This is a genomic window from Flavobacterium sp. ov086 (assembly GCF_900187965.1).
Classification (GTDB): Bacteria; Bacteroidota; Bacteroidia; order Flavobacteriales; family Flavobacteriaceae; genus Flavobacterium.
Genome location: NZ_FZNL01000020.1, coordinates 57,672 through 115,342 on the forward strand (window position 1 = coordinate 57,672; position 57,671 = coordinate 115,342).

General features: G+C 35.7%; 59 protein-coding genes (2 of these 59 cut by a window edge). 25 read left to right on the forward strand and 34 right to left on the reverse strand.

Annotated elements, in window-relative coordinates:
• Positions 1-214, forward strand: the end of a protein-coding gene (locus CHB81_RS19660) for a hypothetical protein (RefSeq protein WP_089353545.1). 1,406 nt of this gene lie to the left of the window's left edge; the window shows 214 of its 1,620 coding nt (coding positions 1,407-1,620); the start codon falls outside the window, past its left edge; its stop codon occupies positions 212-214.
• A gap of 129 nt (positions 215-343) precedes the next feature.
• On the forward strand, positions 344-1,165 hold the full coding sequence (panB, locus tag CHB81_RS19665) for a 3-methyl-2-oxobutanoate hydroxymethyltransferase (RefSeq protein WP_089353546.1): 822 nt from the start codon (positions 344-346) through the stop codon (positions 1,163-1,165).
• 169 nt (positions 1,166-1,334) lie between these two features.
• Here the strand turns inward: panB and CHB81_RS19670 are convergent, their stop codons facing one another.
• The 6 genes from CHB81_RS19670 to CHB81_RS19695 form a co-directional block, all read right to left on the reverse strand.
• Positions 1,335-2,006, reverse strand: coding sequence for a hypothetical protein (locus tag CHB81_RS19670; protein ID WP_199232493.1), 672 nt, complete (start codon positions 2,004-2,006; stop codon positions 1,335-1,337).
• A 22-nt stretch (positions 2,007-2,028) separates the two neighbouring features.
• A complete protein-coding gene (locus CHB81_RS19675; protein WP_089353547.1) occupies positions 2,029-2,901 on the reverse strand; it encodes an alpha/beta fold hydrolase in 873 nt (290 codons plus the stop codon).
• A 282-nt stretch (positions 2,902-3,183) separates the two neighbouring features.
• The gene (locus CHB81_RS19680; protein ID WP_132022470.1) at positions 3,184-3,792 is read right to left on the reverse strand and encodes a TetR/AcrR family transcriptional regulator; all 609 of its coding nucleotides are present in this window, start codon (positions 3,790-3,792) and stop codon (positions 3,184-3,186) included.
• 198 nt (positions 3,793-3,990) lie between these two features.
• Positions 3,991-4,614 carry a Crp/Fnr family transcriptional regulator gene (locus tag CHB81_RS19685; protein WP_089353549.1) on the reverse strand — a complete coding sequence of 208 codons (624 nt, stop codon included), beginning with the start codon at positions 4,612-4,614 and terminating at the stop codon, positions 3,991-3,993.
• A gap of 104 nt (positions 4,615-4,718) precedes the next feature.
• Positions 4,719-4,967 (reverse strand): hypothetical protein, encoded by a 249-nt coding sequence (locus CHB81_RS19690; protein WP_089353550.1) that lies wholly within the window; start codon positions 4,965-4,967, stop codon positions 4,719-4,721.
• Between the two features lie 73 nt (positions 4,968-5,040).
• The gene (locus tag CHB81_RS19695; protein WP_089353551.1) at positions 5,041-6,033 is read right to left on the reverse strand and encodes a DUF6268 family outer membrane beta-barrel protein; all 993 of its coding nucleotides are present in this window, start codon (positions 6,031-6,033) and stop codon (positions 5,041-5,043) included.
• Positions 6,034-6,323: 290 nt separating this feature from the next.
• Between CHB81_RS19695 and CHB81_RS19705 the strand changes: the two genes are divergently transcribed.
• Together CHB81_RS19705 and CHB81_RS19710 are read left to right on the forward strand one after the other, a co-directional pair.
• Positions 6,324-7,403 (forward strand): sensor histidine kinase, encoded by a 1,080-nt coding sequence (locus CHB81_RS19705; RefSeq protein WP_089353553.1) that lies wholly within the window; start codon positions 6,324-6,326, stop codon positions 7,401-7,403.
• Positions 7,400-8,128 (forward strand): LytTR family DNA-binding domain-containing protein, encoded by a 729-nt coding sequence (locus tag CHB81_RS19710; RefSeq protein ID WP_089353554.1) that lies wholly within the window; start codon positions 7,400-7,402, stop codon positions 8,126-8,128. The genes CHB81_RS19705 and CHB81_RS19710 overlap by 4 nt, the downstream gene beginning before the upstream one ends.
• A 97-nt stretch (positions 8,129-8,225) precedes the next feature.
• Here the strand turns inward: CHB81_RS19710 and CHB81_RS19715 are convergent, their stop codons facing one another.
• The 11 genes from CHB81_RS19715 to CHB81_RS19765 all read right to left on the reverse strand — a co-directional run bounded on the left by CHB81_RS19715 (position 8,226) and on the right by CHB81_RS19765 (position 20,049).
• Positions 8,226-11,324: an efflux RND transporter permease subunit gene (locus CHB81_RS19715; RefSeq protein WP_089353555.1), complete on the reverse strand. Its 3,099-nt coding sequence runs from the start codon at positions 11,322-11,324 to the stop codon at positions 8,226-8,228.
• Between the two features lie 5 nt (positions 11,325-11,329).
• The gene (locus CHB81_RS19720; RefSeq protein ID WP_089353556.1) at positions 11,330-12,391 is read right to left on the reverse strand and encodes an efflux RND transporter periplasmic adaptor subunit; all 1,062 of its coding nucleotides are present in this window, start codon (positions 12,389-12,391) and stop codon (positions 11,330-11,332) included.
• A 5-nt stretch (positions 12,392-12,396) separates the two neighbouring features.
• On the reverse strand, positions 12,397-13,716 hold the full coding sequence (locus CHB81_RS19725; protein WP_089353557.1) for a TolC family protein: 1,320 nt from the start codon (positions 13,714-13,716) through the stop codon (positions 12,397-12,399).
• A 362-nt stretch (positions 13,717-14,078) separates the two neighbouring features.
• Positions 14,079-15,653, reverse strand: coding sequence for an alpha/beta hydrolase (locus CHB81_RS19730; RefSeq protein WP_089353558.1), 1,575 nt, complete (start codon positions 15,651-15,653; stop codon positions 14,079-14,081).
• 150 nt (positions 15,654-15,803) lie between these two features.
• Complete coding sequence (locus CHB81_RS19735) at positions 15,804-16,604, reverse strand: PRTRC system ThiF family protein (RefSeq protein WP_089353559.1); 801 nt, start codon at positions 16,602-16,604, stop codon at positions 15,804-15,806.
• A complete protein-coding gene (locus tag CHB81_RS19740) occupies positions 16,601-17,314 on the reverse strand; it encodes a PRTRC system protein B (RefSeq protein ID WP_089353560.1) in 714 nt (237 codons plus the stop codon). The genes CHB81_RS19735 and CHB81_RS19740 overlap by 4 nt, the downstream gene beginning before the upstream one ends.
• Entirely contained in the window at positions 17,311-18,402 is a 1,092-nt protein-coding gene (locus CHB81_RS19745; RefSeq protein ID WP_089353561.1) for a hypothetical protein, read from the reverse strand. Before CHB81_RS19745 ends, CHB81_RS19740 begins: the two co-directional genes overlap by 4 nt.
• A gap of 57 nt (positions 18,403-18,459) precedes the next feature.
• Positions 18,460-18,678 carry a PRTRC system protein C gene (locus tag CHB81_RS19750; protein WP_089353562.1) on the reverse strand — a complete coding sequence of 73 codons (219 nt, stop codon included), beginning with the start codon at positions 18,676-18,678 and terminating at the stop codon, positions 18,460-18,462.
• On the reverse strand, positions 18,672-19,211 hold the full coding sequence (locus CHB81_RS19755; protein WP_089353563.1) for a prtrc system protein e: 540 nt from the start codon (positions 19,209-19,211) through the stop codon (positions 18,672-18,674). The genes CHB81_RS19750 and CHB81_RS19755 overlap by 7 nt, the downstream gene beginning before the upstream one ends.
• A gap of 35 nt (positions 19,212-19,246) precedes the next feature.
• Positions 19,247-19,609 carry a hypothetical protein gene (locus CHB81_RS19760; RefSeq protein ID WP_089353614.1) on the reverse strand — a complete coding sequence of 121 codons (363 nt, stop codon included), beginning with the start codon at positions 19,607-19,609 and terminating at the stop codon, positions 19,247-19,249.
• A gap of 47 nt (positions 19,610-19,656) precedes the next feature.
• Positions 19,657-20,049: a single-stranded DNA-binding protein gene (locus CHB81_RS19765; protein WP_089353564.1), complete on the reverse strand. Its 393-nt coding sequence runs from the start codon at positions 20,047-20,049 to the stop codon at positions 19,657-19,659.
• Positions 20,050-20,533: 484 nt separating this feature from the next.
• Between CHB81_RS19765 and CHB81_RS19770 the strand changes: the two genes are divergently transcribed.
• Complete coding sequence (locus CHB81_RS19770; RefSeq protein ID WP_089353565.1) at positions 20,534-20,794, forward strand: hypothetical protein; 261 nt, start codon at positions 20,534-20,536, stop codon at positions 20,792-20,794.
• Positions 20,795-20,876: 82 nt separating this feature from the next.
• Here CHB81_RS19770 and CHB81_RS19775 read toward each other — a convergent pair whose 3' ends face one another.
• Positions 20,877-22,097, reverse strand: a complete 1,221-nt coding sequence (locus CHB81_RS19775; RefSeq protein WP_176427556.1) for a C1 family peptidase — start codon at positions 22,095-22,097, stop codon at positions 20,877-20,879.
• Between the two features lie 468 nt (positions 22,098-22,565).
• Between CHB81_RS19775 and CHB81_RS19780 the strand changes: the two genes are divergently transcribed.
• Entirely contained in the window at positions 22,566-23,036 is a 471-nt protein-coding gene (locus CHB81_RS19780) for a plasmid maintenance system antidote protein (RefSeq protein WP_089353567.1), read from the forward strand.
• 43 nt (positions 23,037-23,079) lie between these two features.
• Positions 23,080-23,724 (forward strand): nucleotidyl transferase AbiEii/AbiGii toxin family protein, encoded by a 645-nt coding sequence (locus tag CHB81_RS19785; RefSeq protein ID WP_089353568.1) that lies wholly within the window; start codon positions 23,080-23,082, stop codon positions 23,722-23,724.
• A 141-nt stretch (positions 23,725-23,865) separates the two neighbouring features.
• On the opposite strand, the gene CHB81_RS19790 is transcribed toward CHB81_RS19785, so the two are convergent.
• The 3 genes from CHB81_RS19790 to CHB81_RS19800 all read right to left on the reverse strand — a co-directional run bounded on the left by CHB81_RS19790 (position 23,866) and on the right by CHB81_RS19800 (position 26,405).
• On the reverse strand, positions 23,866-24,528 hold the full coding sequence (locus tag CHB81_RS19790; RefSeq protein ID WP_089353569.1) for a DUF2441 domain-containing protein: 663 nt from the start codon (positions 24,526-24,528) through the stop codon (positions 23,866-23,868).
• Positions 24,529-24,713: 185 nt separating this feature from the next.
• Positions 24,714-25,415 (reverse strand): hypothetical protein, encoded by a 702-nt coding sequence (locus tag CHB81_RS19795; protein ID WP_089353570.1) that lies wholly within the window; start codon positions 25,413-25,415, stop codon positions 24,714-24,716.
• Between the two features lie 138 nt (positions 25,416-25,553).
• Positions 25,554-26,405: a TraM recognition domain-containing protein gene (locus CHB81_RS19800; RefSeq protein ID WP_089353571.1), complete on the reverse strand. Its 852-nt coding sequence runs from the start codon at positions 26,403-26,405 to the stop codon at positions 25,554-25,556.
• Between the two features lie 189 nt (positions 26,406-26,594).
• On the opposite strand from CHB81_RS19800, the gene traK reads away from it, so the two are divergent.
• The 6 genes from traK to CHB81_RS19835 all read left to right on the forward strand — a co-directional run bounded on the left by traK (position 26,595) and on the right by CHB81_RS19835 (position 31,308).
• Positions 26,595-27,203, forward strand: a complete 609-nt coding sequence (traK, locus tag CHB81_RS19805; RefSeq protein ID WP_254921181.1) for a conjugative transposon protein TraK — start codon at positions 26,595-26,597, stop codon at positions 27,201-27,203.
• An 83-nt stretch (positions 27,204-27,286) separates the two neighbouring features.
• Positions 27,287-27,661 (forward strand): hypothetical protein, encoded by a 375-nt coding sequence (locus tag CHB81_RS19810; RefSeq protein WP_132022476.1) that lies wholly within the window; start codon positions 27,287-27,289, stop codon positions 27,659-27,661.
• Between the two features lie 4 nt (positions 27,662-27,665).
• Positions 27,666-28,955, forward strand: coding sequence for a conjugative transposon protein TraM (traM, locus tag CHB81_RS19815; protein WP_089353574.1), 1,290 nt, complete (start codon positions 27,666-27,668; stop codon positions 28,953-28,955).
• 18 nt (positions 28,956-28,973) lie between these two features.
• Entirely contained in the window at positions 28,974-29,804 is an 831-nt protein-coding gene (traN, locus tag CHB81_RS19820; protein ID WP_089353575.1) for a conjugative transposon protein TraN, read from the forward strand.
• A gap of 28 nt (positions 29,805-29,832) precedes the next feature.
• The gene (locus CHB81_RS19825; RefSeq protein WP_089353576.1) at positions 29,833-30,636 is read left to right on the forward strand and encodes a hypothetical protein; all 804 of its coding nucleotides are present in this window, start codon (positions 29,833-29,835) and stop codon (positions 30,634-30,636) included.
• 330 nt (positions 30,637-30,966) lie between these two features.
• On the forward strand, positions 30,967-31,308 hold the full coding sequence (locus CHB81_RS19835) for a helix-turn-helix domain-containing protein (protein WP_089353578.1): 342 nt from the start codon (positions 30,967-30,969) through the stop codon (positions 31,306-31,308).
• A gap of 70 nt (positions 31,309-31,378) precedes the next feature.
• On the opposite strand, the gene CHB81_RS19840 is transcribed toward CHB81_RS19835, so the two are convergent.
• The 3 genes from CHB81_RS19840 to mnmE form a co-directional block, all read right to left on the reverse strand.
• Positions 31,379-32,521, reverse strand: coding sequence for a site-specific integrase (locus tag CHB81_RS19840; protein ID WP_089353579.1), 1,143 nt, complete (start codon positions 32,519-32,521; stop codon positions 31,379-31,381).
• Positions 32,508-33,080, reverse strand: a complete 573-nt coding sequence (locus CHB81_RS19845; protein ID WP_089353580.1) for a helix-turn-helix domain-containing protein — start codon at positions 33,078-33,080, stop codon at positions 32,508-32,510. Before CHB81_RS19845 ends, CHB81_RS19840 begins: the two co-directional genes overlap by 14 nt.
• A 231-nt stretch (positions 33,081-33,311) precedes the next feature.
• Entirely contained in the window at positions 33,312-34,712 is a 1,401-nt protein-coding gene (gene mnmE, locus CHB81_RS19850; RefSeq protein ID WP_089353581.1) for a tRNA uridine-5-carboxymethylaminomethyl(34) synthesis GTPase MnmE, read from the reverse strand.
• Between the two features lie 183 nt (positions 34,713-34,895).
• Between mnmE and CHB81_RS19855 the strand changes: the two genes are divergently transcribed.
• Entirely contained in the window at positions 34,896-35,729 is an 834-nt protein-coding gene (locus CHB81_RS19855; protein ID WP_089353582.1) for a universal stress protein, read from the forward strand.
• Between the two features lie 68 nt (positions 35,730-35,797).
• A complete protein-coding gene (locus tag CHB81_RS19860) occupies positions 35,798-37,570 on the forward strand; it encodes a DNA mismatch repair protein (RefSeq protein WP_089353583.1) in 1,773 nt (590 codons plus the stop codon).
• Positions 37,571-37,845: 275 nt separating this feature from the next.
• On the opposite strand, the gene CHB81_RS19865 is transcribed toward CHB81_RS19860, so the two are convergent.
• Entirely contained in the window at positions 37,846-38,475 is a 630-nt protein-coding gene (locus CHB81_RS19865) for a DsbA family oxidoreductase (protein ID WP_089353584.1), read from the reverse strand.
• A gap of 225 nt (positions 38,476-38,700) precedes the next feature.
• Between CHB81_RS19865 and CHB81_RS19870 the strand changes: the two genes are divergently transcribed.
• A complete protein-coding gene (locus tag CHB81_RS19870; protein ID WP_089353585.1) occupies positions 38,701-39,255 on the forward strand; it encodes a hypothetical protein in 555 nt (184 codons plus the stop codon).
• A 16-nt stretch (positions 39,256-39,271) separates the two neighbouring features.
• Here the strand turns inward: CHB81_RS19870 and CHB81_RS19875 are convergent, their stop codons facing one another.
• The 6 genes from CHB81_RS19875 to CHB81_RS19900 all read right to left on the reverse strand — a co-directional run bounded on the left by CHB81_RS19875 (position 39,272) and on the right by CHB81_RS19900 (position 44,946).
• Entirely contained in the window at positions 39,272-39,568 is a 297-nt protein-coding gene (locus CHB81_RS19875; RefSeq protein ID WP_089353586.1) for a hypothetical protein, read from the reverse strand.
• A gap of 400 nt (positions 39,569-39,968) precedes the next feature.
• Positions 39,969-41,087: a DNA polymerase III subunit beta gene (gene dnaN, locus CHB81_RS19880; protein WP_089353587.1), complete on the reverse strand. Its 1,119-nt coding sequence runs from the start codon at positions 41,085-41,087 to the stop codon at positions 39,969-39,971.
• 107 nt (positions 41,088-41,194) lie between these two features.
• Positions 41,195-42,880, reverse strand: coding sequence for a gliding motility-associated ABC transporter substrate-binding protein GldG (gldG, locus tag CHB81_RS19885; protein WP_089353588.1), 1,686 nt, complete (start codon positions 42,878-42,880; stop codon positions 41,195-41,197).
• Complete coding sequence (gldF, locus tag CHB81_RS19890) at positions 42,880-43,602, reverse strand: gliding motility-associated ABC transporter permease subunit GldF (protein WP_089353589.1); 723 nt, start codon at positions 43,600-43,602, stop codon at positions 42,880-42,882. The genes gldG and gldF overlap by 1 nt, the downstream gene beginning before the upstream one ends.
• Before the next feature lie 163 nt (positions 43,603-43,765).
• On the reverse strand, positions 43,766-44,062 hold the full coding sequence (locus CHB81_RS19895) for a putative quinol monooxygenase (protein WP_089353590.1): 297 nt from the start codon (positions 44,060-44,062) through the stop codon (positions 43,766-43,768).
• A 53-nt stretch (positions 44,063-44,115) separates the two neighbouring features.
• Complete coding sequence (locus CHB81_RS19900; protein WP_089353591.1) at positions 44,116-44,946, reverse strand: S-adenosyl-l-methionine hydroxide adenosyltransferase family protein; 831 nt, start codon at positions 44,944-44,946, stop codon at positions 44,116-44,118.
• Positions 44,947-45,196: 250 nt separating this feature from the next.
• Here CHB81_RS19900 and CHB81_RS19905 point away from each other — a divergent pair, with 250 nt between their 5' ends.
• The 8 genes from CHB81_RS19905 to CHB81_RS19940 all read left to right on the forward strand — a co-directional run bounded on the left by CHB81_RS19905 (position 45,197) and on the right by CHB81_RS19940 (position 52,793).
• A complete protein-coding gene (locus CHB81_RS19905) occupies positions 45,197-46,147 on the forward strand; it encodes a PhoH family protein (protein WP_056190794.1) in 951 nt (316 codons plus the stop codon).
• Positions 46,148-46,280: 133 nt separating this feature from the next.
• Positions 46,281-46,763: a hypothetical protein gene (locus CHB81_RS19910; RefSeq protein ID WP_089353592.1), complete on the forward strand. Its 483-nt coding sequence runs from the start codon at positions 46,281-46,283 to the stop codon at positions 46,761-46,763.
• Positions 46,760-47,122 (forward strand): DUF1801 domain-containing protein, encoded by a 363-nt coding sequence (locus CHB81_RS19915; protein ID WP_089353593.1) that lies wholly within the window; start codon positions 46,760-46,762, stop codon positions 47,120-47,122. The genes CHB81_RS19910 and CHB81_RS19915 overlap by 4 nt, the downstream gene beginning before the upstream one ends.
• A gap of 139 nt (positions 47,123-47,261) precedes the next feature.
• Entirely contained in the window at positions 47,262-48,095 is an 834-nt protein-coding gene (locus CHB81_RS19920; protein ID WP_089353594.1) for a Cof-type HAD-IIB family hydrolase, read from the forward strand.
• A 128-nt stretch (positions 48,096-48,223) separates the two neighbouring features.
• On the forward strand, positions 48,224-48,418 hold the full coding sequence (locus CHB81_RS19925) for a hypothetical protein (protein WP_089353595.1): 195 nt from the start codon (positions 48,224-48,226) through the stop codon (positions 48,416-48,418).
• Between the two features lie 114 nt (positions 48,419-48,532).
• Complete coding sequence (locus CHB81_RS19930; RefSeq protein WP_089353596.1) at positions 48,533-50,881, forward strand: prolyl oligopeptidase family serine peptidase; 2,349 nt, start codon at positions 48,533-48,535, stop codon at positions 50,879-50,881.
• A 217-nt stretch (positions 50,882-51,098) separates the two neighbouring features.
• Positions 51,099-52,052: a phosphoribosylaminoimidazolesuccinocarboxamide synthase gene (locus CHB81_RS19935; RefSeq protein WP_089353597.1), complete on the forward strand. Its 954-nt coding sequence runs from the start codon at positions 51,099-51,101 to the stop codon at positions 52,050-52,052.
• A 360-nt stretch (positions 52,053-52,412) separates the two neighbouring features.
• Positions 52,413-52,793, forward strand: coding sequence for an ankyrin repeat domain-containing protein (locus tag CHB81_RS19940; protein ID WP_089353598.1), 381 nt, complete (start codon positions 52,413-52,415; stop codon positions 52,791-52,793).
• A 61-nt stretch (positions 52,794-52,854) separates the two neighbouring features.
• On the opposite strand, the gene CHB81_RS19945 is transcribed toward CHB81_RS19940, so the two are convergent.
• Positions 52,855-53,394 (reverse strand): SRPBCC family protein, encoded by a 540-nt coding sequence (locus tag CHB81_RS19945; protein WP_089353599.1) that lies wholly within the window; start codon positions 53,392-53,394, stop codon positions 52,855-52,857.
• Positions 53,395-53,750: 356 nt separating this feature from the next.
• Here CHB81_RS19945 and CHB81_RS19950 point away from each other — a divergent pair, with 356 nt between their 5' ends.
• Positions 53,751-54,131 carry an ankyrin repeat domain-containing protein gene (locus tag CHB81_RS19950; RefSeq protein ID WP_089353600.1) on the forward strand — a complete coding sequence of 127 codons (381 nt, stop codon included), beginning with the start codon at positions 53,751-53,753 and terminating at the stop codon, positions 54,129-54,131.
• A gap of 157 nt (positions 54,132-54,288) precedes the next feature.
• On the opposite strand, the gene CHB81_RS19955 is transcribed toward CHB81_RS19950, so the two are convergent.
• Both CHB81_RS19955 and CHB81_RS19960 read right to left on the reverse strand, forming a co-directional pair.
• Positions 54,289-54,891 carry a DUF2238 domain-containing protein gene (locus CHB81_RS19955; protein ID WP_089353601.1) on the reverse strand — a complete coding sequence of 201 codons (603 nt, stop codon included), beginning with the start codon at positions 54,889-54,891 and terminating at the stop codon, positions 54,289-54,291.
• A 136-nt stretch (positions 54,892-55,027) separates the two neighbouring features.
• Positions 55,028-57,671, reverse strand: the 3' portion of a protein-coding gene (locus CHB81_RS19960) for an efflux RND transporter permease subunit (protein ID WP_089353602.1). It continues 455 nt past the right edge of the window; the window shows 2,644 of its 3,099 coding nt (coding positions 456-3,099); the start codon falls outside the window, past its right edge; it ends in the stop codon at positions 55,028-55,030.

The following is a 57,671-nucleotide window of genomic DNA, read 5'->3' on the forward strand; positions in this document are numbered from 1 at the left end:
AGGAAGCAATACAACAGATAGTGCTATCCTGGCGGCAAAAGGGCTTTATGGTAAAGTAAACCAACAGGCTGTTCTTTTGGCAGGACGGGAAATTTTCGGCACTATGGCCATAGTGGGACTGAGCATAATCCTGCTACTGCTTTTCTGGCATTTTTCCGCGGATATAACACGAAAAATTCCCTCATGGAAAGATATCCGATCCGTAACCAGATAAAATGGATTAATTAATTTCTGCTGTTTTACGGGGATTATATATAACCTTTAGGTATGCTTTTATTTCTTTGAGGCATTGCCACAACCAAACAAAAAAACAAAATTTGCCCCTTTTAAATTTGAGAAAAATATGTCAGTTACTATAGAACTTAAAAGTAATAAAGTTACCGTCGCGGTAATGCGAAAAATGAAGGCAACAGGAGAAAAAATCAGTATGTTAACGGCATATGATTTTACCATGGCCAGTCTTTTAGACCAAGGGGGAGTAGATGTTATACTTGTGGGGGATTCTGCCGGTAATGTAATGGCAGGCTATGATACCACGCTGCCGGTTACCCTGGATCAGATGATCTATCATGGGGCGTCTGTACGCCGTGGAGTGAAGCGGGCTTTACTGGTAGTGGATATGCCCTTTGGGACATGCTGTGGTAACCCTTACGATTCACTGGCTAATGCCGTTGCCATTATGAAAGGTACCGGCGCCGAGGCATTGAAAATTGAAGGCGGTGAAGAGCTGCTACCTGATATAAAAAAAATTATAGCTGCAGGGATACCTGTTATGGGGCATCTGGGGCTTATGCCACAGTCGGTTCACCGTTATGGAGGCTTTGGTCTTCGTGCCCAATCGGAAGCTGAGGCCGAGAAATTAAGACGTGACGCATTACTATTACAAGAGGCGGGCTGTTTTGCCATTACCTTGGAAAAAATACCCGCTGGTCTTGCCGGGGAGATAGCAGCATCATTATCGATACCAATAATAGGTATAGGAGCAGGGGGCAATGTAGACGGGCAGGTACTGGTTGTGCATGATCTGCTGGGAATGAACCGGGATTTCAGTCCTAAGTTTGTACGAAAGTATGCAGATTTATACAGTATTATAACAGAGGCAGTCTCGGGATACGTTAGTGATGTAAAAAGCATTAAATTCCCATCTCAAGACGAATGGTATTAAACTTTTTAAGACGCCCCTTTTATCGTATTTACTAATCCTGCTAAGGACATAATAAAAAACTCAGTTATTCCTAAAATAGCGCTCTATTTGGATATAACTGAGTTTTGGAATGAGAGAATAATAGCCACTGAAAATTACTTTTAAAGTAATTAAAACAGCCTTCTGAGTATTATTGTTTGTAGATGACAAGATCTTTAAAAAAACCTTCGGTACCTATGTCAACAAACAGTCCGATGCCGCCTTTGGCATCGAGTCCCAGTTTTAGATCGTTTACGATCAAAGAGGGTTCTTTGCGCCCGTCAATGTATAATTTTGCCTGTTGGCCTTTGACAACGATTTTAAGGGTTATCCATTTGTTGAGTTCCATATCCTCATATGATTCGTAAACACCAGGAGCTACTTTTCTGCTGTCTGTAAATTTAAAATCGGGATAGGCAAAATATTGTGTAGAGCGGTTTCTGCGAAGCTGATCCTCTGCCATGGCATTTGCGGGTCTGATGTAGATGGCTTCAAACTTAGAATTATCCTCATTAATGTGAAATGCTACACCTATAAAACCACGTGCGTGGGAAGGGGCAGTTTTTAGTATTTTACTCAACACCTTCACTTCAATTGTGCCCTGAGCAAATTCAAGATTATTGATTCTGGCATAGGTCGGTTCATCATCAAGGACAATAGTTGAATCTTTAACCACCCGTATGGCTTTGCTTCCATTTACTTTACTCTGAGAAAGGTAGATTCCTACTGGCTTTAAGTCAGTATCAGTAAGTTTTATCTTTTGCGCAAACAGACCCGGGCTAAAAAGCACCGTCAGCACTGCATATTTAAAAATATTTATCATCTTGATTAATTAGGTATTCAATTTAATGTTGTAAAAAATATTGTACAGCCGGCCAGGCAACAGTCCATTTTTGTAGAAAAGCGCCATGCCCCGCACCGGGAATAACACTAAGCTGGCCTTTTGCAATAAATTTAGCAGCAGCAGCAGCATGCTCAACAGAAACAAAATTATCACGATCGCCCACCATAACCAGGACAGGACATTTAATAGTGCTAAAGAGTTTCTGGTCGGCCACAAGTTTGGTATTGAATTCATGCTCTACACGTTCAAAGAGTTCCGGGAGTCTTTTTGGCTCGGGCATCAGGGCCAGCTGCTGATCCATAAAAGTTTTATCAAGGCTAAAAGCCTGCTCTACAGTAATCGTATTTCCAGTGTCTCCAGGATGTCTTTCTGCTGCTCCAACGACTACTAATTTTTTAACTTTGGCAGGATAAAGGCTTGCAAGCATATAGCCCGTATAACCTCCGTCGCTAAAACCTATCACGGTGGCACTATCTTTTGTTACTGCATTTAATACCGTGGCGGCATCTTTGGCTTTTAGCTCGTAGGTATGAGGCTGATTACCCATTTCTGATTTTCCGTGACCTCTGGTAGAGATGGCTATTACCTGATGATTAACCTTTAGGCTGTCAATGAAATGGTACATCTCAAAGGTAGACCCCAATATACCCCCATGGAGCAGCACAACAGGTTCTCCCTTGCCATATAGTTCATAATAGATCTTTGCATCGCCCGAGGTTATATAATGCCCTGCAGCTTGATTGTTGCCATAAGGAGGTGTTTTTGGGGTTATAACCTCTTGCTGTAAGGCATAACGCATAGTGACAGGATTTTTTTGCTGACTCTGCACAAGGCTGTTGGTTAAAACCAGTAGAAGTATAAGATATTTTTTCATCGTGTATTTTTTTACAAAATTAAAAACTAAATAAATTCTCAACAATAATCTATTTCAATAAAAATACTTGAACTAGTTTAAGACTTACTGGAGTTTTATGATGTAAAGTACTGAAAAATAATGAATTTTCTGATAACAAGAAGTTACAGGATAAGCTATAATTCACTTGGAGTTTAAGTTTTTTTCTTAAACTAGTTTATGGTTAACAGAGCAAGGGAAGAAGACCGTGTTTGTTGCAAGGTTTTACCCCGGATATTACCCAAGTATAAGCAGGGCAGTCTTTTATTTGCTTAGGATAGCATAAAAATATTCCTTGAGTTGCGTACTGAGTGTCTCTTTATTGTCAAGCCGGGAATTTTGCGACTTAAAAAGATCGTCTATAAAAGGGCTTCCTGAGAAAACACGAGGTACAAATGCTATAATATTCAGCGCAACCAGATCTACATTTACTTTTTTAAAAATACCGCTTTGAATGCCATCGAGGATAATGCTTTTCACCAGATCAAAATTCTTATGTGTACCTTTTGTGATTACCTCTTTAATGGCTGACTGATGCAACAGTGTCAATTCTCTGCTCAGCAGGCGATGAAAATTACGGTGCGTGTCTATGAAAGAGCCGTAAATATCCAGAAAGCTGTCTAGTTTTTTAGCGGCTCCCTGGTTTTGATCCATTTTTAAGAGTGCATTTTGGTAGGCTAAAAATCTTCTTTGGAAAATGGTTAGATACAGGTTTTCTTTAGATCCAAAATGATAGTTCACCAGGGCAAGATTTACGTCTGCTGCCCGGGCTATTTCTCTAATTGTTGTTCCGTTATACCCTTTATCGGAGAATAGGGTTTCGGCAGTTTCCAACAATTTTTTCTTAATTCCACTAATATCTTTTATTTCCATATCCTTTTTAATTGTCAGTGCAGCTTTAATACTCAAGTAAAGTAGATCAATTAAAAATTTTGCTGCATCAAAATCTGATTGTATTTAATAATTGGATTAGCTCTGGCTCTGCGGCACTGCAAAAAAAGCAGCAAAGCTGGCTCAGCATCTATACCTATTATAATCCATACGTATAATTATCAAAATAAGAAAAGAGGACTATAATTCGTGATCCGCTACAATCTTCTTTCTTATTTTACTTAAAAACTCAGGAGTAATTCCCAGATAGGAAGCAATTTGGGTGTTGGGTACCCTGTTGAATAATCCAGGATACTGTTTTACAAAACTAACATAGCGTTCCTCAGCTGTGGAGCTGATATTCTGGAGAATACGATTTTGAAAATCCATATATTTTTGTTCGGTAATAATTCTGAAATTACGATCGAATTTATGGTAATTAATAAAAAGATATAAGAGATCATCATGCTGTATCTGGAGCACTACTGAAGGCTCGAGCGCTTCAATGTACAGGCGGCTTGGTTTTTGTTCATAAAAGCTCTGAAGGTCGCTTATCCAGTCATTTTCAACTGAAAACTGCAGGTTATGTTCCTTGCCTGCAGGATCAACGGCAAACATTTTAAAGCAGCCTGAGACAATAAAGAAGTAATGACGGCATATATCGCCTTCCTGCAGCAGATATCCTTTACGTCTGATGGCTCTTTTTGAAAACAATCGTATAATTTCCTCCTGTTCCTTATCGTTTAAGGGGAAGAACTGATTGAAAAAACGGATCAATTGCCCTGTAATAGGCTCAGTATATGCGGAAGGAGTGGTATTGTCCATACTATTGTTATAATCAGTAAATATAAGAAATATTGACTTTGTGCTGACACTTGATCAGATTATGTGTCGCTTGGGTGTTTAATTTGTTCTACCCATGTCGTTTATTATAGCTGGCATGCTTTTTTGGCAAAAGATTCCCCCACTACAAAATTATCAAGATATGCCTCAAAACCAACACCGGTGGACTCATTATAGAGTAATACATCACCGAGTCCCGGTGCGGAGGTTTTAATAATATCTCCTTTGGAGAGGTTACAGCTGTCAATAAGTTCAAAAATTAAAAATATTCCGTCTGTTATGTACAACGAGTATAATGCTCCGGCGGTGTTGATATGATATATAGTGCCTTCCATGGTTTTGTTTGCTTAGGTTATTTTAGATTTCAGCGCTATGCTAAAGCTTGCTATACCAAAGTCAGTAAAAGGTTTATCTTTTCTTGTATTTAGCAAAAGGATTAAACGACACACCAAAATTCATGTAAAAAGAAGGGTCGTTTTTAACTTCAAAAACCGGATCGGCATAGGAGCCGCTCTTTTCAAATATTCTTCCGTTGGGACTTAATCTGATTCCTGTTTTGGCTGATAGAAGGAAATAGTTGGCAATCATATGTTCGTAGAGCAGTCCTGAATTAATATCAAGCTGTCTGAATTCGTATTTTTTTGAAGTGCCGTCGATGTTATATAAATAGAAGTTGGTCTGATCCAGTTCGGTACCCAGGGAAATCCTGCCGTTTTCAAACACGTTTTTTCTCAGCATCATGCTTTTAGGCAGGTTGATATCGAGAATAAGTCCATTGTTAAAGTGGTGTTCATAGGAAACCGTTGGAATAAAGGGACTTTGTGCGCTGGGATCAATATTGATAAGAATACCTACACTAAGTTTGGTTCTTTCGTTAGAGGTTAATACCATTGTTCCGGTAAAGATTGCTTTTACACGTTCGAAATGCTGCTCACTTCCGTCGACCATAACTGTGGAGCTAAAGAAAGTTGTTTTTTTAAAGAGCTTGGTAAAATAGACAAAGTTAAGGGCACTGAACTGGTAATGAAAGTCTTGTTCAACGGCTGTTTTTTCTGCTGTTGTAGGTGAGGTAAGCAGTGATTCGGAACTGAGGTACTTGTATCCAAGGGTTGCCCCAAGCATCCATTTTCTTGTCTTGATAAAGTTGTAATTGGCACTTATTTTTGCCTGATTAAGTCCGTCAACCCTGCTCTGAGGCAGTTTTGTGTTGCCCATCTCGGGAGTAAAATTGTAAGGAGCAACGTGCGTGAATTCCACATTAAGGGCACGGGTTATAGGGAACTTGTCCGCGGCATAGGCAATAACCTTTTTTTTGATGCTGTCTGATTGAGTCTGAGAAAAGCATGCCAGAGAAGGCAAGAGTACGCAGCAGAAAAAGAGTGTTTTTTTTAGAATTTTCATAATTTTACATTTGATTAATAGCAATTTGTGATCTGGTCTCCTGGATTTGGCCCATGGAATTGTTACCGGCAGGAATCAGCCCATGTAAATTCTTGCGGGTAATTCTCGGCACAAAAGAAGTAATAATGGCAATACGCTTTTTTGATTTTATACCAAATCCTTTCCAAATTCGACTAAATGGATTATTTAGGAAAATTTGTAGTACAAGGAAGGGGTTTGGTATAATTTCGGACGATTGAAAAAAGGCAATGCCTTATATTTGTCTCACTAATTAATTTAAAGACAGTACTATGAAGCATGCCACAGAACAGATCAGGGATAAAGAAGCAATTGATTTACTTGTGGAGGACCGTTATCGCATTGCCAGGCATGCACTCTTGTGGCTGGGACTTTTGGCCATTGTTTTTTTCTCGAACTGGCTCAAGGAATATAGCGGGCAGACCAAATATTTAAGGCTGCTTTGTGTGCATCTTTTGTTTATTGTGATGTTTTATATCAATATGTATGTTTTGGTACCTCGTTTGTTTTTTCGAGGCCGTTATATTCTTTATTTTCTTTTTCTTTTTATACTTGTTGTGGTAGGGCTGGGACTCATGTCGGGTATCCTTAAAATCTATCTGGATCCTAAGGGACTGGCCGATGTGCGTCAGAACGGTATTGACGATACGGGTTTTTATGAGGGGATTATCATTGTGATTCCTATTATTTTCATGACCACGGCCTTTCAGCTTTTTAAAAGGTGGAAAATCGACAGCCAGAGGATCGCTGAACTGCGTAATCTTACCCTTTCAATGGAACTTATGGAGCTTCGCAATCAGATTAATCCGCATTTTCTTTTTAATATGCTAAATGGGATAAAGGCTCTGATCCGCAGTAATCCTGAAAAGGCAACACAGGTGATTATGAAGCTTTCTGAGTTTTTGAGGTATCAGCTCTATGAGAATAATGAGGAGAAGACTCCCCTTAGATCCGAGATGGATTTTCTTTCCAATTTTATGGACCTGGAGATGCTTCGCCGTGATCATCTGACTGTAGATATCCAGAGTAAAACTGCTGGGAAAATACTCAGTACGGTTTTTATACCGCCGAATCTTTTTACCACTTTTTTAGAGAATGCGGTTAAACATAGTGCGGATGTAGGGGAGAGTCCTGCTTATATTTTTATAACTTTGGAAGTGAAAGACAGGAGATTGGAATTTGTATGCCGCAATTCCAAGAATCCGCAGTATGTTGCTCTTGAGACAGAGAGCAGCGGACTTGGCCTTCCTAATATAAAAAGACGCCTAAAGCTTTTATACAAAGATGATTTTATACTTGATATTAGTAGCCAAGAAAATGAATTTACCGTTAATTTAAATATTCCCATATGAATTGTATAATTATTGATGATGAACCTCTGGCACGTGAGGAGATGAAGGCGCTGGTGGAAGAGGTTTCAAATCTTGAGATTTTGGGGACTTTTTCCAATGCACAAACTGCCTTGGAATATTTAAAGAGTCATAGTGTTGATCTGATCTTTCTGGACATCCAGATGCCTATGGTCACCGGTTTGGAGTTTGCCAGAAGGATTCCCGGGCAAAGCCTAATTGTGTTTACCACAGCCTATCCTCAACATGCCCTTAAGAGTTATCAGCTTGATGCTATTGATTATCTTTTGAAACCCATAGAAAAATCCCGTTTGGAGAAGGCTATACTTAAAGCCACGACCTATCTGGGATTGCTTTCCGATGAAACTGAAAAAAGTACTGTTGAGACCAATAATGAAGATTATCTGGTTATCAAGTCCGATCGTCGTTTTCACAGGATTGCTTTTGGGGACATCCGTTATATTGAAGGGCTTAAGGATTATGTTGTGATTTATACCAAAACCAACAAGCTTATTACAGCGATGAACCTTAAAAATATCCACCAGAAGGTCCCTGCGGGAATTTTCATGAGGGTTAGTAAATCGTATGTCATCAACAGGAACTTTATTGATTCCTTTGACCATCATACCATTTATTTGGGAGAGACAGAAATCCCTTTAGGAGAAGTTTTTAAGAAGGAATTTTTCAACAAATATGCAAGCAGTTCCTTTAATACGGAAGGCACTTAAAAGAACCTGACTTTTTAAGGTAATACATAGTACAGTAAAAAATAGATAGCCAGTCTTTTAAAGACTGGCTATCTGGCATATAAAAAGGCAAAGGCGGTTATTGTATTTTGTGAGGTTTGACTGCGCTGATAAGACGATCAATAATCAGATACATACTTGGTACTACAAAAAGGGTCAGTACCATAGAGCTGCTAAGTCCTCCGATGATTACCCAGGCCATTCCATTTTTGATTTCAGAGCCCGATCCGCTGGCAATGGCAATAGGGAGCATCCCAAGAATCATCGCCAGGGTGGTCATAAGGATAGGACGGAGCCTTTCTTTTCCGGCCTCCAGCAGGGCCTCCTGTACCGTATGGCCTTCGCTTCTGAGATGGTTGGTAAAATCTACGATCAGGATCGCATTTTTAGATACCAGTCCCAAGAGCATGATCATTCCAATGATGGTAAAAATGTTCAGGGTCTCCATGGTCAGTGCCAGGGCGAGAAGCGCCCCTACTAATGCAACTGGTATGGAGAAGAGCACTACAAAAGGGTACACGGCATTTTCATATAGCGCGACCATGATCAGGTATACCAAAATGATGGCTGTGAGCAGTGCCAGACCAAGGCTTCCAAAGGCTTCTCCCTGGTTTTTGGCATCACCCAGATATTGTATGGTAATCCCTGCAGGGGCTTTAATAGAGGCTGTTTTATCCTTGATTTCACTAGTTACGGTTCCAGTGGGGCGTCCGGCAACATTGGCCTGTACGGTAATGGAGTTCAGACGGTCGATACGCTGTAGTGTGGTCTCTCCAAGGGTTTCGCCAACAGTGGCAAATTGCCCCAAGAGTATCGTTTGTCCATGATCGTTGACAAGAGGCATATTGCGAAGACTGCTGATATCGGCACGATTGGACTCATCCAGGCTTACTCGAATATCATATTCATTACCATTTTGGCGAAAAAGACTTTGGTCATTACCGCTGAAGGCATTTTGCAGGACAAGGCCCACTTGTGAGCTGTTCAGCCCTAAAAGGCTCATTTTTTCCCTGTCCAATTTGATGTCTACCTCGGGTTTTGGGTCTTTTACCGAGAGTTTGACAAACTGGGTTCCGGGCACTTCTGTGACCGCTTTACGATATTGTTCGGCAATCTTTCGCACTTCTTTAATATCGGTGCCTTTGATGGCAATCTGTACAGGGGCGCTGTTGACATTACCGGTTATGGAAATGGCAGAGGCCGTTATTTTTACGCCCGGGAGTACCCGGCTGAGTTTTTGCTGCATGGCGATACCAAAGTCCTCGGAGGAAATCGATCGTTGTTTCTTATCGACCAGGGTTGTGGTTATCTCGGCAAGATTGGCATTAGAGGCCGCCCCTGAAACACTGCCACTGACAAACCCGATACTGGAAAAGGCTTGTTTTACCTCAGGTTGTGCCAAGAGAATGGCTTCTGCTTTTTGGGTCATCATGTTGGTCTGGTATATCGAAGCTGTGGGGTCAAGTTCAAGGTTGATCACCAGATCACCCTGATCTGTGGCCGGTATGAAGGCTCCCCCGATAAATCCGGCAGGTACCAAAGCGATACTGCCTATAATTAGAAGAATAGTACCTGAGAGCAGCCACCTTTTTTTACCCAGTACCCATTTTAGGGCCTTGCCGTATTCTTCTTTAAGGCTTTCGATAAAGTATTCAAAATTCATATTAATACTACCCCAGAGACTGTCATTGTTAAGCTCTTCCACACGGCCGAAACGGCTGGCTAAAAGCGGTGTTATGGTGAAAGACACAAAAAGGCTCATAAGGGTGGAGATTACCACCACCAATGAGAATTCCCTAAGTATGGATCCGATCATTCCACCGGCCAGGGAAAGAGGCAAAAATACCACTACGTCCACCAGAGTAATGGCCAGGGCTGTAAAACCAATCTCATTACGGCCTTCAAGGGCTGCGGTTCGTTTGTCGCTTCCCATCTCAAGATGGCGGTAGATATTCTCGAGCACCACTATGGAGTCATCCACAAGGATTCCCACCACCAGAGACATGGCCATAAGGGTCATCATATTGAGAGAGAACCCTAGGAGATACATGGCAATAAAGGTAGGGATGATGGAGGCAGGGAGTGCCACTAGTATAAAAAGCGAACTTCTAAGGCTGTGCAGAAATGCGAGCATAACAATTCCAACAATAAAAACGGCGAGCATAAGATCGTGTATTACTGCGTCGGCCGAGCTCAGGGTATAGATGCTTTGATCCGAAGAAATAGTGAATTTCAGCTTTCGCTCCTTATATTGGTCTTCAATGCCGGCAAGTGCTTTTTTAACCTCGCGGCTCACATCAACGGCATTAGCATCGGTTTGTTTTATAATCTGTACCCCAATGGAAGGTGTGCCGTTGATATGGTTTATAGCGGTGGTTTTTTTGGCAGCATCTGTTACCTCGGCAATATCAGAGAGCAGTATGGTGCTGCCTTGTTTGGTGGTGGACACCGATACGCTGCGGAGCTGTTCAAGGGATTGCAGGTTGGCATCATAGCGTATGGATACCTGGCGTTTGGCCGTTTCGATATTTCCGGCAGGGAAGGAGAGGTTGGCGTTTTTTATGGCCTGGGTAATTTGCGAGAGCGACAGCCCGTAGTACTGGAGTTTTTGCATATTGATATGCACTTGTATCTCGCGCTTATCTCCTCCGATTATAATTACCTGTCCCACACCGGGTACATTTTGCAGGATGGGTCTTAGTTGGTTGTCAACAAATTCATAGAGTTCGCGCGGGGGCATACCAGCGGTTACTCCTGCTTTAATAACGGGAGTTTCCTCTAAGTTGACTTTGTTGACCTGAGGTCTTTCCGATATGGCAGGAAGGTCATTAATGGCTTGGTCTGCCTTACGCTGCACGGCGCGTTCGGCCTGATTGAGATCAGTTCCACTTTTAAACTGCAGGGTGATCTGTGATACGCTTTCCTGTGAGGTAGAATTCATTTGATTCAGACCTTCCACTGCGGCGAAGGCATCCTCTAATTTTTTAGTCACGGAGGTCTGTACCTCAGAGGCAGATGCCCCAGGATAGATTGTACTGACCGATACGGTTGGGACTTCAATTTTAGGGAGCAGGTTATAGTTTAGGTTCAGATAGCATTGCAGCCCGAAAAGCACCAGTACGGTGAAGATTACAATGAGCAGCAAAGGCCGTTTTATGGCAATTTCAGTTATAGACATAATTTTTAATTATTTGATAGGATCACGGGTGTTCTGTTTTGTAGATTGATCTGACCTGAGGTGACTACCTTCTGTCCGGGACTTAAACCTTCAAGTACTGCAATACGGCCATTGTATTGAGCTCCAACCTTGATGGGGCGTAAAATTGCCCTGCCTTGTTCGATGATATACACCGAGGCATCAGTGGTAGATTCCAGAAGCGCTTCACGGGGTATCAGCAGGGCGGTTTGAGGTTTGTTATTAGAGAAATTTATTTTTACAAAAGTACCTGATCTAAGGGGGGCTTCTTTGCTATTCTCAGCGGTAATCTCCACGGCATAGCTGTGCGCTGCGTCGGCCTGCGGGTTGATATAGGATACTTTACCCAGCCATTGTTTATCGGGATATACCTCTGTTTGAAGTGTAGCTGTTTGTCCTTCTTTGATCTGGTATACTTCTGATTCGCTCAAGCTTACCGTTACTTTGATTCGCGATAGGTTTACAATGGTGGCTACCTGAGTTCCTGAGGTCACAAAGACACCTTCTTCTACAGGTCTTGAAGAAATTGTCCCGCTAATTGGGGCTTTTATGGCAGCATCTGAAATCTGGCGCTCCAGTTGTGAGGAGCGGTTGATGGCCTCGGTGTAATTCTGGCGTATTTCTTCCACTTTTTCCCTGGTGGCAGCATTTCCTTCAAGGAGTTCACTGTAGGTCTGCAGATCACGTTTGAGTTTGGCGGCACTGGACTGTGATTTTTGAAGATCCAATTGCAGGAGTCTTGTATCAATGCGTCCCAATAGCTGTCCCTGTTGTACCTGTGTTCCGAGTTCAAAATTTAGTTTTAGAACATTTCCGCTGGCTGTAGCCAGTGCTGTAGCCTGTTTATAAGGAGCGAGTTCTCCTGTTTTTAGAAGGGTGCTCTGAAGGGTTTCCCGGACAACGGTGGCTGCTGTAACAGGGATAGCAGTAGGTTTTGCAGCTATAGGGCTGTTGCGTTTATCGATAGTATTCTTGTTGGAGGCGAGCCTGAAAACAATCAGGACAATAAGTCCTAATACGACTAAGGCAATAATTGATTTTTTCTTCATGGTGTTTAAAGTGAATTGTAAAAATTTTGCAATGTACCGGCTGCTTTCTCAAGATCGATGCGTGCCAGATAATAGTTATAGAGGGAACTCAGATAGGTGAGCTGGGATTGCTTGAGTGCATTTTGAGTAGTGATCCAATCGGTAAGGTCTGTGGTTCCTTTTTGAAACTGTAGGTCTGTCACCCCTAAAACCGACTGGGCAAGGGTAACATTACGCTGATCATTCTCGACATTGGCCTGTGCTTGCTGGAGTTTTGTTTGGGCATTATTGAATTCCATTTTGTACTGGTCGTGAATAAGTTTTAGATTTTCTTCCGAGTTCAGGCGCTGGATATCCGCCTGACGGTATCGGGCGCTTCGTTTATAGAAATCCAGGGTCTGGATGGTCAGTTTAAGACCTACGGCTGAGAAAGGATTCAACTCATTGTAAGATTGTTTAAGGTCATCTCCAAATCCCACAGCGCCATAACGAGCGTAGGCCGTAAGGGTTGGAAGCGCCTCGGCTCTGATGGTTTTTTGTTTTATTTCTTTGAGTCGGACATCAAGTTCCGCCAGGCGGTAATCTGTGCGTTCAGGAGCTGAGAATTCCCCTTTATATTCCAGTGCCAGATGTCCCGGGACAACGGTATCCACCTGAAGGGGTGTGCTGAGGGGGTATCCCATCTCGAATTTTAGTTCATTATGAGCCAGTTCGAGATTGCTTTGGGCTACTCTTTTCTGAGACAGGCTGTTGTTGTAATCCACCTGTATTTTATCGAGGTCTTTTTGCAGTGTTACGCCTTTGCTTACCCTGAGCCTTAGGATATCAATCTGTTTTTGATAGGTGTCGAGATTGTATTGTATAAGTTCAAGCTGCTGGCGGTAGATAAAGATATCGAGATAGGCAGTGGTGATATTGTATATAATGGATTCGCGTGACTGCTGGGCATTAAGCTCGGCCTGCTGGCGGTTGTATTTATTGGCTCTGAGGCCTGTAAGCATTGACTGGTTGTAGATGACCTGATCGAGCTGGGCGGTGGCATTGGTACTGTATTGCTTGGAAAGACTCACCCTTAAGTCCTTATCGCCAAATATCCCCGCAGGGATTATGGTTTGTTGGAGTTTGAGGTTGTCATCGAGTGTTGAACTCAGGCTCACCCGTGGCAGATAGTCTGCAAGCGCTTCACGGGCTCTGGCATCGGCGGCAATTTTCTCGTTGGCATAAATGGTATTGTTGTGGTTGTGTACAAGTCCATATTCAATGGACTGTTTTAGGTTCCAGGAATCCTGTGCTGAGATATTCCAACTCAGGAAAATCAGAAGGGCAGTATAGATAATTTTGCTCATAAAAAATAGTACTCTTGTCATTATGGCGACCAAAATACCTGTTTTAATAAGGCTTATTTAAGTTATTATACTAAATCCCCCTGTTCTTATACCAACTTGTTTTCCCTGCTGATATTAAAAAAGCAGGTTGTTCAAAAAAATAGAAGAGAGATAATTGAAAGAGAATTAAAATTCTGGATAAAAAAGGTTTTATTGATAGAATGAGCTATTGTTTTTTGCATCAACTGACATTGTTGTTTCATTAAAAAAGGGACTCTGTGGAGTCCCTTAAAAGAAATATTGTTGTAATAGAAAGGTATAGATTTCAGGAATAAATCCTGTTTTTTATAATAGGGAAACTCAAAAGAAAGAACCGTTTGTCCTTATTCTAAAAAGAGCCAGTATGGAAGTAGATTTTTTCTGACCTCACGGAGTCTGCGCTGGGCAGGATTCAGGTTTTTGGTGATTAGGTAAAAAAGGTCGGTTAACAGTAGTTTGCTTTCGAATATATATCCGTGAGAGTTAGATGCTTCTATATTTGAAGCCTCTATTGTATCGATATCAGGATCCACAAATATGTCTTTTCCAATCTGTCCCAGTCTAAGGCGACCGCGTCTTCCCCAGCTTGAAACGCCCAAGGCATAGTCGTGATCTGAAGCATAAATTGTTCTTCTGAGTCCGATATTTTTAAATTCGGGAAGAATGGTATTGCGGAATTCTTCCTGATCAATATCTGATGCCCCGAGAATAAGCTGGTGGATTTTATCAAGGTGTTCCTGCATGGAAGCATCGCGCTGAAGTGAGTTGAGCGAGAGCGTAGTGACAAGGGTCCCCATGCTATGGGCTATGATATGAAGCTGTTCCAATTCGGTATTAAGCATAATATTTCGCAGAAATTCTTCCAAGGCAGGAGAACTGCTTCTGGCTTTTGCTTCGTCGCTAAAATAATCTGGGATATTGGCCCCTGAAGGCCAACTGAAAAATCCTGAAAGTCCATCAAAGGGAAGATCCCATGCCAATTGGGCGGTTCTTCTGGCAGCATCTTCAAAGGAATTGTTGTAGCCGTGGATAAAGAGCAATGCACTTTTCTCCGGGGTCTTTTTAAGAGCTGTATTAAATTGCGCCAGAAAATCAATTCTTTCGATGGGCAAGATACTTTTTATGGTGACATGTTTGGCATCATTCTCAGGAAGATTCCATAGGATAATACGCGTGGGACGTTCCAATTCCCCCTGAACATGTCCTTTGGGAATACTGACCTCACATTGGCCAAACTCAAGTTGGCTGGTTTGTGTTCCATAATTCTGTTTCTGATCTGTTTTATTGAGTGCATTTCTGTTAGTTCCGTAGAAAAGGGTGATTTTTCCACCCTGCTCTTGTTTTGAAGGGAAAGCTTTTATTTCAGTTGCTATGTTATGGTTGTACTCTGTATATTTCCAATTTTCCTCTACAACGGGCATAAGGTCATAGATTCTCTGTAGCCTTGTGCCGAATTGCTTCTCTATGGTGTTTAATTCTCTTGCTGTGAGTGTCTGAATTTCTTTGTCATGCTGGAAAACAGGAACTTCAATATCTTTTAAACTGCTTTCCTTTATCCAGTTTACGACAATTTTTACTGTGGTTTGATCTGTAATTTCTCTGGTGGCTACAAATCCAATCCTATCAATTTTCTGATCTTCCACTCCAAAGATTCTGTCCATTGGCAGGATATTCTTGCTTTGTATAATGGCTTTGGCGAGGTCTTTTATCTGGTTGGTATTGCCATCTGGTTTTGCCTGGGCTACTTGAATGACCATGTCATTTTTTGACTGGGACATAGTGTCTACTAATGCATCCCATTTGAATATAATTTCACTGCTTTGATCTAAATTTATGGTTTGTTTAAACTCTGTTTCTTTTAACTGTATGGCATAATAGTGTCCGTTAGGACGCTCAAGAGGTATTAAGGACTGGCTCATAATTGGCTTGATTAGTAAAGTTTGAAAAGTACTAAATTAGGGAAAAATCTGATGCCTTTTAATTATTTTAATGTCTGAGAAAAGTTCAGATGCCTGAAAAAAAAAGCGCCGATTTTCAGCTGAAAATCGGCGCTTTTATGATTTGAAGCCTCAACATTCAATTGGCTGTGAGCAGAGTGTTTTAAGATTCACAAAAAATCCTCTTTGTGGAGTCATTCCTTCACGAAATAGTTTCCACAAGAGTGATGCTCCCATACAGGCGAGTGTAGCATTGATAAACAAATCCTGTTTTTCAAGTGCCTCGGCAAGGGAACAACTTGGTTCACTGTGGTCGTTTTGTCCTTGTAAGAGTTCATAAAATTCCTCAGTTATCATAGGCAGATTTGCTACTGTGTTGTACAATTTGGAAGAGGGCTGTTTGATATCGTTTATGGTGGCAAGCAGAGCCTGACCCGTATTTTGGCTGTTGCCCATATCAAGCCAATAAAGGGATTTACTGCGCTGAAAGGTATCAGCATCCTTAATTTTTTCGAGTATCTGAGCGATCTCAAAACGTGCCGATATGGTATCCACACAGCTGATGTACAGGTTTGCCCTGCCTTTATTGGGTAAGGCTTCTATATTTTGAGTGTTAAACTGCTCAGAGACGGCTTTCCATGAAGTTCCGAAAAAGCGATTGATTCGGTTGATGAGTGCCACGGATTTATAAAGCCCGAGTTCGGTATCGGCAAAGAGCTGTCTGCCCTGATTGGCAGGGGTTACTACATCATCATCGTATAGGCAGAGGTGCAGACCAGTATGCCCAAGGGCTATAAGGCTGTGATTCATTCGGGCAAGTTCTGTGAGCATTCGGCTTCCCGTACCACCAGCCCCAATTAGGTTTATTGTTATGGGATTGGTCGGGTTTATCAGGTAATTATCAGCAAAATGCATGGATTGGAGCGTGTTCATGCTAAGATTTTTTGGAGGGTTAAACCATTTTTTAAAAGAGATTTTACAGGGAACTGTTTTTTACTGTTTATGAGTTTCTGCCACAGGGCAATAATATTTCCCTTTACAGGACTTTTCTGCTCAATAAGGTGGCTGAAATAACTCTTAAAGAAATACTTCTGCCAAAGCTCTATAAAGCTTTCTAAATGAGTATCGGGTTCGATATTTATTTTTACCGTTCCCATGCAGACTTTCCCATCCTTGTAAAGATTGAAAAATGGGGCATGGCAAAGGGGAGTTTCTTCGCTGATATCCTTATCGAAATCCATTGCATAAACCCAAAGGGCATTTTTGGAGGCTTTCCACAAGAGGGGCGGAATGGACGCTTTACCGTTTGGAATCCCGAGGTTTTCTACAAAAAATAAGTCGACCTTTTGGGCGGGAGTAAACCAAATGACAAAGCCATTAGGGTCTGTGTTTATATAAATAACATTTTTAGGAAGCAGACCTTTTGGTTTTAAAAAATTCCGCTTTAATTCCTGTGCCGTATCAAGGGATTTGGCTAGTGTGGTACTTTCCCGAAGCGAGAGCGGATGTGCATTTACGGGGTAGCCGTTTTTGTCCATGTCATAGCTTTCGACATAGATATTCTTGTCTGTGTTTTCCTGATACACCACAAAGGCTTTTACAGGATGGTATAGTTTTCCAAAATCAGGGGTTATGTCTTTCATGGGATTTGGTTTAAAAGGGTACAGAGGTCATTTATCAGCGGGAATATTTTATATTCAAAATCAAGTCCTTCCTGGCAGGGCTTGTTTTCATTATCATAGACCTGAAACAGTAGAGGCTGCTGCATCTGGGAGCATTCATTGAACTCGTCGTTTACAGCCCTTTCGATGTTGTCGTAAAGCAGTCCCTGATTATCGGCTATAAAGGAAATATATTGCTCTGCCCTTATGATGCCCTGATCCTCTTCAAACTCTTCATTGGAGGTGTTTTGAAAGATGTTTGCATCGGGATACTGCTCAAAAAGGGCGAATGCTTTTTTGGCGATTCTCAGACATTCCTGCCCAAAATCATTACTTAAAGCAAAGCTTTCGATACGATCTTTAAAATGATTCAAATTATAAAGGTTGTATATTTTTCTAAAGATGATATCTCCATAGTAGGAGGCTCTGTTTAATTCCTGTTGCATGGTTGTGAGTTCTTCTTTTTCCTCTTCTTCCCACTCATCAAAAAACCAATCTTCGATACACTCATAATGATACCCCAAGGCGGTGTAGTCCTCCATATAATAGGGGATTCCTGCTATGTGGTACAGATAGGCAAAAACAGACAGAAGGAGCTGGACACTCTGCTTTTGCTTTTTGTCCTGCAAGAGCCTGTACAGGGGCAGGACAGGGATATAATACAGGGTGTTTCCGGTATGGTAAACTGTTTTCCCTGCGAGTCTGACTCTCCCATCATCGTCCTGCACGATGGAGAGTTCGATGTCCTGCCCTGACGTCCCTAGTTTATTCTGAGCGTAATGATGCGCCAAAAGCACATTATAGGGATAGGGCTTGTTTACTGCTTCCAAACTATTGAGATTGTGCAGTTCTGTTAAGATGTCAAAGGATTCAAAAAAGCTTTTTTCTGCGGTTTTCTTATCAGGGAAAGCTGTACCCCGTTCAAAAAGAGGCAAAAAAGACTGTCTTAGAAAACCATCGGCAGAAGTTCCAAGGGAACTGACTTTGCTTTGTTTGCCTGCACTTGCTCTGCATCGGGCAATCTGTCCATTTCTTTTACGAATTTTCCCAACTGTTGATATAATTTCCATTGTCTTTTGTTTTTGGGCAGAATGATACTGCCTGTTATGGCTTTATTTTTCATGGTTTTATCCTTTAGTTCCAATCTGCAGAACGAACTTATACTGCAGGGCATCATCAGCAATTACAGGTCCTTCAATAGAGGCTGTTGTAAGGATTGGATAGGTCTGAGCATAAAAATTCAGTACCGCCTCGGGGCTGAATGTTTCTGAGGGGTCGGCAAGCTCTATGTCCTGCTGTTTGTCTTTAAAAGAGAAAACTCTTTTCAGAGGTGTTGTAATTAACATGGTTCTTCTTTTTTAGGTTCATTGAATAAATCAGGGGCGAACTGATTGGAAAGTTCCATTCTGCGTTCCCGAATCAGCTGTGCATATTCGGGATATGCTTCCACGGTAGGCACTTTCATCCAAGCCTCACGGTGTTTTCCTTCGGCTTCAAGTTCGTCCACTTTTTTCATGGCTTCTTCGTACTTTTTCTGCTTGTCGGAGATTTGTTTGTCTTCTTTGCCCAAGGTTTCTTTGTGCATCTGTGAAGAAGCTTTGGCAGATTCTTTTTGTTTTAGGAACTGCTCCATATTGGTAAAGAGCTGTGCGGTTTCTCTAACAGGCTCAACGATAGTTCCAAAGAATCCTGCATCGAGTTCCTGAGCCGTTCCACGGAGCAGGATAGGAGGCACTTTTTTGCGGGCATCGTCCCCGACTTTTGGGTTGTGGAAGAGTACCGATACAATTAATGTATCGGTGTCTTGCTTTGCTATGCTTATTGTCCAGTCCCCTGCAACTCCAAGGGCTAGGATGGATTTAAAAAAATTGGTTTCCATGATGTCTTATTTCTTTAGTTTACTTTAACTTCAAGTCAATTCTCAAACACGCTACAATAGATATTGTAACAGTACTCTTCAAAGCAGAGCCAACACATAAAGGTGTAATGCGGGCTTTCATAACGGTTTGTAACTGGCTCTCCAAAGGAATCTTCCAAGTCTTTTCGAATATCTTCCAAATCATCAAGATGTTTGATGTAAAAGGCTTTACAATCAGAGTGATAGATGAACTCACTTATCATTCCACTTACACAGCCACCTTGTTGTAAGTCTTCCAAGAAAGATTTTAACTGCGCTTTCTTTTTGCCGTTGTAACCCTCCATATTGTTTAGAATTATTTCGTTAAAGACCTGACTTACTTCGTAGTCTCGGTAGGCTGATTTTTCAAAGGCTTTCATACTGATAATTTTTTGGCGTTTATAATTTTTTAAAATGAACAAAGGCATTAAAACGGCAGATCGTCGGGGTCTTCCATTGTTTTTTGCTGTGTGGTACTGCTTTGAGTATTCTCAGCATCCTGTACTTTTTTGGCAAAGACCAAAATCTTTAGATTATTGATGTGAAAGGTCAAAGTCCCCAAAGCTCTGCCATCAGACGAAGCGTAGACACTCAGACCAATACGCCCGAAAAGCTGAACGAGCGCCCCTTTTTTTAGCCACTGAGCCGATTTGGCATTTAGCCAATACGAACAATCGATATAGGTTACAATTTCTTTATACTCACTGCTTCCTTTGGGTTTGTAAGAGTCATTGATGGCAATGGAGAAATTAACTACCTGTTTGTCATTGGCTACTTTATGCACGGTGGCATCTTTTGTAATACGTCCTGTGATTTCCATGATTTTAAAATTTAATGATTACTACTTTTGAATTTCTTTTCTCCTGCCCCGCAAAAATTATTTTCAAAAGAAAAAACGGAAAAAAAGAAAGCAAGAACCAAGTGGCCGGCTAGAGGATACGCAGTGCTATAAGTCCCGAAGGGTGGGCAGGCGAAGCGGACCATTATGCGCACGGAGCATCCGGCGGTCACTATCTTGGCTGCCTTTTTATGCCGTTTCGAATGAAAATTTTAATGCTTTATTTAGATCTTAAACCGTAGAAAATGGATCTGTTTTTAACAACACCTAACAGAGGTGCTGTCGATTTGAGATGAACTGTAACGAGAAGAAATTCTCTGAGGGTTATTAGGCTATTTGCTTAGGATGCCATAGCAGATAACGTTTTATCAGAGCGGTATAAAAGGGAAGTATAAAACCTATTTTATAAGAGCGTAGTAGATTTATTTTTATTAATTTTACTGGTAACACAGAAACAAACCATACGATGGATAAGACTATAAAACTCAGGGTAAAAAAAGAAATGGATAATGGTAATGAGTTTAAGGTATTGAAACTAAAAGGTAGTCTAATCAGTAAAGGCTACACTGAAATTATCCACATTGCCGATGAGAATGAAGATTTTTATCTCAATTCCTTTTTGACTTCCCCTGACCATAAAAAAGATGCTGAGGACTTTGTACTGGATTATATTTCAATGCATAATTTAAGCGATTCCATTACATTAATTGACGGTATTGGTAAATGATTAGAATATAACAGGCATCAATTATAAAAAAAGTCTCCAAGGATAAATTGGAGACTTTTTTATTGAATAGTAAGCTGTATGATTATTGCGTTACAGTAAATCGGAATGCCTGTCCAAGCCTAACAGGGAACTTATCAATTATTAATGCAGGTTCTGCCTCAACGATATAGGTAATTGGAGGATAAAGTGCAGGATTTGGATTTCTAGGGAATGCAAAATATGGAATTGTAGAATACCACTGGAGATTTGTAATTGCCTGACTTATTGAAAGTGGTGGTGTAGAGGACATTGCCTGACCGGATTGAAGCCGGAATTCGGGTAAAAAACCCTGTAATGGAGCTCTGTTTCCTAAATTATCGATTAGGTAATAATAAAGGATAACCTGAGCGGAGTTTCCTGTGTTAGCCGGAATTGAAATAGAACCCGTTACGGTCATAAATCTTTGACTTGGCGGAATATGTGGATGGGTAGTACTATTCATGTGCTGTACATTGGTTAAATAAAGGTTTAATCCAATGTTAATATCACTTTGATTGATGTTATTGCGGTTTTCAGCTATTGGATTGTTTGTCATTGGAATATTGGAAAAGGAGGGTTTCATTACAAATGCCTGTCTGACAACTCCACCAAAAATGGAATAGCTTATCCAGCCAAAACCACTATTTCCCCAAGAAGGGCCATAGGAATTAACGAACTTAAATGCACTTCGGCTATCATCGTAACCCACAATAAGGATAGCATGACCCATTTGTGGATTAAAACTTCCAATGGTTTGCCAGAGGTATGGATTGGGCCGATTTGGTTGATACCCACCACTAAGGTAATTAACATCAGAAATGGCACTTGCAATAACCGGATGTGAATTTGCAAGTTGATCCTTTACGTCATTGAGAAGATCTTGTTTTTCGCCTAAGCGAACATAGCGTTCAATTTTGAAATTATTGGCTTGCTCTTTAGCTTCCTGGGTAGGTTGGTGTAGGACATTCGAGGCAGAATACTGCATGCGATCGAGGGTACAGACTCCTTGGTTTTTTAAAAGTTCAAGCGCATCAATGTAATTACTGCCAAGATCCACGCCTTTGTTTATTTGATTGTAGACGAAACTTGGCGAGAACAAATTGCTGTAGTTTAATTCTCCGGAGCTATTGGTGTAATTCCAACTAGCATTTGATTTTTTAGCATAGTAGGCTTGAGCACCATAGGCTATAGCCCATGCCACGCATGAATTTTGCCTGCCCTGTTCTCCCACAGGAGGGAGGTACTGTGTTAAATCAACAGCCGGCGGTAAATTAGCAGCTGCCATTTGGGGTAAATTCCCTGCAATTCCACTATAAACCTGGTTGTCAATAATAATTGAACCGGTAAATAGTTCCTGTCCATAAGACTGACAGAAGCAAAGGATCAGTAAGAAGATTTTCATTATTGGCTTCATTATTTTTATTTTAGGGTGAAATTAATTAATGTCAATTCTTTCTAAAGTAGAAATATTTTGTCCTAATTGTACATTAGAATCTAAAGCAATTTGTGAGGTGTTTGTAGGTGCGTTAAAGTTCTTGAGTTCAGGCTTGTAAAAGTTTTATATGCAGCTTGTTTGAGCTAAATTACATTTTTTTATCTTACAAAAATAGTATTGTTTAAACTCTTTACCAGATTTTGATAAAGCTTGCCTTTTAGTTCGTTTCTGGTGAAAATGAATTCTCAATGAATCCTGTAAATTTTGTTATCTTTTATTTAATATTGTTGTGTAAACAAAATTGTTTATTTTTGCAATATGAAAACGACACTTGAAATACTCAAAGGAATACATCCTGGTTTTGTTCTGGAGCGAGAACTAGAGAAACGTCATTTGCGCAAAGGGCAGTTTGCAATTTCCATGGGCGAATTTCCACAAACACTCACGGCCATTACCAAGGGCAAACGCAGGATGAATACACCACTGGCGATGAAGATCGAGAAGTTACTCGGAATAGAGGAAGGGTACTTTATGGTCCTGCAGGTGTATTATGATATTGAGCAAGAGAAGCAGAAAGAAAACAAGCAAAAAAATAAGTACAATCCAAAACCTGATTTGACAAAACTCAGAAAAGTGCTGTTTTGGGATACGGATATACAGAAGATAGATTGGGAAAAACAAAAAAAAGCGGTAATCAAAAGAGTCTTTGAACGCGGAAATGAAGAAGAAAAAAAAGAGATTACGCACTTTTATGGCTTAGATACCGTTACTACTATTTTAAGTTCATAAAGTAAATTCAAGAAACAAGTTCAAGAACCAAAAACAAAAAGCAATGCCCCTACATTTTAATACTGTTACCCCACTTTTAAAGACCATTTTAGAAGATCTCATGCAAGCCGATGAATTTAAGGATTTCCGTTTGGTGGGAGGCACTGCGCTGAGCTTGTATTACGGGCACAGGATGTCGGTGGATATTGATTTGTTCAGTGATGCGGAGTATGGAAGCCTGGATTTTAAGGCAATAGATGATTATTTAAGAGCGCATTATTTCTATGTGGACAGTATGGACATTGCTCCAATTGGTATGGGAAAATCGTATTATGTAGGAAGAAGTGCCGATGAGAGTGTGAAACTGGATTTGTATTATACAGATCCTTTTATTGACCAGGTGCAAGAATTCAGTGGACTAAGACTAGCGAGCAAGGCGGAAATTACAGCTATGAAACTTGATGTGATACAGCGAACCGGAAGAAAAAAAGACTTCTGGGACATCGACAGGCTAAAGGATGATTTTACCATCACTGAAATGTTTGCCCTGCATGCAAAAAGATATCCTTATACGCATGAGAGGGAACTCCTAAAAGAAAAATTCACGGACTTTAACCAGGCCGATGAAGACTTTGAACCAATGTGCCTCAGGGGAAGACACTGGGAACTTATCAAAGTAGATATGATTGATTTTAAAAATACACTTTAATTTTTTTTTGAACTTAGCTTTTATTTTGTTTATTGTTTCCATTAATAAAATTCATTTTTTCTATTTAAAGCTAAGTATATGATTCTTATTATTGAAATATATTAATACTAATCCCAATAAATAGAGGTGTTAAATGGTGTTTTATATTTGGTTAATATGAGTATATTCGTTAATTACCTTAAATTGACCTTCAAATAAAGTTTCAACTTCACAATCTTCAATCATTTTTCCATGCCAGTATTCCTCGGCAAGTTTGGCATATTCCGTTACATTCAAAGTTTCCAAAATTATAAGCGAACCATTTCCAGTGTGAGTTTTTGAATTATTAAGCAGATCAACTTCAATAATTTTTTTTTGCTTTTTTGGATAAAGTTTTGTCCACCATTTTTCTAAATCTTGAAGTTCAGATAACCATAAACAACTTTTTCTTGAAGGTAAACGCGGGAAATTTTCCTGTCTATAATTTTCAAATATTTCTTCCCTAATCCATTTTAAATATTGCTGTAAATTTTCTTCCATTTGCTCTGTCAATTGCCGATACACAGAACTTTTTTTAATATATTGATCTAATAAAACTGTTGAATCTCTATTAAAGAGTAATTCTGCTTCAGTGGATTTTATTTGCTCTTTAGCATATTTAAATAAATCAATTTTATTACCATTAAGCTGTGCTCCGGTAGAGGTAACTAAATCATTATAGAATGAGTTGCAATTTTCATCTGTGATGTTTATTATGTCACCTTTATTCCAAATGGTGTTTGTTCCATTTAAGTTTTGAATATGGAAATATCTTTTTTTTGTCATTTTAAATTTTCTCTGCACAAATTTACATTTATCGGTCAAGAATCCTAAGTGATTTACAACTTATAAAAAACAAGAAAAATAAATGAAGTAAAAATCGATTTATTTTCTCTTTAGAGTATTATTTGATTGAAGTGTCTTTAGCAGATAAGATGATTTGACGGATTTTTAAACAGATTAGATATTAATTAAAGAAGTTGATTTGTTTTTAGTTTTATAGCTTTGAGTAACTGTTCTAGAAACAGCATTACCTGATCCAGAAGTGTTGAGACAAATTCTTGTTGAATATCAATGATATAATACTTGTTTTCAAAGTCATTAAACGTAATACTTTTTTCATGTCTAAATTGTTCGAACTGCTTTTGATCAGCAATACAATTCTGATGACAAACTACGTTTCTAACAGTATACCTATTGATAATTGGTGTAAATAATCTTTCAATATACGGACGTTCTTCCTCTAAGAAAGGTAATAGTGAAGACCAATATTTTAAAATAACAGAATTAGATTTAACAATAATTTCTAAATTAAAACTTTCTTGCAATTTTTCGCATACTAGTTTAAGCTTGTTTTCGAAAAAACTAAATATTCCTGAAATTTGATTATAAGTCAAAATTCTATTGAGTTCGCTCATAGTGTGTTCTTCAATTCCATATAGATGACCTAAGTATGCCTCTAAGTCATTTTCATCCATGTTGCCATTTTCTTGCTTTGTTGCTTTAATTTTATTCAATAACTCCTGGTGGATCAATTCATAGCTTTCATTTTGCATAGAAATCATTTTTCTAGAGGCATCCAATCCTATTGAGATTTCAAAATCTATGTAAAATAGATCTGACCATTTTGTAATGTTGTTTAAATCAAAGGACATTTTTTTTTTAGCTGGCATAAGGTGTTAGATTTAATATGTTTTTAGATTCAATAATTGATTACAAAAAAACAATTTAGAAAGACTTTTTTATAGTTCTATTTTTTTACAGCTAAGTTATGTGAAATAGACCAATAATAAATTGATATAAAAGTTAGTCTATTTTTTTTTCCTAATAATCAAATGTGACATACTGGAGGAGTCTAAGAGTTTTTCTATTTCACAATGTTTAATTTCTTCAATGTCAATTTTTATCTGTAAATAGTTTTGCCCTATAATCGAATTGTCAATGGTTCTTATTTTTGGAATCTCTATGTAGTTTTCAATTTCTTTTTTCAGGGCTTTATGATCATTGATTATTTCTGAATGAAATGTTTTTAGTTCTATTTTACAATCAGGATCATCTGCTACCATACCTACAAATTCACCTGAACTCAGTGCCGCAATTTTTGAAGCAGGTACTGCGGATTCGAGTTGTTTGGAACGACTAATGGAAGTGTCAGCACTATTGATTGACAGGCTTTCCCGATCCTGCATAATCTTGCCAAATCGTTCTGAGAGTTGTTTGGCTGTATCACCTGTAACTTGTCCAGAGATAATATTTCCGGTTATATTAAGTATAACATCAGCCTGTTCGCGGCCATAGTCTTTCTTAAGCTGACTAAAGTCCTGAATCCCTAAACATGTGGCAACTTTATTGCTTCTGGCTGTGGCAATTAAACTATCCATGTTATTTAAATAAATAGTTGGAAATTCATCAAAGATCAAACTGCTTTTTAGTCTTTCTTTTTGGTTGACCTGTTTAATCAAACGAGATATATACAAAGATAATACAGCTCCATAGGTTTGGATCTTTAGAGGATTGTTTCCCATGCAGACAATTTTAGGTTCCATAGGATTATTAATATCCAGAGTAAAGTCATTTCCAGAGAGCACATAATAGAGTTGAGGGGAAGAAAGTCTTGCCATGGAGATCTTAGCCGATGCGATCTGACCCTCTAGTTGCTCCATCACATTATTTAGGTATGCGGGTGGAGAGATGGCATTAGATGCAATGGGCAGCGCCGCAGGGAAAATATATCAAAGCATGTCATCGTCATCTGTAAACTCTCCTTATTTTAAAGAGAATGGAAACTATATGAATGATAAACTCAAAGGTAATTCAAAATAAATTAAAGAATCTTGATCATGTTTACCAAAATGAAAAATATAGATACTGCTTTTCGCTATGTAAGAGGCTTTACAATGTTGGTTATTGTTGGTTGTATTATAATCTGTTGTTACACATTGTACAAAAGTTTTACTACTGTTACCCTGATGCAGGACAAGGTTTATATTTTGGCCAATGGAAAAGTCTTAGAGGCTTATTCTTCAGACAGAAAAGATAATGTACCAGTAGAAGCAAGAGATCATGTAAAGACCTTTCACAGCTATTTCTTTACGCTCGATCCTGACGATAAAGTAATCAAAGCAAACATTACTAAAGCGCTTTATCTGGCTGATGATAGTGCAAAACACATTTATGATGATCTCAAAGAAAATGGATATTACTCTGGAATCATTTCAGGGAATATCAGTCAGACTATTGCCATTGACAGTATTCAAATTGATGTCAATGAATATCCATACCGTTTTAAATGTTTTGCCAAACAAAAAATTATTCGCAGTACCAGCATTGTAAAACGTAGTCTGATTACTGAAGGTAATTTAAGAAATGTATCAAGGAGTGATAATAACCCACACGGATTTTTGATAGAACGCTACAAAACGTTGGAAAATAAAGATCTGAGTATTGATAATCGAAAATGATGTGGCCTTTATTTAAAAAGTACGAAAGAATTCAGGTCAGTAATAAGTATTACCTGTTGCTTGAGGATAAATGGGCTAAAAAGATGAGTAGTCTAACTTCAGGTTTGTCAAGAAAAAAAATGGTTTTTGTATTGATTGGATTTGTAGTTCTTAGTAGCAGTAGCAATATTTATATTATTTACAGAGGATTTAATTCCGGTATTTCTGATTCGATAGATAGTGTATCAATTTCTAAGCCTACTAAGGTAAACAGGCAATTAAGAAGCAATGTTCTCAAATCATTTCCTATTTCTAAAAAGGAATATGAAATAATTACTCATTTCAGATCGTATTTGGACAGTCTTGAGAAAAGTTCTTCCGGAAAGAGATCATACGATAGTATTAAATTGGTTCATCCTGGTCTTGTAGAGAGTCTTGCCTTTATTGAAAATTATTATAAGTCTAATGTAAAAGATTAATGTCATGGAGAAAAAAACAATTACACTCAAAGATTTAAAAAAACGTAAAATGTTGCTGGTTCTGCCAGTTTTAATTTTACCATTTGTAACTATGCTGTTCTGGAGTCTTGGTGGAGGAAAAAGCACAACTGAAAGTTTTGAATTAAAAGAGAAAAGAGGATTCAATATTGTACTTCCTAACCCGAAATTTAAAGAAGATACTACTTTGGATAAGATGAGTTACTATGACCAGGCAGCTATGGATTCTATAAAATTGATAGAGCAAATTAAAAAAGACCCTAATTACTCAAACAATGCATTTCTCGATGATTCATTATCTATAAAGGAACAAGAGTTAGAACCTAAAAATCATAGAAAAGGTAAAGTTGGCCTTAATATGGATTCTTACAAAGACAGAAATGAAGAAAAGGTTTATCTTAAATTAAAAGCCCTTCAAAAAGCTATTAGTCAACCTGTATCTGCCGTTAATCAAGATCAGGATATGCGAGAATTTGAAAATTATGGTTCTTCAAATATTGAATCCGCTGACATGAAAAAATTAGAACAGATGATGTCAGTAATGAATGAACCTCAGGAGCCCGACCCTGAACTCAAACAATTAGGAGGGATGCTAGAGAATATACTAGATATTCAGCATCCAGCACGTATGCAGGAGAAACTAAGGCAATCTTCTAAAGATAAAAAAGGAAAAGTTTTCACAGTAGACAACAAAGTAAAGCAAGAGCATTTTAACTCCTTAGATGTTTCTAATGAAAATTATTCACTTGACTCAAAAAATAATTCCTTTTTTTCTTTGGACCAAGAAATTGTATCTGATGAGATGCAAAATGCACTAGAAGCTGTGGTCCATGAAACACAATCTATTGTAAACGGTTCCATTGTCAAGCTTCGACTCTGTAATGAAATTTTTATAAATGGAGTACTGATCCCAAGGAATAGTTTTGTATTTGGAATAGCTTCTTTAAAAGGAGAAAGATTAGAAATAAAAATAAATAATATAAAATTTAAGAGTTCAATTTTTCCTGTAGAACTAACAGTTTATGATATGGATGGAATAGATGGAATTTATATCCCAGGCGCCATCAGCAGAGATGTTGCAAAAGCTTCAGTGGATCGCTCTATGCAAAGTTTAGGTATAGCAAGTCTGGATAATTCTTGGGGAGCACAAGCTGCAGGAATGGGAGTTGAAGCAGCTAAAAGCCTAATGAGTAAAAAAGTAAAACTTATAAAGGTTGTTGTTAAAGCAGGATATCAAGTACTGCTTTACGATGAGAAAGAAAAGAATGCTAAATAACACAAAGAAATATAAAAGATGAAAAATATAAAGACATGGTTTACCGTAGGGATTTTGATAATTACCTTTTCAGGGTATGCTCAGCTTGGAGCAAAATCGGAATCAAACAATTTACAATTAAGTTATTCTAAAACAACAAGTATTGTCTTTCCATATGCTATTAAAAGCGTGGATAGGGGAAGTCAGGACGTTTTAATTCAAAAAGCTAAAGGTGTTGAAAATATTTTGCTTCTAAAAGCGGGTAAACAAAATTTCACACAAACCAATCTTACAGTTGTTACTGCCGATGGGAAACTTTATGGTTTTGTGCTGAATTATGATGAATTGTGTCCGATTTTAAATCTTGTAGCCGATAAGGCACATGGATATGATCAAGATGTATTGTTTTCTTCTGATAATGAAAATCAAGAAAAAATGGAGCAATATGCATCTTTGGCCTTGTCAAAAAAGAAAAAGGTAACGGGTTTAAAATCAAATAGATTTTCTATTAAACTTCAGGTTAGTGGTATATTCATACATCAGGACGTCATGTATTTTAGAATTTTGTTAGGGAATAATTCAAGGATTAATTATGATCTGGATCAACTGCGCTTTTTTATTCGTGACCAAAAAAAGTCCAAACGTACAGCATCGCAAGAAATTGAAATAATTCCATTGTTTACCACTTCTAACATAACTAAAATTTCTGATGAATCGGAGGTAAGTGTTGTTTTTGCATTACCCAAGTTTACTATTCCGGAGAAAAAATATTTTGCCTTGCAGTTAATCGAAAAAAATGGAGGAAGGCATGTTGAATTGGATATAAAAAACAATGACTTAAAGAATTTGGAAATATTAATGAGTTTATAAAGAAGTAATAATTTAAATAAAGGATATCATGGAAGAGAAAAATGTAGACTATTTAAAAGATCAGTTGAAATTCACTGGATTTGGTGATGGACTGGAAAATAATTTGAGAGAGAATATGCTCAAAGGAGAAACTGAGTTTAAGTTAAATCATCAAATAAAACACGGGAATGATTCTGTTACAACGACATTAAATTTTAAGAAATCAGATCAGAGCGACATGTATTTTTTTAATTCCTATAAGATGAACCTTCAAAAAGAAGGGTCTAAAGAAGGTTTTGCACAAACTTTTTATATCAATAGGGATAATAATATTACAGCCAAGGAAGCCTATAATCTTATGGATGGACGATCTGTTAATAAAGATCTCAAAACAAAAGAAGGAGAAGTATATAATTCTTGGATTAAAATGAATTTTAAGGAGGCCGCTGATACTAATGGAAATTTTAAATTGAATCATTATCATCAGAATTATGGCTATGATTTAGAAGCGGGTCTTGCTAAACATTCCATAAAAGAATTGGACAATCCAAAATATAAAGAAGATCTAATGAACTCTCTTAAAAAAGGGAATATTCAATCGGTGACTTTTGTGGTTGATGGTGTTGAAAAAAAACAATTTGTCGAGGCTAATCCTCATTTTAAAACCATTAATGTTTATGATGGAGCCATGCAAAGAATCAATAATCGTGAAAGTAAAAATCAAAAGCAAAGTGAGGCTGAAGGTAAATCAGTAAATAAAGAAGTAAAGCAGAACCAGAATGCTGATTCTGAATCTTCAGAAGGTGCAGAGCAGAAAAATAAGAAAAGACAAAAGCAAGGTAATTCAATTTAGCTACTTTATGGATAATTTAAAACCCTTATCAGCTTTTTTCTTAGCCATTGAGAAAGATTTTCGAATCAGTACAACGCATATTGCAATATATGTAGCCTTACTGCAATTTCGTATTGATAAGGGTTTTATAAATCCAATACAAGCATATAGTGACGAAATTAAAAACATAGCTAAGATATATTCTCCAAAGACCTATCGTAAATGCGTACGCGAATTAAGTGATTATGGTTATATCAGATACGAACCTTCGTATAAGAAGACACAAGGAAGTAAAATCCATTTTCTAGACTAGTAACTGCAGAAAGAAAGATGTAATTTAAAAATAGCAGTATGAAACAATTTACATTTGAAGATCTTCCTGATATGATTACAAAATTATATACTAAAATGGACAAGATTGAAAAGTTATTGAAGGAAAGAAAAAAAAGAAAGTCAGAAATAGACCAAGAGCTGTTAACCATTGAAGGTGCAGCTGGTCTTTTAAAATTGTCCGTTGCAACAATATATTCAAAGGTTTGTAGAAATGAGATTCCGGTGAACAAACAAGGCAAACGCCTTTATTTTTATCGCACAGAGTTACTGGACTGGATTAAATTGGGTCGCATCAAAACTACTTCTGAAATTCAGCATGAAGTCGAGGTAAATTTTAAATCAAAGAAATCATCCACGTAAATTAAACGCCAGATTTTATATTTTAACATTATAAAGACGTCACCCAAAAGTGACGTCTTTTTTGATTTGTTTATTTCAGACTTATTCTTGTAGTAGTATCTCTTTTTCTTTGATCAATGATATGCGAATAGATTTGAGTAGTTTTTACACTTTTATGCCCAAGCATTTTCGATACAGTAAATATGTCCGTACCGGCAGACAATTGTAAGGTGGCATAACTATGACGAAAACAATGAAAAGTGAAGTGTTTAATAATTCCAGCATGGGCTAACCAAACCGGTAAAACTCTGTCCACATCCCACTTTTTTAAACCTTGAAATACTTTTTCTTTTGGCTTTCCTCTTTCACCAAATGTTTCGAAAGCTTCGTTTGATATAGGCATTGTTTGTAAACCTTCTGTTTTTTTTTGTTTAAACCTGATATAATATCCATCGTTTTCAATGTATTCAATTTCAGACCATTCTAATTTAGCTATATCAGAATAACGATTCCCTGTTAATAGCGAAAACTTTGAGATTCTAGCCACAATCTTTTTCGAACATGGGGTTGCAAAAAGTTTTTTAGCTTCCTCAAGTGTAAGAAAGTTACGTTGCGATTCCTGCTCTTTAATAGAATCAACACCGGCATTAATATCTGTTCTTATTTTTCCTTCTTTATAGGCTTTTCTAAGAGTAGCTTTTATTTTATTATGATAAGATAATGCTGTATTTCTAGATAATGTATAGCCAGTACCTCTTCGGCTTTTAGCGCCCAGTAGATAATCTCTAAAATCCTCAATGAATGTTACTGTAATATCTTTAAAAAGTAAATCTTGTCCGCCAAGAAAGATCTCAAAGTGAATTATCGCAGAATTCCATATTTGATAGTTATTCCCTTCTCTTTTGTCCGCCAGCTTCTTAAGGTATTTTAAAAAGGAACCTCTCCCGATTCTTTGTAATTCCAGTCGTTCTTTTTCAAACTCAGAGTATATGTCATCTTTGCGTAATTCATTTAATCGGCGTATTAGCATTAATTCAGCTATACGCTGGTTTTCTATATTAGCAATTTTTTGAATTTGATTTTTTGGTTTTTCAAAAAGATACAGTTTCAAAAACTCACGCCTTGTATACTGATTGGTATTAGCGTTTAGTATTGGCGGGTAGAAATCCAGATATAAAGATATCTTTCCGCTTGCTAGTACTTTTTGTCTCAATGTTACATTACTCTTTTTCATTTTCTCTTGCGTTAAATATAATATCAATATCTTTCTTTGCTACATAATTGAACTTTCCAACGGAATACTTAGCTATTGCGTGTCTTTGAATTATCATATACAACGCACCTGGTGATACTCCAAATTTCTGCTGTATTTGTGTAATTGTATAACAGTGTTCCAATCCAGGGAATTCCTGTACAGGACGAAGCAGGGATTGATCCAGTGGAATTGAGAAGAAGCTATCCATATCGCACCTGCGGATAACTGTTCTCGCTCCAAATTTTGCTATATCTAGCTCTCCTCTGGATATAATTCTGTAAATGGTTCTTCGGCTTATTCCAAACAAAAGACTGGCCTGATTCATACTAATGAAATCTTTTGTTTTAACTGCTTCAAGATTGGGATTTTTGGCAATTTGAGTCTGCTTATTACTTTGGGTAATTTTTGACTCTCTAGTTCTTGCCTTGTAAGCTCTGCTACTGCATTTTAGCGAACAATACTGCGTTTTTGTTGTGCGGGCGGTAAATTCGTTTTGACAGAATTCACAGATGCGCGTAATTTGAATGTTTGAACTCATAGAAATGTGACTTTAAGTGTCCCACTGTGACTATGTGTGTCTATAAGTGCCATAATTTGGCCAAAAAAAAATATTTTTGTACCTCGAAATTTCGAGGTACAAATAAGGTACAAATTTAAGCAAAATATCGCATAATATCCAAAAGAAAAAGTAAATAAAAAACGAGTTAAAATATTGATTATCAATATTTTAACTCGTTTACTTGTAGTTATTTTGCGTTGTTTTGTCTTGCTATTTTCCAATACAGAAATTAGCAAAAATATTCCCTAATAATTCATCGTTAGAAACCTGACCCGTAATAAGACCAAATTGATATAAAGCTTCACGAATGTCAAGTGCAATTAAGTCGCTTGAAAGATTTGTTTCGAGACCATGTTTTACTTTTTGAATTTCATCTAAAGCTTTAAGTAAAGAATCGTAATGCCTTGTATTTGTTACAATAGTTTCATTGTTTCGAAGAGCACCGGTATTTACAAAAGAAAGTAATTCATTCTTTAAATCATCGACACCAATTTTCTCTTTAGCAGAAATCAATAAAAGTTTTGCATTCAAATTTTCGAGCTTTGTGGTAATGTTTGAAACTTCCTCAGTAGATAATATATCTCTTTTATTCACCACAATTACCAAAGGTTTTAGTGGATATTTGTTCTTGATTTGTTCAATTTCAGAAACAAACTCAGAGCTTGAAATCTGAAATTTCAGACCATCAAACAAATAAATTACAACCTGAGCCTGATCAATTTTTTCAAAAGTTTTTTTGATCCCAATGCTTTCTACAACATCTTTAGTTTCGCGAATTCCAGCTGTATCAATAAATCTGAAACCAATTCCGCCAATCACTAATTCATCTTCAATAGTATCACGAGTTGTTCCGGCAATGTCAGAAACAATAGCACGTTCTTCGTTTAGTAAAGCGTTTAGAAGAGTTGATTTTCCAACATTTGGTTCACCAACAATAGCAACAGGAATTCCGTTTTTGATAACATTTCCCACCGCAAACGAATCGATTAAACGTTTTAAAACAAATTCAATTCTATTTAATAATTCATGAAATTGAGTTCTGTCAGCAAATTCTACATCTTCTTCTGCGAAATCTAATTCCAGTTCTATTAGAGAAGCGAAATTCAAAAGTTCTTCACGCAGTTTGGCAATTTCATTACTAAAACCACCACGCATTTGTTGCATTGCGATTTGATGCGAAGCTTCATTGTCAGACGAAATCAAGTCAGCAACAGCTTCTGCCTGAGATAAATCCAGTTTTCCGTTAAGGAAAGCCCTCAGCGTAAATTCTCCTGCATCAGCCATTCGGCAGCCTTTTCGCAATAATAACTGAATAATTTGCTGCTGAATATAAGTTGATCCGTGACATGAAATTTCGATCGTATTTTCGCCTGTATAAGAATTTGGTCCTTTAAAAACAGAAACTAAAACTTCATCAAGAGTTTTTGAATCATCAACGATATGACCCAAATGCAAAGTATGCGTTTTTTGTTTGGTTAAATCTTTGTTTTTAATGGATTTAAAAACCGAATTTCCAATGGTAATGGCTTCAGAACCTGAAATACGGATGATAGCAATGGCTCCAGCTCCGGAGGGAGTAGCCAATGCAACTATAGAATCTTGATTTATCATGATGCAAAGGTATAAAAAAGCCATAAAGATCGCAACCGGAACATAAGCTGAAAATGTAATTTTCAACCCTTTTTTAATTGAGTTTTTAAGAAAATTTAAAATGTTAAAATACTGATAATTATCAGGTTGTTTTGTTTTTAGAATGATTAAATTTGAGAAACAAACTACTAAATCTCAAACAAAATGAAAAAGATATTATTTCCCACAGATTTTTCTGATGCCGCTACAAATGCTTTTGTTCATGCTTTAGAATTTGCTAAAATTGTTAATGCCGAACTTGTTTTGTTGCATACTTTTGAGATTCCGGTTTATGACAGCCAGTTTTTTCCTGAAAATTATGCTTCGATTTATAGTTCAATAGAATTAGCAAAATTTGAAATGTTTAAGGATGAAATTCCGAAACTTAGAGCTATTGCTACAGAACGTAAATTAGATGATATTGTAATAAAACATCGCTTAATGGACGGTGATTTAATTTACAATCTAAAAAATGCCGTTGAAGAAGATCATATTGATTTTGTAATAATGGGAACTTCGGGTGTTACAGACTGGACAAAATTCTTTTTGGGGTCTAATACAAGTTCCGTTATTTCCGAAGTAAAAGTTCCGGTTCTTTGTATTCCTGCAGATGCAAAATTCAAGAAAATTAAAATAATTGGTTTCACAACACGCTATCGTGAAAAAGATAAAGCAGAACTAAAAAAGGTTTTAGAAATTGCAAAGAAAACAAATGCAAAAGTAAAAAGCCTATATGTTAAAACTTCAGGAACAGATGTTTCTGATGCCACTATAAAAGAATGGGAGAAGGAATTTGAAAGCGACAATGTAGAGTTTTTGGTTTTACCAAGTGACGAAGTCAAAGAAACAATCCTCGATTTTATACTTTATAAAGATGTAGATGTTTTGACTACTATAACCCATAAAAGATCCTTCTTTGAAAGTCTTTTCGAATCCAGTTTTTCTAAAAAAATCGCCAAAGAAGTTTCAGTACCTGTTTTAGTAATGCATGAAACCTAAAATCAGTACCTTTTGATAGTAAATTTGTAAGTGTAAAACCTATATTTGTATTTCATTAAATTTTAAAAATGGAAGCATATCAAAACAAAGTTCAACACTATACAGCACTTTTTCATAAAATCAATAAAAGATACAACAGCATAAGTATTCTACGTCTTTTAAGCATTTTTCTTTGTTTATTTTTAATGTTTTACTACATAAAAACGAATGAAACACTTTACGTAGTTTTTGCTTTTCTATCTTTTGTTGGTTTTATTTTTTTGATGAGAATTCATTCTAAATTATCTTTTCAAAAAGAGCTTACTTCTGCGATTCTAAAAATTAATCAAAATGAAATGACGTATTTAAAAAGAGAAAAAATCCCTTTTGAAAACGGAATAGAATTCAATGATTTTCACCATCCATATGCTTATGATTTAGATATTTTTGGCGATCATTCTTTATTTCAGAATATAAACCGAACAGCCACTTTTATCGGAAAAAAAACATTGGCAAATCAATTATTGAGTTTGTTGCCTAATGATACAATTTTGGAAAATCAGGAAGCAATAAACGAATTAAAAACAAAAATCGACTGGCGTCAGGATTTCCTGGCTTTGGCAATTGTCAGTAATGACAGTAAAGGGTCGTATGATTCATTAATTCACTGGAATTCATTTAAAAATAACACTTTATCTAAAGCATTAGTTGCGGCTTCAATTATTCTTCCAACTTTATTTTTTGGTTTTTTAATTGCGTATTTTGTCACTTCAAAAACCATTCTGTTGTCGTATGTAACTTATATCTTCATTGCCAATATGATCGTATTAGGGCAGTCGTTTAAGCGAATTCAGTCAGAGATTGCAAAGGCTGATAATATCGACAAAATCATCAAACAATATAGTTTATTAGTTCAGAAAATTGAAACCGAAACATTTCAATCCAAGAAATTAATGAATTTGCAGCAACAGTTAATTTTTAGAAACGCAACCGCAAGTAAACATTTAAAAGATCTTTCGGAGTTGTTTTCGAGAATGGACACTATTAACAATTTTGTCACCGCAATAGTTTTTAATGGAATGTTCTTGTTTAATCTTCATGTTTTGAAAGCACTTTTAAAATGGAAAGACAATTATTCAGCCGAACTTGAAAAATGGCTTGCTATTATTGGTGAATTTGAAGCTCTGAATAGTTTAGCAAATTTAGCGTACAACAATGCTGATTTTGTTTTTCCTGAAATCAATTCGGATTATAAAATTGGATTCTCAAATTTGGGGCATCCGTTACTTAATCCAGCGACAAGAGTAGGGAATGACACTCATTTTTATCCGGAATCATTCATGATTTTAACGGGTTCGAATATGTCAGGAAAAAGTACTTTTTTAAGAAGTTTAGGAATCAATATGGTTTTAGGTGGAGTTGGTTCAGTAGTTTGTGCTTCAAAAGCTAATATTCATCCACTTCCTGTTTTGGTTTCAATGCGATTATCCGATTCTTTGGCGGATAGTGAATCCTATTTCTTTGCCGAAATTAAGCGTTTAAAGCAAATTATGAATGCTCTGGAAGATCAGCCTGCTTTTGTTCTATTAGACGAAATTTTAAGAGGAACAAACTCTGACGACAAACGAAACGGAACAATTGAAGTAGTCAAAAAAATCATTGCTAAAAAAGCTGTTGGAGCTATTGCAACGCACGATATAGAAGTTTGCCTAACTACAAATGAATATCCGGATGTCTTAACGAATCAATGCTTTGAAGTCGAAATTAAAGACAACGAACTTCATTTTGATTATAAACTTAGAACCGGAATCTGCCAAAATAAAAGCGCAACCTTCCTAATGCAGAAAATGGGAGTTATTTAATTTTAGATTTTAGATTTTAGATTGAAGGGGTAAGAAGCAAGATGCAAGATATTAGAAGAAAGACTTGATAAAGAAAGATTTTAGAAGCAAGATATTACGTTTTTTTTTTATGGTTACTTGTTTAAATTTTATGATTATTTGCAATGATAAACTAAATACTACCACACTAAATCGAAAACAACGTTTGCTCTTAAACTTCGCTCAGAGCGACAATGTGGATCAAAATCTAATGTCTAAAATCTTGCTTCTTGTCTCATCCAGTCTTGCTTCTTAAACTACTTCTGCATTTCCTTAATCGTATTCACAAAAGCCTCAACTGGCTGTGCTCCGGAAACGGCATATTTTCGATCAAAAACAAAAAATGGAACTCCTTGAACTCCTATTTGATTTGCTTCGTGTATGTCACCATGAACGTCGTTTAAATAAAGATTTTCATTTTCTACAACTTCTTGTATTTCTTTTGAATCTAAACCTGCCTGAACGCCTAATTCTATTAAAGTTTGGGCATCATTAAGATCTTTTCCATCCGTAAAATAAGCTTTGAAGAAAATCTCTTCCATTTCGTCACCTAATTTTTTGGACTTAGCCAAATGTATAATACGATGTGCTGTCAAAGAATTCGAGATAATTGCTTTGTCAAAATGATAATCCAAACCAACGCTTTTTGCGTGTTCTACGACACCTTTATGCATTTCTATTGACTGATCAATCGAAATCCCTTTTCGTTCAGCTAAGAATGTATAAACGTCTTTACCTGATTGTGGCGTAATAGTTGGATCAAGTTGAAAACTTTTCCACTCAATTTCAAATTCTCCATTTGGAAACTCAGCTAAAGCGATTTCCAGTTGTCTTTTTCCGATATAACAAAACGGACACATGATGTCCGACCAAATTTCTATTTTCATAGTACAAAGTTAAAGAAAATGTTTCAAATTTTTATTTGTTTCAGGTTTCAGGTTTGTTTTAGCTTTTTTAAGAGTTTTGGCGTAGTGATTCTTTATTTAGTAAATAGAAGATTTACAGTGTGCTATTTTGTTAACTTTGAAATTGTATAAGGAGCTAAATTTCTAAAAGAGTTTTATATTTATAGACGTATCAAGGCAATAGTTATCTAAACCGATTTAATTAAAATGAGAATACTTTTAAAATTATTGATTTTCTTTTTTCCAGCTTTTTTACAATCTCAGGAATTACCGATTGATAAATTATTGCTTACCAAAAATTATGTAGAAAGTAAGCAGACTAATAATGCTTTATACGGTAATGATTTTTCTCAGAAAAATTTAATTTCAAAAGTAAGCGATTCTATCATTGTGTACAATTCGTCAAAATCTACAGATGCGAATGTAATAGATAAAGAAGTTGGGAGTTGTTTAATTTTAAATTTCGCTAAAAAAGATTATTTAGAAATAATTGCTCAGTTAAACTTTTTAAACAAACAAGGATATCATGTTTTTAAGGATGATAATCAAAGTGATTATAAAAAATATTTAGAGTTTATAAGTAGAGGATTAATCATTAGTACGGTACCTGGCAAAAATCAGATAATTTTAATCTACGTGAATACCTGTGTCTTTTTAGATAATAAAAACAAACTGATTAAAAATATTAAGAATATAGATTTGCTCTCTGATTCTTATGTTTTTAATTGTGGAGGAAAGCAAATATTTCAAAAAGTGAAATAGAAAAAATTATAGAAGGTTATTGCTTGAAATCAAAAGGATAACTTTTTTTCTGAATAATCTTTTCTATAAAGAGTTCCGCTTCTTTGTTTTCTTCGAATATAAAATCATATAAAGAAAAATCAATAGCAGGCTTTTTGTCTACAGTAGCAAACCGAATATCCTCATCAGAAATTTCGATAGTAAGTTTGTAGGTCTTATCAGGAAAACAATCAATTTCTACAAGCCATAATTCAGGTTTGAACTTATAGATATATAATTGATCATCGCTAAAGTTCTCATTTATAAATTTTAGAAAAATATCTTTATCAATCATCTTGATTTATTTAAGAATAAAGTATTGATTTGCTTATCGTAAATTAAAGTAAAAAAAAGTCTAACTCAAAGCACGCAAAGAATTTTCTATCATACAAAGCTTTTTTAAAACACAAAGTCCACAAAGCTTAATAATACAAAGCTTTGTGAACTTTGCGAAAAACCTCTGCGAACTTTGCGGTTAAATCTACACAAACCATAATCTCATTTCAACTTGAAACTTGAAACCTGAAACCTGAAACAAAAAAATCACCTTAAAATAAAAAACCGCAACTCTTTATCGGAGTTGCGGTTTCTAGGTATAAAAAATGGTTGGTTAATAGCGATATTTTTTTTTTTACAATGATATGTCTTTAATTTGAAACTAAAAAAAATCCCTGTAACAAAAATAACTTTTGATGTTAACTATTTAACATTACAGGCATTACCAACATTGTTACTGTTTCTCCTTCTTCTAAACCATCTACTGGCGTAAGAATCCCTGCTCTGTTAGGCAGTGACATCTCTAACATAATCATATCTGATTGTAAGTTGGTCAACATTTCAGTTAAAAAACGTGAGTTGAAACCAATTTGAAGATCATCTCCTTGATAATCACAAGTCAATCTTTCTTCGGCTTTGTTTGAGTAGTCAATATCTTCTGCAGAAACATTTAATTCTGCTCCGGCGATTTTTAGACGAATTTGGTGTGTGGTTTTGTTAGAGAAAATCGCAACACGTTTAACTGAACTTAAAAATAAAGAACGGTCAATCATTAATTTGTTTGGATTCTCTTTTGGAATTACCGCTTCATAATTTGGGTATTTTCCATCAATTAAACGACACATTAAAATATAATTATCGAATGAGAAAGTCGCATTCGAATCGTTGTATTCAATTTTTACTTCAGCATCAGAAGATCCTAAGATACTTTTTAAAATATTCAAAGGTTTTTTAGGCATAATAAAATCTGCAACCTGAGACGCTTTTACATCTGTACGGGCATATTTTACTAATTTATGAGCATCTGTTGCCACAAAAGTTAATCCTTCTGGTGAGAACTGGAAGAAAACTCCTGACATTACCGGACGTAAGTCGTCGTTTCCGGCAGCGAAAATAGTTTTGCTTACAGCAGTTGCCAAAACATCTGCAGGAACAAGTGTTACTGACGGATCCTCAAGGCTAACCGCTTTTGGGAATTCTTCTCCCGCAGCGTATGCTAATGCATATTTTCCTGAGTTTGAACTAATTTCAACTGTATTGTTATCTTCAACTGTAAAAGTTAAAGGCTGTTCTGGAAACGTTTTCAAAATTTCAAGCAAAAGTTTAGCTGGTACAGCAACGCTTCCTTTACTTTTAGAATCGATTGATAATGTAGCCGACATAGTAGTTTCAAGATCTGAAGCCGAAACTGTCAACGCATCATTGTCTAATTCAAATAAAAAGTTATCTAAAATAGGCAACGTATTATTACTGTTGATTACACTACCTAAAACTTGTAATTGTTTTAATAAGTACGAACTCGATACTATAAATTTCATCTCTTTTGTTTTATTTTTTTGTACTTTTCCTTAGTATTTCTTCAACTAAGATAGGTTTTACAAATATATCGTAAACAATCTTAGTTTCGCAATTTTTTTATTAACATCTATTTGCTGTATTTTCTTTTTCGCAGGTAAGTAAATGCTATTCCAAAAACCAATAAAATTAGAATTGGAAGTCCGATAGTTATGAATTGCGTCATGGTATAATTTTCGTAAACTTTCTCTTTGTCCAATAATGGTAAGCTTACATCTTTACTTCTAATGTTAATAAGTCCCGTGTCATCCAACAAATAATTAATACAATTCATCATGAAATCTTTGTTGTCGTATAGATTTCCGGTACGTTGATCGTAACCTAATTCTACCGGCATCATATTTTTGTCTAATTGATTTCTGGCTAAATCACCATCGGCAATCACAATCATTTTATTTGGTTTTCCTTTTGCCAAAAATGAATTTTCTTTAAAAGGTAAAACGCGATTTTCAAAAGCCGAATGGAAAGAACCTTCTAATAAAACAGAAAGTGGAATGTTACCTTTGTTTAAATAATCTTGCGGAGAAGATTTCTCGGTTACAATATTCAAATTGATTTCTGCCGGAGTTCCAATTACTTTAGAATATTGAGACGATTGCAATAACACGGTTTTCTTGATTCCGTTTTTCAAAGTATCAATTGGGCTGGCAAAATCAAATTTAATTTGACCTAAATTTTTCACTATCGGATTATTGCTTGTTGGTATAACAACAGGGGCAAATTTCCAGATGAAATCCTGGTATTGAGTAGCGCTTCCTTGTTCTCCGGTAGCTAATTTTATTGGACTTCCTTGTTCGTCTTTTACCAAATCAGGATTAATTCTGAAACCGTATTTAAAGAACATATCGTTCAAATTCAAATCTCTCGGATAAGCTAGAGTTGCACCAGATTGATTGTACAAACTGTCCATATCAGCCGCGACCTGATCGATTAACCATAATGTTTTTCCTCCATTCATGATAAACTGATCTAAAACCTGTTTTTCTTCATCAGAGAAAGTTTGAGTTGGTTTTGAAATAATTGCCAAGTCATATTTTTTTAAAGCGTCTAAAGTTCCTGTTGGATTTTGAGCTACAGAATCTAATGTAAAAGGTCCGATGTAATAGCTTTCGCGAATTTGTTGCAGCATTTTGGCAATGTGAACTTCGTTTAATTCTCCATTTCCTTTTATAATCGCAACTTTCTTTTGTCTGTCTTTAGAGATTTTATTAATGGCGTCAGCAATCGAATATTCTAAATGCTGAATCGATCCAATTACTTTTTGTGTGGTAGAAGCGCCCATTATGTTTTTCAACAAAGGAATATTAACTTCCTTATTGTTATAAACCGCAACTGCCCAAGGAAATACCATTGCCTGAGATTGTTTTCCTTTGTCATCAACCGTTATGTTTATTGGCGTAAGACCTTTTTGGTACAAAGATTTTACAACATCCATGTTATCGTCCCCGTTTTCTAATGGATTCACAAATTCGAAAACAATATTGCTGTTATAAGCCTGAAATTCTTCCAGTAATTGTTTGGTTTCTTGTTGCAAACGTTTGAAATCTGCGGGCAAATCACCTTGCATGTAAATCTTAATCGATAACGGATTTTTAACCTGTTTTACAATTTGTAAAGAGGTTTCAGATAACGTATATCGTTTGTCTTTGGTTAAATCAAATCGGTGGAAAAATAAACTTCCCAATACATTTAAAACGATTAAAACAAAAACCGTAATACCTAACGTTTTGATATTTTGTTGAGTAGATGCTTTCATTATGCTTTAAAAGATTTTAATTGATAAACAGTAAAAGACAGAAATAATACAGTGATGCTCAAAAAATAAATAACATCGCGTGTATCAATAACGCCTCGACTCATACTTTTAAAGTGATCCTGCATACCAAATGCCGAAACAATTGAAGATCCCGGAATCAATGAAGCTAATCCTTCAAATCCAAAATAAAAGATAAAACATAGAAAAACGGCAATTATAAAAGCTACGATTTGATTCTCGGATAGAGTAGAAGTGAAAATCCCGATTGCAGAATAAGCAGCAATCAGAAATAATAATCCAAAATAGGAACCAATGGTGCTTCCCATATCGATGTTTCCTTCAGGAGAACCTAAACCTGAAATCACTTTTACATATATAAATGTTGGAATAATTGCCAAAACAATCAATAGGAGGGAACCTAAAAATTTTCCGTTTACGATTTCCCAAATAGACAATGGTTTTGTTAGAAGCAATTCTAATGTTCCTTGTTTTTTTTCGTCAGAGAAACTTCTCATTGTAACCGCCGGAATCAGGAAAATAAGAATCCACGGAGCCAAAGTAAAAAACGGAGTCAAATCGGCATAACTGCTATTTAATATATTGTAATCTCCTTCGAATACCCATAAAAATAGTCCGTTGCTAATTAAGAAAATAGCAATGACCAAATAGCCAATAGGAGAGCCAAAAAAGGATTTTATTTCTCGTAAAATGATTGATTTCATTTATTTTTTGTTTATTTTTTGTTTCAGATTTCAAGTTTCAGGTTGCTCTGCTTTGCGAACTTTGTGTTTTTTAAAACCTTGTAATATAATCTTTGTGCCCTTTGCGGTTAAGTCATTCCAAATTTTCAGATCCAGTATATAACTTGAAACCTGAAACCTGAAACTAATTTAAACTAACCAATTTGTCCACGCTCCAAGCTTCCGGTTTTGCATTGAATAGTTTTTTTGTAAAACTCCAAACTGAATCAAAAAGCTCAGATTGTCTATAGTTTTCTAAATCTTCTTCAGTTTCCCAATAACTGTAGGTGAAAAATATGCATTTATCATTTTTATCCTGATACAATTCTAAAAAACGATTTCCGGGTGCATTTCGTATTTTGTGTTTAATGCTTTCGAAATTCTCCAGAAAATCCGGAATTTTTTCTTCGTGAAAACTCATCTTTACTATTCTAACAAACATGTTATTTTTTTGATTCAAATTGGGTGCAAATGTATTTTATTTTGATGGAATATTTAACTCAAAAATTTTATAGTAATTACATCTCGATAATTCAATCCTAAAAGGCTATTTGCAGAACCAACTTTTGAAGGATTACTCCTAAAAATGGCAATTTCAAGGAAACCGGCTTCGTTAAAAATAGCCAGTTTTTCGCCTTCATAGGTTTTAATCGGGTATTTGTCTGAAGTTGCAATTGAGGAATAATTTGGCAGAATTGTTTTGATGCTTTTTGGTTTCATAACAATTTCATACGGACGACCTTTTGCTATTTCTGTAAACTGCTTTTTAGAGATATTAGTTACTACGTTTCCAAAATGATCAATGTAAATCACATAACCTTTTATTGAGGTTCCGTCGTTTGAAATCACAGGTTGTAGTTCTGTAATTTGTTTGATCTCTGTAATTTCTTTTCCAATAACGTTCAGCAAACCGCCTTTAGAAATATGGCTGGCTACTTTTATAAAAATATCCAAATCACTGAATTCGCTCGGAAAACGATCGTGTATATTAATAGAAACAATTTTTTGCGGAACAATTTTCTGCGTAAGCATGCTTAGAATCCCATTATCGGCACAAATAAAGTAATGATCATTCCATTGCATTGCAATATGTTGATTCTCTTTATTGCGTTCGATATCGACACCTATTAAGTGAACAGTTCCTTTTGGGAAACTCAAATATGAGGCTCCAATAATGTAACTCGCTTCGGCTGTGTTAAATGGGTCAATGTCATGCGAAATGTCAACAATGGTAACTTCTGGATACTCTGATAATATTTTACCCTTTAGTGAACCAACAAAGTGGTCTTTTAAGCCGTAATCGGTAGTAAGGGTAATTATTGACATAATTTTGTTTATAACTATTGGTAGTATTTAAATCTAATTTTCATTAAATTTGAGAAATGCAAAGCTAATAATAGTAATTGCAAAAATGAAAGAAAGAAAAGACAATTTATTAAAATGTCTCTCCCGATAGCTATCGGGATTAGTATCAGCCACAGTAATTGAAAACTGCGACTAAAACTATAAACTAAAAAAGACCCGACAACCACTAATTTATAAAAACTGATTTATTTTTAATTTAAAACTATCTCATTTGAACGAAAGAATTATCGAGCTCATAGACATCGCTCCAAAAGACTTTTGGGGCGCTCAAGACACTCATCTTGAAATAATCAAAAAGTACTACCCAAAGCTTAAAATAGTAGCAAGAGGGACGACTTTGAAAGCATTTGGCGAAAAAGAAGTTTTAGATGAATTCGAAAAAAGATTTCAGAGGCTTATGCTTCATTTTACCAGATACAATAACATTGATGATAATGTAATTGAACGTGTAATTATGAGTGATGGTCAGGATGAAAGAAAATCTTACGATCATGACAAAATACTAGTTCATGGTGTTGGCGGTAAAATAATTAAAGCCATGACGCCTAACCAGCAATTATTGGTAGATACAATCAAAAAAAATGATATGGTATTTGCTGTAGGTCCTGCTGGAACTGGAAAAACTTATACCGGAGTTGCAATGGCGGTAAAAGCGCTTAAAGACAAGGAAGTAAAAAGGATTATACTAACGCGACCAGCGGTAGAAGCAGGAGAAAATCTTGGTTTTTTACCGGGTGACATGAAAGAAAAACTAGATCCTTATATGCAACCGCTTTATGATGCTTTGCGCGATATGCTGCCTAACGAAAAGCTCGAAGATTACATTTTAAAAGGAATTATTCAAATTGCGCCATTGGCATTTATGCGTGGACGTACGCTTGATAATGCCTTTGTAATTCTGGATGAAGCGCAGAATACCACACACTCGCAAATGAAAATGTTTTTGACCCGTATGGGAAAAAATGCGAAATTCATGATTACGGGTGATCCGGGACAGGTCGATTTACCACGCAGAACTATTTCTGGTCTTAAAGAAGCTATTTTGGTCTTGAAAGACGTTGACGGAATCGGAATTATTTATCTTGATGATAAAGATATCGTACGTCACAGATTAGTTAAAAAGGTAATTGATGCCTATAAACAAATAGAAAATCACGATTAATTTTATAAAATGTCAAATGTAAATCGTGAAATGTGATTTGACATTTATTAATATTCGTTTTCTACATATCTTATTAGATTATGTAGAAAACGAATATTTTTTTTGATAAATTTGAAAATTAAAATTTTAATTGATGACAATAAAAACACTGAGTTTATTAGTTCTTATTTTTTCTATTTCTTGCAAGAAAACAGAAAGTAGCCCGAAAAATTTTGTTGGAACCTGGTATGATACCGGATTTAAAGCCGAGAATAAAACAATTATAAAAATACTCGATAATAATACATTTTTATACAATCGCGGAAACAGCAATTGGACAGGCTTCTCTAACGGAACTTGGAAAATAATTGGAGATACCATAGAATTAAGCAGTTCAAAAATGGAAGAATGCTACAATGTTTCTACTTTTTCTGATTGCGATGTTTCTAATGAGAAGAATAAAATAACAACCACGATACCCGGCTGTATACCTGAGATTGATGTTTCGTATGTTATTATTACTAAAGAGAAGTTTTACATCAAAAATGATTCTTTGATTTATAAAAGCAAAACTAGTTCTAAATGTCTTGATAAGTTAAAAATAAGTTTTGCTAAAACTCCAAAAACTAAAAAATGAAACAACTGGATGATTTCTATTTAAAACAAGAAGAACCTGTAAAAGGGATGTTTCTTGCATTAAAAGAAATTATTCTAAAACAAGACGAAGACATTTCAAATGTTTTAAAATACGGAATGCCATTTTTTTGCTACAAAGGAAAAATGTTTTGCTATTTGTGGATTCATAAAAAGCTCAAACAACCTTACATCGGAATTGTTGAAGGAAAACATTTTGAAGAGCCTTTTCTGATTCAGGAAAATCGCTCGAGAATGAAAGTCATGATGCTGAATAGTAATGAGGATTTGCCTTTAAAGCAAATAGAAATGATTATTCAGAAAGCGATAAATTTATATAAATTAGGAATTGTAGCGGTTTAAAATGGCTTTAATATAATATTTAACGTAATAGTTAAATAAATAATAAACTTCAAGTAATTTAGGCGTTTAAGGCTTTCAATCTTTGTTCTTGTAAGGGTAAAGCCGTAAATTTGCCAATCATAAATACTTGATTTTTAATATGACTTCGAAACTTAAGAATATAAAGGTTGTTGTAAGTGACTTAGACGGAACTTTACTCAACCCACAGCACAAAATATCTGATTATACTAAATCTGTTTTTCAGGAACTTCACAATCAAAATTATCTTATCGTTGTAGCTACAGGACGTCATCATCTTGACGCAATGGCAATTATCGAAAAACTGGAAGTTCCGGTTTATTTGGTAAGTTCAAATGGAGCGAGAATTCATTCGCCAAATAAAGAAGAACTTTTCGCTTTTAACCTAGAAAGTGAAGTTGTAAAAGCAGCTTTAAATGTAGAAATCGACCCTGAAATTACGGTTGTTTTATTCAAAGAGAATGTTTGGCAAACCAATAGAATAAGTGAGAAACTAAATGCTTTTCAAGAGGAATTAAAATATCGTCCAGAATTAGTGGATTATAAAACACTGGAAGATTTTGGCGCAATAAAAATATTTTTTGCACACGATGACCACGAAAAATTAGTAGTGCTGAAAGATGCAATTTTAGCTAATTCTTCAGAAAACCTGCATCATGCTTTTAGTTTGCCAACTTGTCTGGAATTTATGGACAAATCTATAGATAAAGCAGTTGCGATTGAGCGTGTTCTTGAAAAAGAAGGATTTTCTCTGGAAGAAGCAATTTCGTTTGGTGATGGTTTTAATGATGTTCAAATGTTATCCTTAACAGGTAAAGGATTAATCATGGGAAATGCTCCTGCATTACTTAAAGAGACTTTACCGAAGTTAGAAGTTATTAATACAAACGCCGAAGACGGTGTTGCAAAATATATATCATCAAGAATATTAAATAAAGAATTTGCAACAAGTTAATCCTAAGTAAAACAGGGTTAGTTTTTCTTGATTATTGATAAGAAAATTATAATTATATAAACTGCTAATTGATTGTATATACAATGATTAGCAGTTTTTTATTAATCTAAAATCGATAAAAGAGATTCTTGATAAAATCAAGAAAATTAGTTTCAGGAATTGTATTGCTTTTCCCCGTTTTTGCACCAATGGCTCCTGAAAAAGCAAGCGGACAAATTTATATTAGTACAACTGATTACATAAAAAGAATTGAAAGCACAACTTTAAGCAATTTAAACGATGCTATAAAACCGATGAGACACGAAGCTTCAGATTTTAAATAGAACCTCTTTTTGGGTTAAAACAAACAATTTGTTAAAGGATTTTTAAAGCAAATTGCCAATACATTTTTTTAATAATTTTCAAAGTGTATTTTTGTTTTCTCAAAAAACGATACCATGACAAAAAACATTTTTATTCTTGCCTTTTTTATTCTTTCGATATCGGGCAATAGCCAAACATTAAAGTTAGAAGAAATAATGAAAGGCGATTCCTTTATTGGAAATCAACCAACAGACGGACGCTGGTCTCTGGATGGTAAAAAAGTTTATTTTGAGTGGAATCCAACCAATGATTTAGGCACGAGCACTTATTCCTGGCAGAAAGGAGCAGCAAAACCAGTTTTGGTCGAGCCAAAAGAAGCCGCTTTTTCTAAACTTGATTTTAAAAGAAAACCAACTTCAGATGTAGTTTATTATATCGATAACGGAGGTTTGTATTCTTATTCAATTTCTACAAAAACAGTTAAAAAAATCTTTCAGCAAAGTACGCCAATTTCAAATATTGAATTAGGTACAACGGCAGGAGTGGTATTTTTTGAACAGAACGAGAATATCTTTAAATATAACGCCAAAGAGGGAACAGTTGTACAAATAACAAACTTCAGTAAAGGAACTAAAAAAGAGAAAACTTCAGATAAAGATTCGTTTTTGGTTGCGCAACAAAAAGAATTATTTCAATTCATTAAAGATAAGGAAGCAAAAAAACAGTGGAATCTTGCGAAAAGCAAAGCTGTTAAATCTGATTTTGCCAAAGAATATTTTTATGGTAAAGACAGTTTCTACAATCAAAAAGCAAATCCAAATGGAAATTTTGTCACTTTTAGTTTGATTGAAGAATCGGATGTCAAAAAAGAGAAAATGGAAGTTTTTATAACAGATGATGGTTATAATCAAACTCCTGATACCAAAGAAAAAGTTTCTACAGCAAATCTGCTAAAAACAAAATTCGGAATTTATTCTGTAGCAAAAGATACCGTTTATTACGTTAATTTTTCGGCTTTAAGCCATATTCAGGATACACCAAAGTATTATGAATCTTATGATAATTTAAAAAATAAAACCAAAGAAGACAGGTTAATTACGACTGAGGCACCAATTTATAACGAAGATGGATCTTTGACAATTGTTGACATTAGAAGTCAGGATAATAAAGACAGATGGTTGGTGAGTTTAAATCTTGAAAATGGAACTTTTAAAGAAATCGAACATCAACACGATGATGCATGGATTGCAGGTCCGGGAATTCCATCGTATTCGTTTGAGTCAGGGGTTCTTGGTTTTTTAGCAGATAATGAAACGATTTATTTCCAGTCTGAAGCTACGGGATATTCACATTTGTATACTTACAATGTAAAATCGAATAAGAAAACACAATTGACAAATGGAAACTGGGAAGTTCGTGATGTAACGTTATCAAATGATAAAAAGAATTTTTATTTAACTACAAATACAACGCATCCGGGAAATAGAAATTTCTATAAACTATCGTCTATTGGAGGTGCTTTAGAACCCATTTTAACTAAAGACGGCGCACATGAAGTAGTAGTTTCTCCAGATGAAAAATCACTTTTAGTACGTTATTCTTATAAAAATATTCCGTGGGATTTCTACATCGCCGACAATAAAAAGAATACAGCTTTACAGCAAATTTCTTCTTCGACTTCTGAAAGTTTCAAACAATATAAATGGAGAGAACCGGAAGTAATTACTTTTAAAGCACAAGACGGAACTCCTGTAAACGCAAGATTGTATGTGCCAAAAGCGGAGAATACTAATAAAGCAGCCATTATTTTTGTTCATGGTGCAGGTTATTTACAAAACGCACATAATTTTTGGAGCAATTATTACAGAGAATATATGTTCCATAATTTGTTGACAGATTTAGGATATACAGTTCTGGATATTGATTACAGAGGAAGCGACGGTTATGGACGTGATTTTAGAACTGGAATCTACCGTTTTATGGGAGGAAAAGATTTGTCTGATCAGCTTGACGGGAAAAAATACTTGGTGGAGAAATACGGAATCGACGCTAATAGAGTAGGGATTTACGGTGGTTCATACGGTGGTTTTATTACCTTAATGGGAATGTTAACGACTCCTGGAGAGTTTACTTCGGGTGCTGCTTTACGTTCCGTTACAGATTGGGCACATTATAATCATGGATATACCGGAAATATTTTAAACTTTCCTGAGACTGATCCTGAGGCTTATAAGAAAAGCTCACCAATTTATTTTGCCGATAATTTAAAAGGAAATTTGGTTATGCTACACGGAATGGTGGATGATAATGTTGAATATAAAGATATCGTACGTCTGTCGCAACGTTTTATAGAATTGCAGAAAAAGAATTGGACTCTTGCTTCGTTTCCTGTAGAATCACATGGATTTAAAGAAACATATTCCTGGATTGACGAATATAGCAGAATTTTAAATTTGTTTAATTCTACACTTCTTAAGAAATAGGTTTATAGTCTCAGTCACAGTGCAAAACAGTTCATAGAGTATTTTGAAAACACCAGTAAAGCTTTGTCAAAGTTTTAAATTTTGACAAAGCTCACGCAAAGACTGAGACTGAAAACTGAAATCTGATACTGCGACTAAAAAAGAATCTGAATAGATTCTTTTTTATTTTAATTAGTTTTAAATTTGCATCCATTAAAAACAACACAACACTAGGATAATGAGTAATACAATTACAACTACAAATTTCAATTTCCCAAATCAGAAATCAGTTTACCGCGGAAAAGTTAGAGAAGTTTACAACATTAATGACGAACTTTTAGTAATGGTAGCAACGGATAGACTTTCGGCTTTTGATGTGGTTTTACCAAAAGGAATTCCTTATAAAGGGCAAATCTTAAACCAAATTGCAACAAAATTCATGGAGTTAACTCAGGATATTGTTCCAAATTGGTTGATTGCAACTCCGGATCCAAATGTAGCTGTTGGACATTTATGTGAGCCTTTTAAAGTAGAAATGGTTATTCGTGGTTATGTTTCAGGTCATGCTGCACGTGAGTATGCTGCCGGAAGAAGACAAATTTGCGGAGTTACTATGGCAGAAGGTTTAAAAGAAAACGATAAATTTCCGGAACCAATTATTACGCCTACTACAAAAGCAGACAATGGTTCTCATGATGAAGATATTTCTCGTGAGGATATTTTATCTAAAGGAATCGTTTCTGAAGAAGATTATCTTGTTTTAGAAAAATATACCCATGCTTTGTTTCAAAGAGGAACTGAAATTGCCGCAAGCCGCGGATTAATTTTGGTAGATACTAAATATGAATTCGGGAAAACTAAAGATGGTGTTATTGTTTTAATTGACGAAATTCATACACCGGATTCATCTCGTTATTTCTATGCCGACGGATATCAGGAAAGACAAGAAAAAGGGGAGGAGCAAAAACAATTATCAAAAGAATTTGTACGTCGTTGGTTGATCGAAAATGGTTTTCAAGGACAGGAAGGACAACAAATTCCTGATATGACAGAAGCTTATATCGAATCAGTTTCTGAGAGATATATCGAGTTATTTGAAAATATTTTAGGAGAAAAATTCGTAAAAGCTGATATTGCTAATATTGATCAGCGTATCGAGAAAAATGTAGTGGAGTATCTTACTTCTAAATAGTAATTTTCAGGTTTAAAAAAGCTATTTTAAACCATGAACATTATAAAAACATAAAAAATGCCTTGCTATTTGTATCTATAATAGCAAGGCATTTTCTTTTTCAAATCTATATTATTAAATTTTACAATGATTCTTATATTTTGTTTGAAAATGATTTAAAGAATATTTAAACTAAAAAAAAAGTTTAATGTGTTGGTTTTTAATGTTTTGCACTTTTTTATTATAATCTTTTACTTTTAAGTGTAACGTTTTTGATTATTTAGCCGTCTACTATAGATAGGTAGTCAAGAATTTTAAAAACAACAAAATGCATTAATTTAATTTTAATATCAATCATCAATCACTTAATCATCAATCAACATGAAAAAATCAGTAATTATTTTGGGTATGGCTCTGGTCATATCTACAAATGTATCAGAAGCTTTTAATCGGAAGTTATCTGTAAAAAATCAAATTAATTTTAGTACTTATGAAACATCACTATTGCATTATGCAATATGTGAGGGAGACATTGAAAATGTTAAAAAAATCATTAAATACGGAGCCGATGTAAATAAGTTGTCCAGAGACATGTCGCCTTTAATGTTGGCAGCACGGTTTAATAAATTTGAAATCATTGGAATTTTGCTTGCAAATGGAGCCAAACCTTCACTAGAGAATGAAAAAGGTTTAATAGCATTAGATTACGCAGAGTACGCAAAAGCACATGAATCTATTGCTATTTTGAAAAAATTAAAATAGAGTGTATCAAAAAAGCATCATTACAATTAATGATGCTTTTTTATTAGATGTAGTTGATTAATCACTTCTCCATTTGTGCTTTTAAGTTTTCGAGACCTTTATCCAAATCTTTCCCAATCATAGTATCCATATTCATCATTGGCATCATGATATTCATAGGATAAGGGAAAACACCATTAATTCCCCATTTTACTTTGGTTTGATTCGCTGTAATTGCTTCTGTAGACATAAAACCTACTGCAGTATCCTCCATTGGTTTTTTAAAACGTAAGGCAAAATCAATACGTTTTCCTTCGGTTATCTTTGTAATCTCTTGTTCGCCAACACCAACTTCCTTTATATTACTTTCCCAAGCCGATATTGAACCTACAGTTCCATCAGTTCCTTTGTAAGTAGATTTCATTTTTGGATCGATGTTAGCCCAAACACTAAATTGATTTTGGTTCTTTAAATATTTTACATAATTAAAAACACTATCAGCAGGTTTGTTTATTGTAATCTCTCTTTGTATCGCATAATCTTTTGGCATAAAGTACGCTGCAATCAATACTATTGCCACAATTAGGATAAGCACGACTAGAATTCTTTTGATGATTATCATTTTCTAAAGTTTTAGGGTTAAAAATTGGGTTAATGATTTAGTTGAACTTCTTTTTTGCTTTCATTTTACAGTAAAGTTAAAAAACTAAAGCATTGAATTTGTTGGGTTTAAAATTTTTTGATGAATTTTTTTATATTTTTTTCGATTTTACTGTAACATTTTAAAGTTTGCTGCGTCTATTATAAAAGCAAGTTAAGATTTTGGAAACGTAAAGTTTTAAAATGTAACCCTTTTATTAACTGAATGTTAAGAATTAGTTAAAACATGGTACCTTGCATTGCATAATACAAAAATAGAAGTACATTTACATAGAAATTAAAAATCATCATTATCAATCAATTAAATAATCAATCAACATGAAAAAATCAGTAATTATCTTAGGAGTAGCTTTAGTAGCATTTGCAAATGTTTCAATGGCATCAAATCACAAATTAGTTGTGAAAAACGGAGTTGAATTTACAAGATCTTTTGTATCTCCATTAAACGTTGCAGTTAGCAAAGGAGATCTTGAAATCGTGAAAAAATTTATTGAGTATGGAGCTGATGTAAATCAGATATCTGAAGACATGTCACCTTTAATGACTGCGGCACGTTACAACAAAGTAGAAATTTTAAAAGTATTATTAGCTAGCGGCGCACGTCCAAGCGATAAAAATGACAAAGGATACACTGCCTTAAAATATGCACAATTATCTAATGCAACAGATGCAATTGCAATATTAAAAGATTTAAAATAAAAACGTTTTTGAGCTAAAAGTTTAAAAGAGTTTTGAGTTAGTAATTGAAACGACCTTCCTTGAGCAGAAGGTCGTTTTTATTTTTAGTAGTTACCAGAAACGTATATTATTCTACTTTTCTTCTTGTATAATTCAGTAAATAGTGAATTACAAAAGATTAAAAATTTATTTTTTTAATTTGATTGTCCTGAATTTTGGAGAATACAATTAATCCTGTAATTGCCCCAATCGTTGCAAACAACATATCAGATTGTGTGTCCCAAACATATCCCTGAGTTCCTAAAAAGGCGTCTCCACCGTCGCCGGTTGCAAGAGAAACAAACCATTCAATAAATTCATATGTAGCACTAATTGCTAAACATATACAAACAATAATAAAGTTGAAAAAGCTTTTATTGTTAATTACTTCTTTGCGTATAAAAAGTTCTCTGATAATCATTGCAGGAACTAATCCTTGTGCAAAATGACCCACTTTATCATAATTGTTTCGGCTTTGATGAAATAGCTCTTTGATATAGTCAAAAAGCGGAACTTCGGCATACGTATAATGTCCGCCAATGAAAAGTATGATGCAATGTAGCAATATTAGCGTATAGGTGAAATTTGTAAATCGGAATTTTTTAAAAGTAAAAGCTAAAACTAAAAAGCCTATAATTGCCGGAATTATTTCCAGAAAACAAGTAAATCCTTCTTTTGGATTTATAATAGACAGCAACAAAGAAAGTAGAAAAATGGAGATTAAGGAATAGATGTATTTCATAAATAAGGTTTTACTTTGATGCTATGCAAGATATCAAACTTAGGGGAATGAAATCAAAAAAGCACCATTAAAAATAATGATGCTTTTTCTTTAACCGAATCAAATTAATTTAACAAATTAATCTATCTTAAATATTTTATTCAATTTTTACATTTTTTTTGCGGTTGAATACCCAAAATAAGATTGGGAAAACCAATAAGGTTAGAATCGTTGCTGTAACCAAACCTCCAATAATAACAATTGCTAAAGGTTTTTGTGATTCAGAACCAATTCCTGTTGAAATTGCTGCCGGCATTAAACCTATCGATGCCATTAATGCGGTCATAACTACGGCTCTTGTTCTTGCTTTTACTCCCATGAAAATGGATTCTTCGAGCGTAAATTTTGCCTTGAGATTATGATGAAATTCTGAAATTAGAATAACCCCGTTCTGAATACAAATTCCGAGTAAAGCAATAAAACCAACTCCTGCCGAGATTCCAAAATTCATTCCTGTAAGATGCAAAGCAATGATTCCTCCAATTACGGCAAATGGAACATTGGCTAAAACCAATAATGAATCTTTGATGTTTCCGAACAAAATAAACAACAGAACAAAGATCCCAATTAAACTTATTGGAACTACTTGAGCCAAACGTGCACTGGCGCGAATTTGATTTTCAAATTCTCCTGTCCAGCCTGTTGTGTAACCTGTAGGCATTTTTAGTTCGGCTACTTTTTTCTGAGCTTCGGCAATTGTACTTCCTAAATCACGATCACGAACAGAGAATTTTACTCCAATAAAACGTTTTGTATTATCTCTGTAAATAAATGCAGGTCCTGTAACGGTTTTAATATCGCAAATTTCTTTTAATGGAATTTTTACGCCGCTTATTGTTGGCACTTTAAGTTCGGCAAGATCGACTTCGTCTTTTCGATATTCTTTTAAGAAACGAACCCTTACATCAAATTTTTTCTCATCTTCATATTTCTGAGTAGCTGTTTTTCCTCCAAAAGCTAATTCCAAAACGGCTTGTGCATCACTTAAAGTAACTCCGTAAGCAGCCATTTTTTCTCGATCTAAAATCACACTAATTTCTGGCTGACCAACGTTTCTAAGAATTCCGACGTCTTTTATCCCAGGAATATTCTTAATTTTTGCCAGAACTTCATTAGACAATTCATCTAGTTTATCCAGATCGTCTCCATATATTTTTACAGCATTCGAAGCTTTAAAACCAGCCACAGATTCGGCTACGTTATCAATAACAGGTTGTGAATAATTATAAGTAATTCCTTGGTGAACTTTTAGCTTCTGATCCATTTCATTGATCAGTTCGTCCATATTGATTTTTCGTCTCCAATCAGATTTAGGTTTTAAATCTACCTGAAGCTGGATAAATCCAAAACCATTTGGGTCGGTTCCGTCGTTACTTCTACCAGTTTGAGATAGTACATTTTTTACTTCGGGAAAACTTTCCAGATCTTTTCGAATCATCGAAGCTGTTTTTACACTTTCCGGTAATGAAGTACTCATTGGCAATTCGGCAGTAACCCATAAAGCACCTTCATTTAATTGAGGTAAAAATTCAGTTCCCAGAAAAGTTGCCGAGAAGAAAACCGCCACCAATAATGCAATCGAAGCAATTAGCGTTTTTACTTTATGTTTAAATGTCCACGCAAAACCTTTACCAACGATTCTGTCCCAGAAATTCACAAACGGATTATGTTTTTCTTTTACATTTTTATTTAAAAGAATATGAGACAAAACAGGAACCAATGTCAAAGTAAAAAGTAAAGCTCCCATTAAGGCAAATCCTAAAGTATAGGCTAGGGGAGAGAACATTTTTCCTTCAACTTTCTGAAATGAAAATATAGGTAATAAAGCAGTGATGATGATTAATTTAGAAAAGAAGATGGCTTTACCCATTTCAGTTCCGGTCTTTTTGATCAAACTACCTTTTGCAATTTTATTGTAAGCAGTCATTCCAAGTTGATGCGCTCGACGATCGAGTACCACAAATAATCCTTCGACCATAACGACGGCACCATCTATAATAATACCAAAATCGACTGCACCTAAACTCAGTAGGTTCGCACTCATTCCCATCATTTTAAGGCATAAAAAGGCAAATAACAACGATAACGGAATAACAATCGAAACGGTGAAAGTTGTTCTCCAGTCTGCCATGAAAAGAAATACGACACAAGTAACCAGAATAATTCCTTCGAATAAATTGTGCATTACAGTTTCGGTCGTGAAATTCATCAAGTTATCACGATCGTAAAATGTCTCAATTTTTATATCCTTTGGAAGCACATTATCGTTTAAGTCCTGGATTTTAGCTTTGATTAATGCCAGTGTTTCCTGAGCGTTTTCGCCTTTACGCATTACAACAATCCCTTCGACAGCATCATCATTTTTGCCAATTCCGGTTTGACCAACTCTAGGCATCGAACTTTCGTACACAGAAGCAACATTTTTTACCAAAATTGGATTTCCGTGTGCATCATCAACTATAATATTTTCGATATCCGGAATTGATTTTAAAAGACCAACACCACGAACCACAAAAGCTTGTCCGTTTTTCTCGATTACATCTCCGCCAACATTTAAGTTTCCGGCATTTACAGCATTATAAACCTGTAGCGGCGTAATATTATATTTGGCAAGTTTGATTGGATCAACTCCAACTTCATAAGTTTTTACCTGACCTCCAAATACATTTAAATCGGCAACACCAGGAACAGAACGTAATTGTTTGTCAATTATCCAGTTTTGATACGTCAATAATTCTCTA

Bases quoted from the DNA above. Each gene is read 5' to 3' on its own strand.
- CHB81_RS19725 (WP_089353557.1), bottom strand. From the start codon at position 13,716: ATGAGCAAAATTATCTATACTGCCCTTCTGATTTTCCTGAGTTGGAAT.
- CHB81_RS19765 (WP_089353564.1), bottom strand. From the start codon at position 20,049: ATGGAAATCACAGGACGTATTACAAAAGATGCCACCGTGCATAAAGTA.
- CHB81_RS19760 (WP_089353614.1), bottom strand. From the start codon at position 19,609: ATGAAAGCCTTTGAAAAATCAGCCTACCGAGACTACGAAGTAAGTCAG.
- CHB81_RS19745 (WP_089353561.1), bottom strand. From the start codon at position 18,402: ATGGAAATTATATCAACAGTTGGGAAAATTCGTAAAAGAAATGGACAG.
- CHB81_RS19680 (WP_132022470.1), bottom strand. From the start codon at position 3,792: ATGGAAATAAAAGATATTAGTGGAATTAAGAAAAAATTGTTGGAAACT.
- traM (WP_089353574.1), top strand. From the start codon at position 27,666: ATGGAGAAAAAAACAATTACACTCAAAGATTTAAAAAAACGTAAAATG.
- CHB81_RS19755 (WP_089353563.1), bottom strand. From the start codon at position 19,211: ATGGAAACCAATTTTTTTAAATCCATCCTAGCCCTTGGAGTTGCAGGG.
- panB (WP_089353546.1), top strand. From the start codon at position 344: ATGTCAGTTACTATAGAACTTAAAAGTAATAAAGTTACCGTCGCGGTA.
- CHB81_RS19870 (WP_089353585.1), top strand. From the start codon at position 38,701: ATGAGAATACTTTTAAAATTATTGATTTTCTTTTTTCCAGCTTTTTTA.
- CHB81_RS19915 (WP_089353593.1), top strand. From the start codon at position 46,760: ATGAAACAACTGGATGATTTCTATTTAAAACAAGAAGAACCTGTAAAA.
- CHB81_RS19705 (WP_089353553.1), top strand. From the start codon at position 6,324: ATGAAGCATGCCACAGAACAGATCAGGGATAAAGAAGCAATTGATTTA.
- CHB81_RS19845 (WP_089353580.1), bottom strand. From the start codon at position 33,080: ATGAGTTCAAACATTCAAATTACGCGCATCTGTGAATTCTGTCAAAAC.
- CHB81_RS19695 (WP_089353551.1), bottom strand. From the start codon at position 6,033: ATGAAAATTCTAAAAAAAACACTCTTTTTCTGCTGCGTACTCTTGCCT.
- traN (WP_089353575.1), top strand. From the start codon at position 28,974: ATGAAAAATATAAAGACATGGTTTACCGTAGGGATTTTGATAATTACC.
- CHB81_RS19930 (WP_089353596.1), top strand. From the start codon at position 48,533: ATGACAAAAAACATTTTTATTCTTGCCTTTTTTATTCTTTCGATATCG.
- dnaN (WP_089353587.1), bottom strand. From the start codon at position 41,087: ATGAAATTTATAGTATCGAGTTCGTACTTATTAAAACAATTACAAGTT.
- CHB81_RS19715 (WP_089353555.1), bottom strand. From the start codon at position 11,324: ATGTCTATAACTGAAATTGCCATAAAACGGCCTTTGCTGCTCATTGTA.
- CHB81_RS19835 (WP_089353578.1), top strand. From the start codon at position 30,967: ATGAAACAATTTACATTTGAAGATCTTCCTGATATGATTACAAAATTA.
- CHB81_RS19950 (WP_089353600.1), top strand. From the start codon at position 53,751: ATGAAAAAATCAGTAATTATCTTAGGAGTAGCTTTAGTAGCATTTGCA.
- CHB81_RS19875 (WP_089353586.1), bottom strand. From the start codon at position 39,568: ATGATTGATAAAGATATTTTTCTAAAATTTATAAATGAGAACTTTAGC.
- CHB81_RS19935 (WP_089353597.1), top strand. From the start codon at position 51,099: ATGAGTAATACAATTACAACTACAAATTTCAATTTCCCAAATCAGAAA.
- gldG (WP_089353588.1), bottom strand. From the start codon at position 42,880: ATGAAAGCATCTACTCAACAAAATATCAAAACGTTAGGTATTACGGTT.
- CHB81_RS19690 (WP_089353550.1), bottom strand. From the start codon at position 4,967: ATGGAAGGCACTATATATCATATCAACACCGCCGGAGCATTATACTCG.
- CHB81_RS19910 (WP_089353592.1), top strand. From the start codon at position 46,281: ATGACAATAAAAACACTGAGTTTATTAGTTCTTATTTTTTCTATTTCT.
- CHB81_RS19810 (WP_132022476.1), top strand. From the start codon at position 27,287: ATGAGTAGTCTAACTTCAGGTTTGTCAAGAAAAAAAATGGTTTTTGTA.
- CHB81_RS19775 (WP_176427556.1), bottom strand. From the start codon at position 22,097: ATGGCAGCTGCTAATTTACCGCCGGCTGTTGATTTAACACAGTACCTC.
- CHB81_RS19865 (WP_089353584.1), bottom strand. From the start codon at position 38,475: ATGAAAATAGAAATTTGGTCGGACATCATGTGTCCGTTTTGTTATATC.
- CHB81_RS19735 (WP_089353559.1), bottom strand. From the start codon at position 16,604: ATGAACACGCTCCAATCCATGCATTTTGCTGATAATTACCTGATAAAC.
- traK (WP_254921181.1), top strand. From the start codon at position 26,595: ATGAAAAATATAGATACTGCTTTTCGCTATGTAAGAGGCTTTACAATG.
- CHB81_RS19785 (WP_089353568.1), top strand. From the start codon at position 23,080: ATGCCCCTACATTTTAATACTGTTACCCCACTTTTAAAGACCATTTTA.
- CHB81_RS19750 (WP_089353562.1), bottom strand. From the start codon at position 18,678: ATGTTAATTACAACACCTCTGAAAAGAGTTTTCTCTTTTAAAGACAAA.
- CHB81_RS19675 (WP_089353547.1), bottom strand. From the start codon at position 2,901: ATGAAAAAATATCTTATACTTCTACTGGTTTTAACCAACAGCCTTGTG.
- CHB81_RS19825 (WP_089353576.1), top strand. From the start codon at position 29,833: ATGGAAGAGAAAAATGTAGACTATTTAAAAGATCAGTTGAAATTCACT.
- CHB81_RS19800 (WP_089353571.1), bottom strand. From the start codon at position 26,405: ATGGAGCAACTAGAGGGTCAGATCGCATCGGCTAAGATCTCCATGGCA.
- CHB81_RS19945 (WP_089353599.1), bottom strand. From the start codon at position 53,394: ATGATAATCATCAAAAGAATTCTAGTCGTGCTTATCCTAATTGTGGCA.
- CHB81_RS19940 (WP_089353598.1), top strand. From the start codon at position 52,413: ATGAAAAAATCAGTAATTATTTTGGGTATGGCTCTGGTCATATCTACA.
- CHB81_RS19740 (WP_089353560.1), bottom strand. From the start codon at position 17,314: ATGAAAGACATAACCCCTGATTTTGGAAAACTATACCATCCTGTAAAA.
- CHB81_RS19720 (WP_089353556.1), bottom strand. From the start codon at position 12,391: ATGAAGAAAAAATCAATTATTGCCTTAGTCGTATTAGGACTTATTGTC.
- CHB81_RS19710 (WP_089353554.1), top strand. From the start codon at position 7,400: ATGAATTGTATAATTATTGATGATGAACCTCTGGCACGTGAGGAGATG.
- gldF (WP_089353589.1), bottom strand. From the start codon at position 43,602: ATGAAATCAATCATTTTACGAGAAATAAAATCCTTTTTTGGCTCTCCT.
- CHB81_RS19860 (WP_089353583.1), top strand. From the start codon at position 35,798: ATGGAAGCATATCAAAACAAAGTTCAACACTATACAGCACTTTTTCAT.
- CHB81_RS19900 (WP_089353591.1), bottom strand. From the start codon at position 44,946: ATGTCAATAATTACCCTTACTACCGATTACGGCTTAAAAGACCACTTT.
- CHB81_RS19840 (WP_089353579.1), bottom strand. From the start codon at position 32,521: ATGAAAAAGAGTAATGTAACATTGAGACAAAAAGTACTAGCAAGCGGA.
- CHB81_RS19730 (WP_089353558.1), bottom strand. From the start codon at position 15,653: ATGAGCCAGTCCTTAATACCTCTTGAGCGTCCTAACGGACACTATTAT.
- CHB81_RS19770 (WP_089353565.1), top strand. From the start codon at position 20,534: ATGGATAAGACTATAAAACTCAGGGTAAAAAAAGAAATGGATAATGGT.
- CHB81_RS19780 (WP_089353567.1), top strand. From the start codon at position 22,566: ATGAAAACGACACTTGAAATACTCAAAGGAATACATCCTGGTTTTGTT.
- CHB81_RS19920 (WP_089353594.1), top strand. From the start codon at position 47,262: ATGACTTCGAAACTTAAGAATATAAAGGTTGTTGTAAGTGACTTAGAC.
- CHB81_RS19685 (WP_089353549.1), bottom strand. From the start codon at position 4,614: ATGGACAATACCACTCCTTCCGCATATACTGAGCCTATTACAGGGCAA.
- mnmE (WP_089353581.1), bottom strand. From the start codon at position 34,712: ATGATAAATCAAGATTCTATAGTTGCATTGGCTACTCCCTCCGGAGCT.
- CHB81_RS19955 (WP_089353601.1), bottom strand. From the start codon at position 54,891: ATGAAATACATCTATTCCTTAATCTCCATTTTTCTACTTTCTTTGTTG.
- CHB81_RS19790 (WP_089353569.1), bottom strand. From the start codon at position 24,528: ATGACAAAAAAAAGATATTTCCATATTCAAAACTTAAATGGAACAAAC.
- CHB81_RS19670 (WP_199232493.1), bottom strand. From the start codon at position 2,006: ATGATAAATATTTTTAAATATGCAGTGCTGACGGTGCTTTTTAGCCCG.
- CHB81_RS19795 (WP_089353570.1), bottom strand. From the start codon at position 25,415: ATGCCAGCTAAAAAAAAAATGTCCTTTGATTTAAACAACATTACAAAA.
- CHB81_RS19855 (WP_089353582.1), top strand. From the start codon at position 34,896: ATGAAAAAGATATTATTTCCCACAGATTTTTCTGATGCCGCTACAAAT.
- CHB81_RS19895 (WP_089353590.1), bottom strand. From the start codon at position 44,062: ATGTTTGTTAGAATAGTAAAGATGAGTTTTCACGAAGAAAAAATTCCG.